Below are 57,671 nucleotides of genomic sequence, written 5' to 3'. Positions count from 1 at the left end.
ATTTCTATAAAGAGAACCTAGATAACGAGCGCAAAAGTCATGTTTGAGTTGAACATCATCCACCGCGGCAAAAAGTTGCTGTAAACCAAAAGAGCGATGGTGGTAGACGCCATTTTGATTTGAATTGTTTGCTACATCTGCACACTGTCGAGCCTGATAAGTCACTCGATTGATATCGACGAGTGTACCTCCATCATTTAATCCTATAGAGACAATGAGTTGATGTTGCGATAAATCGTGCTTTAGAGCATGCCAAACTTCTAAGCCTTTTTCACTATAACTGGGCTGGTCAAAGGATTGAGTTGGCACAATCAAAACCCAACCGTTATGGATCTCTGTGATAGGGAATGGGCTTTTGTGACGGAGTAAAAATTCTTGCATAACGAAAACACTGCTTTCGTTGACAGTGTCATTTGGTAACTCCGTGCGCAAAACAGCCACCGTTAACTCAACATCACAATCTAAGCCGAGCGTGCGTGCTTGAGTTAATGCAATCGGAGGGACGTGTGTAGAGCTGTGTATCAGTTGTTGGATAAACCACTGTTTAGAACGCTGAGAGAATGTATCTTGAATTATCGCGTTAGACAGTCGCTCCGTTACGGTTACCATGGGCAAAGAGTAGGGTTGTTCAATTAGAGCAATTCCCGCTTGCTCGCAGATGTAACACCACGTTTTATTGAGTATTGGTATGTGAATTGAACCAGTAAGTACAACAATGGCCGGTGCGTGGCAGCGTAACGCAGTGTCTACTAATTGGCTAAATTGATGGTCTGTCCATTGTCGATTAATCCCAGTGACAAAAATGACTTCACCTCCCTTTAACCAAGGGCTTAAATTATGGTCTTCAGCGATATAGGGCCAGCGGATGGCCCTATTAACATTCTCGGATTTTGTCTGAATGACCATTGAATTTAATCCCTCAATTTGAGGGATATCTCGTACAGTTAGCATGAATTAGCTAGCGCTGACGGGTTGAGTAGAACGTGCAAAAATTTGAGTGAGTACAATATAGCTTATACTTGCCACAATCATTCCAATAATAGGAGGCATCCACGCAGAAAAATATGCCGCGCCGGAACCGAGTGCGTATGCAAGCAAACCTGCATAATCAAAACGAGGTAATGTAGTTTGCGACAGTGTTGGTGGGCTTGCTTTATGAACTACCCAAAAATTGGTCATAATAATCGCGCCAATTGGGGGAATAAAAGTGCCCAGTAAAATTAAGAACGGAATCAGATAATTATACATACCAAATATCGCCAATATTGTGCCAATGGCGGCGCCCACAATCGTAATTAAAACGCGTCGTTCTGTCCTAAATAAGTTGCATCCAGCAGCAGCGAAGTTATAAATTGTATTGTCTTGCGTGGTCCAGATATTGGCAAAGAGCATTAAGACGGCAGTAATCAAAAAGCCTTGTGCGACAAGCACGTCTACAATATCTGATTGTTGGTATATCATTGCTCCAAATGCTCCAATGAACACCATTAATCCATTGCCGATAAAGAATGCGCCGAGCGTTGATATAACCGCGATCTTGCCAGTTTTGGAGAACCGACTCCAGTTGGTTGCTTGCGTGCCACCGCTAATAAAGGTTCCTATAACAACGGTAATCGCAGCGCTAAACGCCATATTATCACTTGGCGTAATTCCAAAAAGCTCTACCATTCCGCCAATATCGATCACACCTTGGTAAATGCTTAATGCGATAAATATAAGCATTACTGGAACAGAAACTTTAGATAACAATTCCAGTGCGCGATAGCCAATCGAAGCGGAAACGCAAAAGCCAAAACCGAAGATAATCATCAATGGCATTTGCCAACTTTCGCTCAGCCCTAGAAGTGTGGTAAGTACAATGGCGATGGTGGCGACACCCCATGCATACCAACCGATTTGGGTGAAGCCGAGAACAAAGTCCGATAGTTTGCTCCCGATCTCCCCAAAACAATATCGACTCAGTAATACAGTATTGAGTCCTGTCTTGTAAGCAATATAGCTGAGTGCAGCAGCGTACGCGCCAAGTATGAGGTTACCAATAATAATTATGGTTAAGAGCTCACTCATTGAAAATGCGCTGCCGAGGCGACCACCAGCCCACATTGTGGAGGTGAAAAAAGTAAACCCGAGTAGCACAGCCATCATTGAGAACATGCCTTTTCTACTGCTATCTGGCACCTCGCTGAGAGGGTAATCATTGTTTCCTTGCATGATGTCATTCCTTTGTAGTGGTAGTAGTCAGGAACTAACAATCTTTATGCCATGTTTCCATGGGATGAAAATGGGATATTGGTACACTTCAGGTTGGGATGGTTGTGCTTTTTGCTATGGCGAGTGGAATTAGAAGGCCAATCATGCACTTAAATAGCCCAAGTCGAACCAATATAATGCAAGAATTTAAGGGTAATGGCGACAACCACTTTTTAGCTTGCACCTTAAATTAAGGCTGAGCGACGAATTAGTGATCATGTTAACAAATCACTAACTATTCGTGATATGAAGAACATCGATTTGTAGAAGTGTACAAAAATCTAGCACAAATGAGGGTGAATTTTTTGACAAATTACTAATGTCATACAAATTCTCTTGGTGCAATATCTATTGTAGACATTAAAAGAACTCATAATTGAATATATCTATGTTCATTTCTGAATTCATTAATCTAACTATTTTTATTTATTTCTAATCTTATTGATTGGGAAGGGGTTTAATCAACTTTAATAAATATCATTCTTACTGAAATATATTTTTATTTAGTAAGTTAATTTAAATTAATAAGAAGTAATAACGTTGAGTTAATTAAAGAGGATTTATGTTTTCCTATATTCTTAGACGATTTTTAATATCCATTCCTACTCTCATAATTATATCGATAGTATCGTTTGTTATTATTCAAATCCCACCAGGAGATTTTGTTGATGCTTACATATCTGAGCGATTGGTTATCGATGGGTCCATTAACGATGTTGATGCGCTAAGGGCGAGTATTCAGGCAGAACTCGGGATTAGTGATAGCATGTTTGTTAATTATTTTAAGTGGATAAGTGGGTTTCCACATGGTGATTTTGGCTATTCATTTCAACATCAGAAGCCTGTACAAGATCTTATTTGGGGTAAGTTGGGGTTAACATTTTTAATCACATTTATCACGCTGATCTTCACACTACTCACGGCATTTGTAACGGGTATCTTGACCTCATTAAAACCTTACACAATGTTTGATTATGTGGTGAGTTTCTTTGGCTTTTTAGGTTTGGCAATTCCTAATTTCTTACTCGCATTATTGCTTATGTATTTGTCTCTTAGTTGGTTTGGTTCACCTTTCTCCGGGCTATTTTCTCCTGAATATCTCAACGCACCATGGAGTATGGATAAGTTTTTTGATGCGATGAAACATATCTGGATTCCAGTAATAGTGGTCGGAACGGCCGGAACCGCAAGTAAAATTCGAATCATGCGCGCCACAATGATGGATGAGCTACATAAGCCATACGTTGATACCGCTCGTTCAAAAGGACTTCCAGCCTACAAAGTCGTTCTAAAATATCCTGTCCGTCATGCGGTTAACCCACTTGCGTCAACCATTGGGTGGATGCTACCAGAACTAGTCTCAGGCAGTGCCATCGTTGCAATTGTTCTTAGTTTACCGACAACAGGTCCATATCTACTAGAAGCGTTACGCAGCCAAGATATGTATCTAGCGGGGACATTCTTAATGATGTTAGCGGTACTCACGATTATCGGTACGCTGATCTCTGACATTCTCATTGCATTATTAGATCCACGTATTCGTCTCGCTTAGGAGTTACCATGACGTCCCAATCTCATTTAGATCCTAGCTCAGATATCGAACTAGATAATAGCTTAGCCGCACAAGTCGATGACCACGCAAGTGACATAGCTTATGCCTCTAAAACCAAGCTAATGTGGTTGCGTTTTAAGCAACACAAGATGGCGTTATTTAGTGCAATTATGATTATCGTGTTTTATAGCGTTGCCATATTTGCAGATGTTATTGCCGTCGCGGATATCAATAAATACGCAGCAAAATATAAATATGCACCACCCAGTGAAATTCATTTTATAAATAGTGAAGGTAGCTTTACTCGACCATTTATTCACAACTTAGAACGTGAATTAAATATGGAAACGTTAGAGTTTGAATATACTCAAGGTAGTGAGGAATACCCCATTCGTATATTTCACCGAGGTTATGAATATTCAGTGTTTGGGCTATTTAAAACCGACATTCATTTACTCGGGGTTGATGATGGTGCGGCACTATTTCTGATGGGCTCGGATAAGCTTGGCCGAGATATATTCAGTAAGATTGTGCACGGAGCGCGAATTTCACTCTCAATTGGTTTGATTGGCGTACTGCTGAGTCTTGTTTTTGGCGTTGTTCTTGGTGGTATATCGGGATTTTATGGCGGAAAAATCGACACCTTCATTCAGCGTTTGATTGAAGTATTGATGTCGTTTCCCTCAATTCCTCTTTGGATGGCATTGGCTGCGTCGCTCCCCCCACAATGGTCGCCCATATTCGTGTATTTCATGATTACCTTAATTTTATCGGTAATTGGTTGGACAGGTATTGCACGGGTAGTCCGTGGAATCGTGATGCGCTTAAAGGAAGAGAAATATACCGAAGCCGCGTTATTATCCGGCGCTGGAAATTTCTACATCATCCGCAAGCACTTGTTACCGGGCGCGACAAGCTTTGTTATCGCTCAAGCTACGTTAAGTATTCCAGCGATGATAATTGCGGAAACATCACTTAGCTTTTTAGGGATAGGCCTACGTCCACCAGTTGTTAGTTGGGGCGTTTTACTGCAAGAAGCGCAAAGTATTGAAGTTATCGCTAACTACCCTTGGATACTTTACCCATCGATCTTCGTCATCGTCACTGTACTGTTTTTTAACTTCCTGGGTGATGGCCTGCGTGATGCTGCTGACCCATATATGAATAGAGCCTAAATTATGCGAAACAAATTACTCGAATATAAGAACGTAGCAGCTCAATTTCATACTATTGAGGGCGTTACTAATACTCTGAACGATATTGACCTAACCATTTACGAAGGCATGAGTCTAGGCATTGTGGGTGAGTCAGGCTGTGGTAAAAGCGTGACCTCTCGTATGGCAATTCGTTTATTACCTGAACCGTCATTTAGAGTGACCAAAGGAGAGGTAACTTATCACCGAAATGGCACGCCTGTTAATGTGCTTAAGACTAAGAAAAATGGCAAAGAGATCAACAGCATTCGAGGCAAGGAAATCTCAATGATTTTCCAAGAGCCGATGAGTAGCTTAAGCCCAATACATACCATTGGTAGTCAAATGCGTGAGTTAATCATGCAACATACTGATATGACGAAAGATCAGGCAAAAGCACATGCCATTCATATGCTTGAAAGGGCGCGAGTGCCCAGAGCAAATGAAGTCTACGACGACTATACTTTCCAACTCTCTGGCGGTATGCGTCAGCGTGTCATGATCGCGATGGCGATCAGTTGCCATCCTCGATTACTGTTTGCTGATGAACCGACAACTGCGCTAGACGTTACCGTTCAAGCGCAAATTTTAAGCCTGATAAAAGATGTACAGCGTGAACAGAATATGGCGCTTGTCTTGATCACTCATGATCTTGCGGTCGTCGCAAACATGGTGGAAGAAATTGCCGTGTTTTATCTTGGTTACATTGTTGAGTATGGGACCACAGACCAGATCCTAAAAGCGCCTAAGCATCCTTATACCAAGGCTCTCATTGAATCAATTCCGACACTTCATACCGAAGATGCATTGAAGCCAATACGAGGCAGTGTGCCCGATCCATACAGTAAAATTACGGGCTGCCCATTCTGGATGCGCTGTGATAAAGCGACCGAGCAATGCCGTAAAGAAGTTCCTCCTTTTGTTTCACAAGAAAATGGCCATAAGGTCAGATGTTTCGAGGCGTAAATCATGAATTCTGAAGCAACTCCATTAGTTAAAGTGGACGGATTAAAAATGCATTTCAGTATGAAAGGTGGTGCATTTAGTCGACGCAAAGGTGTAATTAAAGCGGTTGATGATATTAATTTCGAAATTTATCCGAATGAAACATTTGGATTAGTGGGAGAGTCTGGTTGTGGAAAAACAACCGTTGGACGAGCAATCTTAAAAGCTATGGAGCCCACTGGCGGTAAAGTTATTTATCATAGTAAAACCGGAGAGCAGGTTGACCTTGTACCAATGACTCAAAAAGAACTTCGCCCTATTCGTCAAGAAGTTCAGATGATTTTCCAAGACCCATACTCTTCGTTGTCTCCTCGTATGACGGTGCAAGAGATATTGGAAGAGCCTTTACGTCTTGCAGGTGTAAAAGACAAAGACTACCTCTATGAACAAGCGAAAGATATGATTCAGCAGGTTGGGTTGCGAGCCTCTCATCTCATGCGTTACCCACATGCTTTCTCAGGTGGACAGCGCCAGCGAATTGGCATAGCCAGAGCACTGATCACTCGCCCTCGCTTTATCGTTGCTGATGAGGCGGTAAGTGCTTTAGATGTTTCGGTTCAAGCTCAAATCCTAGAGATTTTAGGAGAGCTTAAGAACAAATTTAATCTTTCATACTTGTTCATTTCTCATGATTTAAGCGTTGTTAAATATTTGTGCGATCGCGTTGGTGTCATGTACTTAGGCAAAATAGTCGAAGTGGCTTCAACAGACGTGTTATTCAAAAAGCCTTTGCACCCATACACCGAAGCATTAATGCATGCTATTCCCGATATCGAAGAGCGACAGATTCGCAGCGATATTTTAGGAGGAGAAATTCCCGATGCAGCGAATCCTCCATCGGGATGTGCTTTCCATAACCGATGCAAATATGCGACTGAAATATGTAAAACAACGTCGCCAGAATTACGACAATTTGCTGACACCCATAACGGCAAAGAAATCTTCCGTCAAAGTGCTTGTCACTTAGTCGAAGAGATATACCTAAAACAATAACAGGAGATAAACGTGAAACATAAACTCGCAGCACTTTCCTTGATGCTAGGAGCATTAAATGCCTGGGCATATCAGGAAGCGCCTATGTTGACCGATATGGTTAACTCAGGTGCGATCCCTGCAGTCGAAGAACGCATGCCTGAAAACCCTTTAGTTGTTAAACCAATAAATAATGTTGGGAAATACGGTGGCGAATGGCGTCGTGTTGAACCCAATTATCAGTTCCATGAGTGGAGTGCAGAGCCGCTGGTTGATCTTGACGACAACCAACAACGCGTACCAAACCTTGCAGAGTCATATTCCATTTCTGACGATTCTCGCGTTTATACTTTTACACTCCGCAAAGGCATGAAATGGTCAGATGGTTCGCCATTTACAACAGAAGACGTTGATTTTTGGTACAACGATCTGGAAATGAACTCTGACCTTGAGCCGAGTGTTAAGTCATTGTTTTTATCAGGTGGTGAACCTGCAACGCTAAAAATCATTGATGAGCAAACGTTTGAGCTTCATTATAAAGAGCCGAATCCTAACTTCATTGAAAAGCACCTTCGCTCAACAATGGAGTTTCGTTTACCGCAGTCACCTAAACATTACCTCAAAGAATACTTACCTAAGTATACTTCTGAAGCGGATCTACAAAAGAAGATCTCAGATGCAGGTATGACAGACTGGCGTCAGCTGTTCCAGAATCGTTGGAATACACGCTCGAATACCAACCCTGATCTTCCGGTTCTTTACACATGGGTCTATAACACTGACCCTCAAGAGCTAAAACAGAGTGCTGTACGTAACCCTTATTACTGGAAAGTGGATACTGAAGGTAATCAATTACCGTACATTGATTCGATGACCTGGCCGCAAGCAGCAGAACCTCAAGTGCGTATATTGAAAGCTCTTGCTGGTGAAGTGGATATCGACCGTATCTCTAAACTAACCAGTGACTTTACTGCACTGAAAAAAGGCGAGAAAGCAGGAAATTATAAAACTCGCCTTATGGATCTGAGCGACCACGCTAACATGTTGGTGCTAATTCCAAACCAGGATTACACCGGCGACGACATGGAAGTGAAACGTTTGATGCAAGATAAATCCTTCCGTCAGGCAATCTCGCTAGGTATTGATCGTGATACACAAAACCAGATCTTAGGGGTTGGGCTATCTGCTCCTGCTCAATCAGTAATTCTTCCGGAATCACCGGGTGGCAGTGAAGCAACGTCAACTAAATACACCAAGCTCGATGTTAAAAAAGCGAATATGATGCTTGATAGTTTAGGCTTAGACAAGTTAGACAAAGAAGGATACCGTTTAGGTTCAGATGGGAAACCACTCAGCTTCTTGGTTCACTTCCAAGCGGGGCGTAAAATTAGTGAAGAAGGTGCCATTCTGTTTAAAGCAGACATGGATAACTTAAAACTTCGCTTTATCATGCGTTCGGATGAAAAGAGTTACTTTAACCAAATACGTCGTGGTAGCGAATATCAGATGGTCTTACACAATAATACATCTGGTTTGAACCCACTATTTGGTGCAAATAACTACTTCCCAGTGATGTCTAATACCAACTTTGCACCGCTTCAAGCAGCATACTATCAGTCGAATGGTGCTAACGGTAAAGCGCCTACACCGGAAATGCAGGTTCTTGTTGATTTGTACGAGAAACTGACTCAGGAGACAGATAAAGCGAAATTTGCCGAAATGGTTAACGAAGTTATGGAGATTCACTCTGAGAACCTTTATGCCATTGGTATTTTACGTTACACCGGGTCACCCGCGGTTGTTCATAACCGAATGAAAAATGTGCCAGAGAAATTCTTCTCTGTGTATAAGAGCCCATTCTTCCATTATAAAGAGCAATACTATATAGAAGAGTAAAGCGTTCGGGACTTGCTTTACGGAGCAAGTCCCTATTTTAAACCTTAATGGATCTAGCCGATGTCAGTACAGAAAAAACATGGTGGTGAGTTAAGCGATGAAGAGTTTAGAAAGTTCACGCTTTATTGCCATAAGAGTAATAACTATCTAGACGATAATAAACGAGCTGAAATATTAGGGCATTTAGCAGAAGATGTCCGTATAGCACCTGGCGCAATTGTCCGCATTAAAGAAAATCAGATCGGTAAGAAAACGTATATTGGGTTATATAGCTATATTAATGGCAATGTGCAGATTGGGGAAAATGTGTTAGTTGGTCCTCATGTTAGTATTGTTGCAGGTAACCATCTCTACGACCCACAGGACGATTATTTTAGTGCTAGAACCGATGAAGGCAAAGTAACGATAGAAGACGGTGTTTGGTTAACCTCTGGTGTGGTTGTGACACCAGGTTGTCATATTGGTAAATGCTCCCTCATATGCGCCAATTCAGTGGTGACAAGTGATATTCCACCCTACGGTATTGCAGCAGGGACTCCCGCGAAAATCATTGGCAACATTGATCCTTTAACAGGTGAATATCAGTGGTTTCATAAGGAAAATAGTAATGCTTGATCTAGCAAGAACCCATGATTTTCAGATAAATTTATCTCCTAGTCCCGTATCGCCAGCGGCAGTTAACCCGCCTAGTTTTAACTGGCCAGATAGCGGAGAAAATACGCTATACAACCTAGAGTTAGAGAACTCTACAACCGGTGAAAAATGGAATTGGCAACAAGTCCAATCGCCTTTGCAGCTTGATTTTCTGCTACCGTTTGGAATTTATAAGTGGCGCTTAACGATAGACGCTAACAATGTCTCGGATTGGATTGAATTTGAAATTAACGACTCGCTTTCGAATTACATAGCGCCCACCGCGAGTGAGCTATTTGAGCAATGTAGTGGTCGTGAGCAGTGGTTGATGTACTTTAATGAAGATGTTTCTCCTATCAAAGAACAGTGTTTCGATATTTACCCTAAGTTGAAGCAAACTGCGCTTCAAGCTGTGCCAATGTCTGAAATTTATTATCCATCACATTATCAACGTGGGCTCGAAGAAGGAAAACGAGAAGCCATCGCCAATGTGAGAAAATGGATCGATCGGGACTTAGTGGTAAATGCATTATTGTACCGAATTTGGGGAGAGCAAAAGCACGGTAATGAAGCGTTAAGTCGATTATTGCAGCTTGCAGAATGGAGCCCAGAAGGCCCCGCGTCATTACTGCGTCCTTGTACGTGGGGAGATGAAGTAGGGTTGTCGTTATCTCGTAATCTATTCCTTGTTTATCATTGGTTAGCCCCGTTACTCAATGAATCAGAAAAAGCTTTTATTCGCCCGATGTTAGTCAGAATTGGTAAACAACTTCGTCAGCGACTTGAACAAGATAATTTTGCACAATATCCTGGCCATTCACATACCTCAAGACTCTCTGGATATTTAGGTGTTGCGGCATTAGCCCTGCATCGTGAACACGACAAAGAAGAGTGCGAGGAGTGGTTAAATTACTCAATCATGATTTATCGAGGTATCTTACCATTTTATGGAGGAATCGATGGCAGTTGGGTTGAAGGGCCATTCTATGCATCGTCGTATACGAAGTGGCATCATCCATTTTTCTTAAGCGTTGAACGGTTATCTGGGTTCTCTTTTTATGAACATCCGTTTTATAGAAACTTCCATAAATTCGCGCGAGATTTTATCACGCCTGAGCAAGCCATTTACCCATTTGGTGATGGATTCTGGTGTAAGCGTGATGGTAAAGAGTGGCCAGGGTTCTTTGCACAAAACCCGTTAAGAATCTATTCGGCGCGCTTTGGTGATTCGGTCGACTACCAGCACTCACTGCAATTAGAGCGACTTATCAATGATTATCAACTTCACTTGCTCGACGTTGTCCCTACAGCAACGCAATTGGAGTTTGAATTGAATGTAAAAAACAAGAAACCGACTGCGAAAAAAATAGAAGAACAACACACACTAAACCACTATTACTCATATGCAGGCCTGGGCAAACTAATGCGACGTAATATGTCTCTTTATTATCGAGCGAGCGCTTTCGGCAACAGTTCTCACCGCCATGGAGACCAAGGTAATATTGCATTTTTTGATCGTGATGTTGGAGTTTTAATCCCAACAGGTAGTTATGGATATCGCTTTGGTAGTCGCCATCATAGTGAGTGGACCCGACAAACCATCGCTCACAACTTACCCTTGGTTGGTAATTCCGGTCAAAAATTGGATGATCAAAAAGCGATTGGCGAAGTAGTAACGAGACGGAATGAACCGAGCTTCGAGATCGTCACATTGGACTTAAGTCATTCTTATGCCGAGCCAGTTAACCACTTTTATCGTACGTTGGTATTGGTTGAGGAATATGGGTTGGTGATCATCGATTCGATCTGTCTAGAGAGCGAACAAGTTTTAAACTGGCGTTTACATAGCCAACTTAACGCGACCTTGAGTTCTAGCAGCAGTACTATCTTGCTCACACATAATCGCCGTGATCTAGATTTATATAAGTGTAAGTTACTTAACCATTCCGATGCAGAATCGACCTTAGCTCATGGCTATTCAGAGGATATGGTCTTTCCTGCTCGGGAAATCGAAACTGATGCGAGCGAACGAGTCGTGCACCTAGATTGGCAGTTGCCTGCTCACAAAGCACACACTGTCGTTGCTTGTTGTATTCGTGAAGGCGTGGAGTTTCCTGAAGTTCGCATGACTACAAATCCGTCATCACAACGCGCTTCTATAGAACTCGAAATACAAGGGGAGAAAATAGTTATTCCACTTATTGAGGAAATTTTGAGTAATAGAGACGTGTAGTTGAAAAAACCTTCTCAATAAGCAAAATGCTTATTGAGAAGGTTTAGCGTTTAATAATTACAGAATTAGACTAAAATAAAGGCGACATTTATCTTTATAATCAGATAGATTTAAATGACAAATTTCTTCAGCTCGCTTAATACGATATCGTAATGTATTTGGGTGAATAAATAACTTCGAGGATGTTTTTTTAATATCACAATCGTGTTCATACCAACAAATTAATACGTCAATCAAACTTGGATCTGTCAATTCTAATAGTTCAACATAGTGATGAATTTTACTAAATTGCCACTCATTAAATACACCATCAAATAAAGCGGGTAATTCAAAATCGGAATATTGATAAAAATGGTTATCAGGTTTTAAACGTTTACCCGATTTCAAAACAGCTAGCGCACTTTCAAATGCTTTTGGCAGATCGATAATATTGTGGTAAATGCTACCTAAAGCACAGATGATATTACTTGGGAATGACTCTTCAAAGTAATTCTTTAACCCCTGCCAATCAGCCATTATATCATTAGAAAATCGGTCGCTATTTGACATTGTCATCAAGATAATACTCATATTATTCGTGTACTCTGCCATGATATGTTTCGACGACCAAGACTTCAAAATGTCGATATTATCTTGAATATCATCACCTATTTGGCTTTCAACGATAACCAAGGCAAAGGGCTCATCTAAGGTAAGTTTAAGCATTGAAGCTCGGTTTAATATGTGATTGGGAGGGGTTTCTGAATCGATACACTCGAGTAAAAACTCTTCTCCTTGGCGTTCATTCCAGCGAGTGGCGTCCATCATTGACATATACTCAACAACAAGTTCGGCCGCCATCTTAACCATTTCACCTAGAGGACGAACATCTTCCAAAGGTCCAGCAATTCCAATAACACCAATGGGTTCTTTATTAAATAATATCGGTAAATTGATTCCTGGTGTGACGTTGGGAAATTCAGCAAGCATATGCGATGAAATTTCAATCGGTTTTTGTTCACTAATCGCCAATATTGCTCCGCCATGTTTTTGATATAAACGAGCAGGGTTTGTTGACGCAATAATATAACCATCTTTATCCATAACACTTATTGGATAGTTGGTGATTTTATTTGCGCCTTCAACAATACGTTGTGCCAAACTTTCCTTGAGTTGAATATTCATCGATTTCTATGAAAATTTAAATTTTATCAATATTAAATTATTATAATATTTTTACTGAGAGCCATATCGCAACATAACAACAATCATTTAAACTTTTGATATTAATTATTAAGACAGGTATAAGTTTATGAAAAATATTATTTTTATTAAATTAACATGAAAAGGAATAAATCGGGAACTAGGCCGTTAGGCAATAGTGTTATTTTTGCATCTAAAATAAACCCAATAGAAAGCAATAGTAATTTAGTTGAGTATGAAGGGTATGTTACTAGGTTAATATTGATGAGTAACAAGCTGCGTATACAATCAGCATGGTGCTAGTTATCAACGCTAATTTTGTCAATAAAATAAAGTGAATTAAATCGCTCAAGTTATTTAAAGCAATAGCCGATAGGAAATTAAATTCATCGGGATATTGTTATGAGTCTAGTGATTAAAAAAACTGCCATTCTGTGTTTAGTGATATCGTTTCAAAGTATCGCGAATGATGCTGATCTTAGTGAAGTCCCATTGGCTACCATAAAGCCTCAGAGCCCCGAGTTTACGCTCGCGATTAACGTAGACCACACGGTTAGATCACCATTAGACTCATGTGTCGAGTGTTCCAATTCGCCTAAATATGAGAGAAGTCCAAGGGTGAAAACGAGCAGAGGGAAACATGATTCTTCTTTCTATTTCATTGGAACCTCATATTCTCCTGATAGTCTCGCCCATTCAGAAGGTACATATAGTTCGTATCACTCTTTATCTTCAAGCACTGTCGGATTGAGTAGCAATACCCTCAGCGCGATGAATGTCATCCAATCGATGATCGACGACCCAAGTAACTGGAAGACAGAACTTGAGAACGTTAAAGACGATCTCTCTTTTAGCGACAAGATAGAAGTAGCATCTTATTTCGGTGATGTATTTGGCCAAGATTATAACTACGAACGTGCAGATAATGTCGGTGACTCTGGAGAAGGTGTCGTAACGATAGAAGAGATGCTGGCAAGTATTTCAACCGATGATCCTGGCGGCGTGTGTCGTGATGTTGTGTTAGCTCAGGCGCAAATCTTAACCGCACTTGGCGTTGATAAGGACTCAATTTATATGGTGGGCTACTCCAAAGTGACGGGGAGCCACGCAGTTTTGGTTGTTGAAGATGAAGAATCAGGCAGCATAGCGAAATTAAACTACGGATACATAACACAAGAAGGCGATGTGAAAGGTGGAGCGGCGCTAACACAAGACAATTATTCGCCAGACTTTGGAATGTATTTTAGGGTTTACGATCATGAAGGTACTCCGGTAGCTCGTGTTCCTTCCGAGATTGGACAAGTGTTCAATGAGGTCACAAATGGTGATTACAGCAAAAGAGATATTTCAAAATCGTACGCCTTGCAACAAGCCATCGTTGATACCGCGTATGGACAAGGTTCACTATTCACAGCAGAAACTACCGCTGGCGACAGTGTCGTTGGTGTCGCGTTAAACCATACAATGAGATCAAAATATTCGTCAATGGAAATCGGTCTTTCAGGCATCACCCGAGAAGGCGAACGAACATTGGTCTCGATAGAGCAGAAAGCCCTGTATTTTAGGCTCAAATCAATTCAAAAAACGCCACGCTTAAACATAACTGACAACATCACGGTGAATGGTATTGGCAGTGGCGAGATTGAATTGATGTACATGAACAATACGGTGATAAGCAGTGATAACAGTCGAACAGAAGGTACCAATGACGAAGTCACATCCACGCTTTCTCTGGGCTTACAAAGTGCATGGTATAGCCCAAACAAACATACTTCTCTGAGATCAGAAGTTATAGCGTCGGGATATATAGACTACGAAAACGAGGTGAATGTATCCGAGGGGTATACCTTAGCCTTTGATAATATGAGGTGGAGCACAAATCTCGGCTTTCGGATTGGCGAAGATCTACAGCTAACAACTGATGGTACCGTTGTTTTATATAATGTCGGCACGTCTGGTATTTTGTCAGCAGAGTTAAAGGATAGATCGAGTCTCTGGGCAATCAATACGGCTTATCAGGCGCCGATAGGTGATCTTCCGATCTTCATGCCAGGCTCGAGTGCGACGGTTCAAGTTGGGCTGGAGAAAACCTGGGCAAATTCTAATGGTAAAGGACCGACCATGAGTATTAAATATACCGAAGACTTAGACTACTCTACAGGGCAAGCTTATATTGGTGCCGGGTGGAAGTTTTAGCAGTAACTGCTGTGTATCGCAAGACACGGAATTAATCGATAATCACATGCATGCTACTAGAACTCGATCTGTGCTAGTTCCTTTCTATTAGGCCGTCGTTGGTTTTCCTACCATTTACACTTTTTTCATGATTAACCTTTCTCTTTTTGTTAAATTGTCGTTACATTTTTCATTTTGGCGTAACAATAATGCCACACCTATCGCTGAGATAAGCCCTGTAGGTACTACATTATTAAGGGACGAAGTAAAAGCTTAGCCCGAATGAAGGTTATGGGATACAGAACATGTTTCATTAGTTGCCTTTTATATTGCTGAATGTACACTTACCGCCTGTTTAAGCTTACATGTGTAAGCCAAAGGTAGAAAATATGACCAATTTAGATTTTCATGTTGTTACAACTGTAAGAAAACAAGTTACCAAAGGCGGTGACCGGATAGCGCTTCGTCAAAAAGATGAAGGTGTTTGGAATGGCATTAGCTGGACTCAATTTGGTCAGCAACTTGATGCCGTGTCGCTTGCATTGTTAGCACATGGGATAGAGTCACAAGACAAGGTCGGTATTTATTCTAACAATATGATGAAGTGGACGATCGCTGACATTGGCGCATTACAGGTTCGCGCGATCACCGTTCCTATATATCCTACAAATACCGCTGAACAATCAGCGTATGTTCTCAACGATGCTGATGTGAAAATTCTCTTTGTCGGTGAGCAAGCTCAGTATGATTCAGCGGAGTCCATTTTTGAATCCTGTGATGAACTCAAGTTGATCGTTGTTATGAGTGACGAGGTTATTCTACAGGAAAACACCCATAGCCTTTCTTGGGATGCGTTTATAGAAACCGGTGGACCTGCATTTCAATCTCAATTCGAAGAGCGCCTAGACCAAGCCAATAACAATGATTTATTCACATTAATATACACTTCCGGTACGACTGGGCGACCTAAAGGGGTAATGCTCGATTATACCAATATGGGATCACAGTTAAACGGCCACGATCAACGAATGGTAGTGACTGATGAAGATATCTCACTCTGCTTCTTACCTTTATCACATGTCTATGAGCGCGCTTGGTGTTTCTATGTCTTGTATCGCGGTGCGACCGTTTGTTATTTGCAAGATACAATGCAAGTTCGTGACGCATTGAGTGACGTTCGTCCAACTGTGATGTGCGCGGTACCGAGGTTTTATGAAAAAATATTCTCAGCGATTCATGAAAAAGTGTCGCGAGCTCCGTTTCATCGTAAATTGGTATTTACGTGGGCGGTGAATATGGGCGCTCGTATTTCTGCATGTAAGCAGGAAGGACGAAAACCTTCGTTCCTATTGAAACAGAGCTACAAACTCGCTGACAAAGCAGTACTAGCCAAATTAAGAGCATTACTTGGTGGAAATATTAAGTTTATGCCATGTGGTGGTGCCAAGCTTGATACGACGATAGGGCGGTTTTTTCACGCAATCGGAATTAATGTCAAACTGGGTTACGGAATGACAGAAACCACTGCAACGTTATCATGTTGGAACGACGATATATTTGATCCGGACTCAATTGGTAAGCCAATGCCTGGAACCGACATTAAAATTGGGCCTGAAAATGAAATATTAGTCCGTGGCCCAATGGTAATGCGCGGATATTACAAAATGCCGGAAGAAACTGCGGCGACATTCGATCAAGATGGCTACCTTAAAACAGGTGATGCAGGAGAGTTTGACGAGCAAGGTAACTTATTCATTACTGACCGAATTAAAGAGTTAATGAAAACCTCCGGTGGTAAGTATATTGCACCTCAAGTTGTTGAAGGAGCAATTGGCAAAGATCACTTTATTGAGCAAATTGCAATTATTGCAGACACTCGTAAGTTTGTATCTGCGTTAATTGTGCCAAGTTTCGAATCACTTGAAGAATATGCCAAAGAGCTCAACATTAAATATCAAGATCGAATTGAATTGTTAAAACACAGTCATATCGTTGAAATGCTAGAAAAGCGAGTAGCTGAACTGCAAAAAGATCTTGCTAAGTTTGAGCAAGTGAAAAAATTCACCTTGTTGCCAAAGGCATTTTCTATGGATAAGGGCGAACTGACTCCGACACAAAAGCTTCGTCGTAAGGTGATCAACCAACGTTATGAAGTCGAAATTGAAGATATGTATTGTGAGAAACCTAAAAAGAAACAAGATGAGTAGCCTCTAACTTAATCTTGTATGATGTCCATTTATTTTTAAACCCCTAAACCATCGTGTTTAGGGGTTTTTTGGTTTCTGGTACTCTGCAATCGCAGGCGTATAGAGTTCATGAATTTTGGATATTCGACGGAGCTCGTTTGTTGTAGCGGTCAAGAGGCAAGGTTGAGAGTTAATGACTATAATAATAATTAAAATACTTAAGTGTAGGCCGATACATCATGAACCCATTACAACAGCAACTGCTTAACACGATAATGATGAGTAAAGTTATCGATGGTGGTTTGTTAGAAGAAGCGAGCGAGCTGATAGTAACAAGTTTGATTACTGGGCTTGAAATTCAGCGAGCTGGTATTTGGTTAGATGGTGATTCAGAACGTAGTTATCTTCATTCTCAGTTAGTGATAGATAAACAGCACCGAACTCGAGATACCGAGCTTCAACTCAACAGAGACAATTTTCCTCGTTATTTTTCGGCGCTTGATGACGAGATCGTGATATGTGCCAATGATGCGGTTAACGATCCTCTGACGTCAGAATTTTGTATTGGGTATTTAGACGTCCTGAATATCAAATCAATGCTGGACGCACCTATTCGCCGAAACGGGGCCACAGTGGGCGTTGTTTGTTGTGAGCATATGAATGAAGTTAGGACTTGGACAGAAGGTGATATTGTCTTCACTAGTGTATTGGCGGATCAGTTTGGGCGGGCGCTGGCTGCAGCCGATAAAATTGCCCAGTTTGAACAATTACGAACGACATCTCGTGAATTGGATGCCCAAACCAATCGGCTTACAGCACTGCACAAGAGCCTGAATCATTTTAGTCTTATATCGACTACTGATGCGCAAGGTGTCATAACAGAGATTAACGATAATTTTTTACATATCGCGAAGTTCACGCGAGAGGAAGTTATCGGACAGACCCATCGAATTTTTAAGAGTAAGCATCAATCACCTAAATTTTATGCTGACATGTGGCATCAGTTAATAAAGGGACAGGTATGGCAAGGCGATATATGTAATCGAACCAAAACTGGCGAACTATTTTGGCTTCATAGCACTATAACTCCGGTTAAAAATGTACTCGGACAAACAGAAGGTTACATTGGGTTCGCATATGATATTACCAAGGAAATCGAAGCGAAAAGTCAGTTAAATGAAGCTGAGAAAATATCGAAGCTGGGTAGCTTTCGTTGTCATCAAACGACAGGACAATGGGTATGTTCAACCAATTTCCTTGAAATGCTAGACTTAACATTAAATCAATCGGTCACTTGGTCTTATTTAGCGAGTGTCATTACAACACAAGACTTTGAACCATTAAAATTGGCATTTGATAATCTTGGCAATGGAGATGAAATAAATACCGTCGTTTGTTTCGATGTAGATAAAAAGCGCTGGTTTAGTGTCACAGCTCTCTTACAAGGTGAATGGGTAATTGGGAGTTTTCAGGATATCTCAACGAGATATTTACAAGATAAACAACTAAATGAGATCATCGCACTTCAGAATACTATTCTCGATTCGGGTAACTTTACAATTATTGTAACTCGGCCTGATGGCACGATTACCCACTTTAATAAGACGGCCGAACGACTGCTTGAGTATCGTGCTGACGAATTGATTAACTGCGCAACCCCACATATATTTCATATTGAAGAAGAGCTCGTTCAATATACGAATGAGTTAAATCAAGAGCTAAACACAACGGTAACTCCTGGATTTGAAACACTTGTTTTAAAACCTAAAATGGGGATCGTTGATGAACGAGTATGGACTTATGTAACAAAAAACGGCCATCGGTTTCCGGTATCTGTATCAGTTACGTCGATTTTGAATAAGTCAGACGAAATTATTGGCTATATGGGGATAGGTAAAGATTTAACCAAACAAATGGAAGTGGAAAAATATTCTAATCAACTACAGCAGATTATGCATACTGCTGGCGACATTGCGCTCTTTTCTGGATTTTTATACGAAGTAGGGAACGCAGAGTTTTTTATCACAAATGATAGCTTTCGCAATACTATCGACGAGAGCAATTCAACTGGCTCTCTCACTTTAAATCAGATTCTTGATCTCTTTCCAAACGAGGAGAAACTTCGGCTAACGCAAGCGTTAGAAGCTGCAATTTTGTATCAAACTAAATTTGAAATTCAAGCTAAGGTGATTGAAGATACTACGCTCTCCACGACGTGGTTACAGGTTGTAGGTACACCGCAATTAAATGAATCAAATCAAGTCGGCTCTGTGATTGGGTTTATTCAAGATATAACCTCTCAAAAGGAATTAGAAGAAAAGTTATCGTCTTTGGCTTTGACTGATGAGTTGACCAAAATCCCAAATCGAAGGTCACTAATGGCGAATCTGACAGATGAGTGGAAACGACATAACCGTTATCAAACGATGGCATCGATACTGCTAATTGACGTCGATAAGTTTAAAAATGTGAATGATAAGTGGGGACATGATGCAGGGGATTTTGTCTTAAAATCAATAACATCAATCATTTCATCGCTGTTGCGTGAATCCGATATATTTGGCCGGTTTGGAGGAGAAGAGTTTTTGATCTTGGCTCCAAATTGTGATGAAACCGAAACATTTCTATTTGCAGAAAAGTTACGTAAAGCGATCGAACAACACACAATTCACTATCAAGCACCAATGCAACTTTCTCCGGTTGATATAGACATTACGGTCAGTATCGGAGTTTGTGCTCTAGATGGCAAAATACATTCTTTAAATGAATGGTTGGTTTCTGCAGACAAATCATTATACGTTGCCAAGAAAAACGGGCGGAATAGAACGGTTATCTATAGTCCATAACAAGTCGTGTTATTTCTCTTAATTCGTCCGATTCTCTTAATCTCCTTTGAACACTCGATTTAACACGTCTAATTCCGCTCAGGCTATTCTCTCACGGCCTTTTTTGAATCTAAGTGTTAACATCGATGACCGCCAGTTGGTTCTTAAAAACTCCTTACAATATTGTGTGAACGGCCGTTCAATTTATTATTGAATCGTACATTTCTTTGAGTTACATTGGACGCTTATATTTGAACGATCATTCAAATATATGGGTAAGTTGTGGTTTCATATACACAATCTGATAAAAAGCTTAGTTTAATCAACGTCGAAATAGCTCAATATTTGGTTGAAAGAAATACTAATGCTCTACATAAGTCGCTATTAAACGAGGAGATTAAATGATGAAAAATGTTAGTTTATTGCTGTTGCGAGTGTCTTTAGGTTGGTTAATGGTCATTTGGGGGGCTGATAAGGTTTTCAATATTGAACATAGCCTTATCGTCGCCAATAAGTTCTATTTTGGATTGTTTACTTCAACCAGTATTGTACCGGTTCTTGGGGTTTTACAGATTCTCATAGGTTTGTGCATTGTCGTAGGATTTGCACGTAAATGGACTTTCCCTGTCCTTGCAGTATTAAATGCTGGATCGTTAATGGCGGTATTTAAATCTGTACTTGACCCATGGGGATGGTTTCTCGCGGGTACAAACGCGTTGTTCTATCCATCAATTATAATTTTCGCTGCCAGTCTTTTATTGATTGCACTTCAGGAAGAAGACGCTTGGGTCTTAGATAAAAAATAAAACGATAGTCTTGTTCAATTCTATATAAATTAAAGAAGGTGATTTATGGCAAATTCAATAAAACTAACAACTGGTGATCGATTTCCTAGTGTTTCCGCTCAGTTACTCGATGGCACTGCGATTGAATTAGGAAAACCTTTAGGGTCAGCTGACTGGCAAATGGTTGTGGTTTATCGTGGCAAGCATTGTCCTTTATGTGTTCGATATTTGAATGCACTTGAAGAACATAAAGAAGCTCTAGAATCGATTGGAGTGAGTGTGCTTGCAGTATCAGCAGATTCTAAAGAGCAACTCACTGAGATGATGGACAAACTGACGGTGAGTTTTCCGATCGCTTACGGTTTGACAGAAGATCAAATGAAATCTTTGGGTGTATATATTTCTCAGCCGAGAACAGAGCAGGAAACTGATCATAACTATTCTGAACCTGCTTTGTTTATCATAAATGAAAAAGGCAATCTTCAAGCAGTCGATATCTCAAATGTTCCATTTCTTCGACCTGAACTAGATGTGATTGTGAAAGGGGTAACATTTGTACGTAGTCAAGAGAATTACCCAATACGCGGTACAGTTGCTTATTAAGTGAGTGACAGATTGATAAAACAAAACTCGATATAGGGTGATGTAAAAAAGCCAAGAAGGAATCTTCTTGGCTTTTATTTTATCTAGTGCGAACAGATTAAATGTTCATGTTGCGTTATTAAGATAGCGCTTCTTGAGGGTTCTCTGTTTTGTTATCAACGGCTTTAACCAATAGTACACCAACACCACCAACGATCAGGCCACAAAGTATAAATACTAGGCGTCCCCACATTGGGTTAGGTAGTAGTGCCATAAAGCAGATGAATACACCAGCTACTGCGATTAGCTTACCAAGCATTCCACGTTGTTTGTTGTCTAGTTGCTGTTGTTCTGCAGACTCAGACACAAGTGGAGTAGATAGATTTTCAAAGAACTTATCTACGTCAGCTTGACGCTTACCAGTTAACGGTTTGTAGAACAGTGTTGATAGGATGAAGAAACCACCTGTGAAAGTGATGTGACCCATCAGGCCAATTGCGACTTTAACGTCTGACCATTCACGTTTAGTTAACTCTTCAAGTCCTAGTACTGATGACACCATTTCTGCGTTAATAACGAAGCCAACGATGTAAGAAACAAGAGCACCAACAACCAGTGTACCCCAACCAGCCCAGTCTGGAGTCTTCTTAATAAAGAAGCCAAGGAATGCTGGAATAGTCATTGGGAAGCCGATAAGTGCACCAACATACATCATCGTATCAAACAGGCTCAACCCTTTAAGAGAGTTAATGAACTGTGCAATTAAGATGATAAAGATACCGAATACAGTTGATGTGATCTTAGAAACGGTAACCAACTCTTTTTCTGATGCTTGATTCTTACGAACGATGTTTTCGTAGAAGTTCTTAACAAAGATACCAGAGTTACGGTTAAGGCCTGAATCCATTGATGACATGGTTGCGGCAAACATAGCGGCTACAAGAAGACCAACCATACCTGCAGGCATGTATTCTTGTACGAAGTATAAGTATGCGAAATCGCCTGCTTTTTTACCTGCGTCCGGGTAAGCTGCTGCTAAATCAACGCCTTGACCGGCAATGTACCAAGAAGGCATAAACCAAATAAATACACCACAAAGCATTAGCACACACGCTAGAAGCGCAGCTTTTTTCGCATTTTTAGAGTCTTTTGCCGCTAGGTAACGGTAAGAGTTAAGCATGTTGTTTGTGATAGAGAACTGCTTAACAAAGATGAAAAATGCCCAAATACTGAAGATGCTTAAGTAGTTAAGGTTGTTGCCCGATACGAAAGTACCTGATTCGCCAACAGGGAAGTTGTTAACGATCTCGCCAATACCACCACCTTGAAAGTAAGCCACAACAGCACAAGTTACGGTCACAGCCATGATGATAACCATCTGCATAAAGTCAGATGCGATTACCGCCCATGAACCACCTGTTACAGACATTGCTAAAACAACCAGACCTGTAATCCAGATCGTCATTGTCATGTCGAATCCAAAAATACCTGATGCAATGATTGCAAGAGCATTAAGCCAAACACCAGCAGAGACAACACTGTTAGGCATTGAAGACCAAGTGAAGACTTGTTCGTTTGCAGAACCAAAACGCATGCGAATTGCTTCGATAACGGTAACTACACGTAGCTGACGGAACTTAGGAGCGAAATACGCGAAGTTCATAAAGTAGCCGAATGCGTTGGCAAGGAATATTACCGCAACCGCGAAGCCATCGTTATAGGCTTTACCAGCAGCACCGGTAAACGTCCAAGCACTGAACTGGGTCATAAATGCAGTAGCACCTACCATCCACCAGAGCATGTTACCGCCCCCACGAAAGTAGTCACTTGTGTTACTTGTAAAAGTTCGGAACATCCATCCTATAGCAATTAAGAAAAGGAAATAGACTCCGACAATGGTGGTATTTAGATCAAGTTCCATCGTTTTTTCCTATATTAAAAAGTAAATACAACGGTGCCATCATAACCATATTATAATCGTATTGTACTACAATAGCGCAATTGCGTGACCTAGGTCATCTTTCAGTGTGTTATTTGTATGACAAGTTGAGCGTTATAAGAATAAATGCTTCGTATGATGAAGGTATCGCTCTAAATATCGTACGTAAGACCATTTAATTCTATTGCTAAATCGCGTTGAAAACAGACATTGTTAGTCATGGGCTAAAATATTATTTTTATTGTCAATGTAATAAAGTTTTAAATTTTAAAGATTAATTTGAAAAGTTTACTAAATGACTGTCTTTATTGAAATTGAAAATCATATCGATTCTATTTGTACAATTAAATTGTGATTTAGGTCATTAAAAATTATTAATGGTACATTTGTTTTTAGTGTGGTTAAGAAGTATTCAATATGATCTAATTCAAATTTCTATCAGCAACTAGTTTGGTGCGTAACATTCATTATTTACGAGAGGCCATCGGGTTGTTACAAAATGATAGGCTGATGTTGTTCGATGTCTTTGTTGGTTGGCCTATAAAAGCCAAGATTAAGAACGATAATGCGCTTTATAATTAATACTACAATAGCTATTTACGCTGAGCTATTAGTGAGAGATGCATCACTCAAATGTTGTTCGATAGTAACTAAAAGTGATGTCGCATTTTTGTTTTCATACTTGAATAATTCAATCGTTGTATTATTAAACGACTAGATTGATGTTTAAATTTAATATTCTTGCCATTGGAGACAACGGCTTTAATCGCTTGAGAAAAGCCGTTGTTTTATTCAGTACTAATCACCTTGTGGAGACAAAGTAGCTGAAATCGTATCGGAAGAGGTCGATTCTTCGGGTTTATTTTTTGGTAACACTAATGTCATCACGATTGCAGCGATCCCACTTGTTGTAACGGCTGAGCCAAATACACTCTGGAGAACCTTAGGCAATAATTGGACTGTTTCTGGTACCATCATGACACCCAAACCAATACCAAAAGATACGGCTAAGATCATTAAGTTACGTCGATCTAACTCTTCTCGTGCAATGATCTTTATCCCTGCCGCCGCAACGGTACCAAACATAACCAATGTCGCACCTCCAATTACTGGCTTCGGAATGGTTGTTAAAATAGCTCCTACTATTGGAAATAGACCAAGTACGACAAGAATCAAGGCGACAAAGTAGCCTACGTAGCGACTGGCAATTCCGGTTAATTGAATGACACTATTATTTTGGCTGAACGTGGTGTTGGGGAAGGTATTGAATGTAGCAGCGATGAGAGAATTAACGCCATCTGCCAGAACACCGGCTTTTATACGTTTTAAATACGATGACCCTGTTACTGGTTGCTTGGTAACCATGCAGTTTGCGGTAATATCGCCGGTAGATTCGATTGCGGTAATAGTATAAATAACCGCGATTGGGACAAATGCTACCCAATCAAATGAAAAACCATACTTAAATGGAAGAGGGACGCTAACCAGTGGTTGATTAAATATACCGGCTAAGTTAACCAGTCCCATTCCTGTCGCTACGATATAACCTACAAGCATACCTATCAGAATTGATGAAAGGCGAAGCATAATATTAGGTGAACGATTTAAGCCAATGATGGTGACTAATACAATCGAACCTAAGATTAAGTTTTGTAACGAGCCAAAATCTGGAGCGTTAGCACCACCTGCTAAATCTGTCATGCCTACTTTAATTAGTGAAATACCAATTATCGTCACAACAGTGCCCGTAACTACCGGGGTAATGATGCGTTTAAGCTTACCAATAAACTGCGAGAGAGCAATTTCGATAAATGCACCAAAAAAACAGACACCAAAAATAAGTGCCAATATCTCATCTGGCCCCCCACCTTTAGACTTAGCGATAAACCCCGCGGCTAATACTGAACTTAAAAATGCAAAGCTCGTTCCTTGAACACATATCATACCGGCACCTACAGGGCCAATACGTCTTGCTTGGATAAATGTACCAACGCCCGATACAATCAGAGCCATAGAAATCAAATAAGGGACGTTTTCACCTAGTCCAAGCACGCCGCCGATAATTAATGTTGGGGTAATAATACCGACAAAGCTTGCTAATACGTGCTGTAAACCTGCGTACATCGCCTTTCCTGTAGTAGGGCGATCTTCAAGCTCGTAGACCAATTCACTGTGTTTTGGTTTAGACATAATCACTTCCTTGTGTATGTTTGATTAATAATTAAGCAGCAACTCACATGCCACATTTCTTGTTGAACAATATGATATAAAATCAGAGTGTTAAGTTTTTGGGTCACCGAGTACAACTAGTTAAACGATCACTTTTAGTGCGAACATATGTAACTTTGGCTTTCAAATATCGTTAAAGTCCTAATTGTGCTGTATTTGATTCAAAGCCTTGAGCAACAACGCACGCTCTTCATCCGTCATGTCTGTTTTATTTAGGAAAGGCATGTCTCGAGTTTCAACGGTTCTCGCAATGATTCGATCTTTCCATCGTTGTATGTCTTCCCAGTTATCGAATATTGCGCCACTTGGAGCGATCGTAAACACATCATCATTAGGGGTGGAACTATGACATTGTGTGCAACGAGCTCCGATAATATCGATCGCACTTTGCTTTGCAGCGATGTTAGATGGCGTATCAACTGAACGCTTATCATTGGTAGCCTCAATTGCCGTAGTGTCGTGAACTAAAATGCGTGTAGTTTGTTTAGGTATGCTCAATACTATCGCGAGTACAAACATAGCGGTGATACCCGACACGAGCACGGCTGGCTTATTTTTTCCAGAATGTTTTAGGTTGAAATAGTGGCGAATATAGGCACTCAGTAACATCACGACTGAACCAACTAACCAACTTTGAGCGTGCTGATAAATCATCGGATAGTGATTACTTATCATTAAGAAAATCACGGGCAAGGTGAAATAGTTGTTATGAATAGAACGTTGTTTACCTTCTAAACCCGGTTTAGGATCAATGGCTTCACCTGCCTCGACCTGCGCCACCATTTTCCTTTGTCCAGGAATGATCTTATGGAAAACATTATTCACCATGATGGACCCAATTAGAGCACCCATGTGAATAAAGGCACCGCGGCCACTAAATAACTCTGTGAACCCATAAAAGAATAGGGTGCCAAGTACGATGATACTGGTAACGAAAACCTGAGAGTTGTTGGCGAGCGGTGAACGCATTATGAGTTCGTATATTAGAACGCCTAACATAATACCGCCAATACCTAAACTTATCGCAGCGGGGGAAGAGAGCTCCATTATACGTGGATCAATTAGATAGGCTTGTGCATTGAAATAGTACATCCATACCATTAAGACAGAACCCGTGATCCAAGTGGTATAGGCTTCCCACTTAAACCAATGTAAGTGTTCGGGCATCTTCTCTGGGCCTGCTTGATATTTAGCAACTTCATAAAAGCCACCGCCATGAACAGCCCATAGATCGCCTTTTATTCCTTTTTTCTTCTTCCAATCTGGTGGCGTTTCTAAACTATTATCAAGCCAAGTAAAATAGAAACTTGCCCCAATCCACGCGATCCCACAAATGACATGAAACCATTTGATGAACAATGCAATCCATTCATAAAAGTGTGGCCACATAACTTTAAATCCTTTTAACGTATGTTGATGAATAATTGGGCCGTAATACTACGTAGCGCTTTTACGCTGTGTCTTCATTAACTGCCGCGATAACTCGAAAACGAGTAGGGCGACAGCAATAATGGAATGTGATAATTACGCTGACCGTCGACGACAAAGTGAATATCAATCATGGGAAAAAACGCCTCTCCAAAATGAGTGGTGCAATAAGGAGCGACCATAAAGCGCAAAGTATATTGGCCGGGACACAAGTGGAGAGTGTCAAAGAATGCTCTTCCGTCATCGTTGGTTGTTTCTCGAGCTAAACATTGAGAGTCGTTCAATCGTAAAAGCTCAACATCAACCCCCATTGCAGGCATACCACTGGCTGTATCTAAAATGTGGCAACTCAACTGACTCATAGATATGCCTCCATACGAATTTTGCTAATTTTGCGTTGTTCAAATGCCGCTTGAATCAATTCCTCTTGTTTGGAACGTAGAAACCTAGCTTTTAAAATCATTAACATCTCCTCTGCACTCTTTCCGCTCGCACATACGATAAAAATAAACCCAAATTTGTCTAAGTAGGCGTGGTTGTATTGCAATAAAGCTCTCAACGTAGAATCCGATGCTTGCTCAACCAAGCCTTGCTCTTGTGCACTGAGCGCTTTGCTCGTTTTATATTTCTGTTGCAAGGTCGAGAGGTCGCCAATCATTGGATGACCTGCAAAAGCTTGAAGCCAATCATCGTCACTTAATGAGTTGAATGTACTTTCCGCTAAAGTTTCAAAGTGAGCAAAGTTGTCAAAAGGCATGGACTCTTTCATTCGTGCAATCCATGTTGAACTGCTGCAAATATTCATTAACTCTGTTGTATCAAGTATTAACGGATAAGTGGTTGCCATCATTCGTGGTGCTCCTTGATGAACTTCCTAGTTTCATTACACGCTTCCCACCCCGATTGTTTACAAGTAGTAGGCTCTGCGGCCGCTGACTCCCACAAAGTAGACAATTGCGCAGCAACAGAAAGTGCCACTTGCATCGGAAGCTTTCCTTTTATCTCTGGGTGTCCTATAGGACATATTAATTGTGCCGCTAGGTTAGCGTTGCTTAGTTGCTCGTTCAGTCTAAAGCGAAATCGCTGGCTCTTTCCTTGAGAGCCAATCAATCCAATGTAATTGAAACGTTGTTGCTCTAAACACAAACGCGTGAGTTCGAAATCAAGTATGTGGTCTTGCGTCATGATTACGATGTAGGAATCGTCTGGGATGGTTGATATCGTTGCGCATGGGTCTGCGTTAACTATTACGTTAATCCCACCTATGGCTTGAATCGACTCGCTCCAATTTGTGCGATTATCGATAACGGTTGTGTGACAGGGTAATGATTTTAAAATTGTGCATAACGCTTGACTTACATGGCCTGCGCCAAAAATTGTTACGTGGGGCACTTGAGTGAGAAAATACTCAAACATGATTTGCACAGCGCCTCCACAACATTGGCCAAGATCAGCGGATAGGGCAAATCGTTCAATTCGGAGTGAACTTGCATGTTGCTTTAAATCATGACGTGCAGACTTAATGACTTCATATTCAAGGTTTCCACCACCGATTGTGTCAAACTGTGCACTTTGAGTGATAACCATCTTAGAACCCATTTCTCGAGGTACTGAACCGACGCAAGCAACAACGGTTGCGATCACATAGGCCTCGCCTGACTGTTCTAACGAATGGCATGCTTCGAGCCAAGATAATTGCGTCATATGAGTTAGATGCGTCAGAGGTGTCATATTATTCCTCCTGATTGAGTTGGGATAGTTGGTGTTCACAAGCCGATAAGATCGCCTCACCTGTTGCTGGTGCGTGAAGCAATGGAGGGGTGGTGTGACCGCTTACCGAAGCCACAGCATCGTAGATTGCGCACCAAACACTGATTGCGTGCATAAACGGCGGTTCTCCGACTGCTTTGGACCGATATATATTGTATTCAGGATTTATTTCGTCAAATAAGTGAATATTAAGAGACTTCGGATAGTCGCCAATCGTTGGGATTTTGTAGTTCATAGGGCTATTGCTCATCAATTGCCCGTCATCTTTCCACACCAACTCTTCAGTGGTTAACCAACCCATTCCTTGAATAAATGCGCCTTCTATTTGTCCTTCGTCTATCGCTGGGTTTAAGCTTTGTCCGACATCGTGAATAATATCGACTCGTTCTACAGAAAGTTCTCCGGTAAGTGTATCTATTGTTACTTCAGAGCAGGATGCGCCGAGCGCAAAGTAATAAAATGGGCGTCCTTGTGCTTTATCTCGATCGTAATGAATTTTAGGTGTCTGATAAAAGCCGGTGGTGGATAACGATATACGGTTCATGTACGCCTGCTGTATCAGCTCAGGCCAAGTTAAATCGATATCTAAACCAATCACTTTTTCGCCTTCAATCTGGAGTGGCTTGTCGGTATTGTGGAATGAAGAGATAAACTCCAATAAGCGAGTTTTGAGGGTGATTGCCGCATTGTGCGCAGCCATGCCATTGAGATCCGCACCGGATGAAGCGGCAGTCGGTGAGCTATTAGGAACTTTGTCTGTCCGTGTCGAAGTGACTAATACTCGTGAAAGATTAATACCAAGCGATTGCGCTACGATTTGTTGTATCTTGGTATGTAAACCTTGACCCATTTCGGTTCCGCCGTGAGAAACTTGTACAGAACCATCGGTATAGATATGGAGCAGTGCTCCGGCTTGATTTAAATGTTTAGCGGTAAAAGAAATACCAAATTTTACTGGTGTTAAAGCGAGACCTTTCTTTAATATTGGGTTAGTTAAATTCCATCGCTCGATTTCTTCACGACGTCTACGATAATCACTTTGCTGTTCCAGATCGCGCATGATTTTATACATTGTCTCGGTTTGAGTTACCTTCATCCCATACGGCGTGGTATTACTGTCGGCGTTGTACAAATTCAAATAACGTAAATCTAACGCATCTTTCGCAGTAGTTATGGAGAGTTGCTGCATGGCTTTTTCGATGATGATCATCCCTTGTGGACCACCAAACCCACGAAAAGCGGTGTGGGAAACGGTATCAGTTTTTAGTCGATGCCCTTCAATATGAGCATCGCCAAGGGAGTATGCGTTGTCGGTATGAAACATTGCGCGATCGACGATTGCATCGGAAAGGTCAGGCGAGTGACCACATAAGCCGTTAATCTCGATTTGCGAGGCTAAAATTTTGCCATGTTGATCGGTAGCGAGATGATAGCGTTGATAGAAAGGGTGCCGCTTTCCTGTAGAGGTCATATCGACACTTCTAGGCAAGCGAATTTTGACTGATTTTTTTGTGTGATAAGCCCCCAACGCTGCAAGGCACGCCCATTGACCTGCTTGACTCTCTTTTCCACCGAATCCACCACCCATTCGCCGCATATCAACGGTAACTTGATTAAAGTCTATTGCTAGCACTTCGGCGACAAGCTTTTGTATTTCAGCTGGGTGTTGAGTTGAGCAGCGTAGAAATATTCCTCGGTCTTCTGTCACCTCTGCAATGCTAATTTGGGTCTCTAAATAAAAATGCTCTTGTCCTCCGACCCATAAATCACCTTGGACTTGATGGTAAGCACCATCAAATATTGAGTTTGAAATCGGTGTTCCCATTTGATGCGGTGGCAATAAAACTTGGTTGTCATGAGCATTGCTTAGGTGATTGGTGGTGACGTTGTCACTATTATCGTACTCTACTTTGGCTAATTGAGCCGCTTTCCATGCGGTGTTGTGAGAAGTGGCTAAGACCACTGCAATAGGTTGTCCGAAATAATGCACGATATTATCTATGGCAAGTAATGGGTCACCTTTGTAGATCGCGCCAATATCTTTTAAGCCAGGTATATCCGATTCATCCAATATGCACACCACACCATCGCACGCCTCGACATCGCTTAGATCTATTGACGTAATGACGCCTTTTGCAATGTTACTTGTAATAACAGCGGCGTGAAGCAGTGCTTGTGAGTTAGGATAATCATCGATAAATAACGCCTCACCTGAAACTTGCTTGGTGGCACTTTCATGTTGAATAGGCTTCCCTACAGGTTTGTCCTCAAGCGTTATTTCCGAAGGAGTTAGTGAGGTCAATTTACGCATGATGCACCAACCTTGTTGAAATTCTCTGTGTCTCGTAGAAATATCGCTGGATTAAGTTTTCGACTAATTTAATCCTATATTGAGCACTACCACGTACATCGCTCATGGGCTGGATTTCGTGACTGACATGACTTTTAGCGAGATCGATAAGCTCTTGATTGAGTATTTTTCCTTCAAATATGTTTTCTAGCCTTGTTAAACGCAACGATTTCGCCGCAACACCACCTGCCGCTTATCACGCATTTAGAAACACGACTATCTTCATCAACAACCATATTAATCGCGAGGACTACTGTCGCGATGTCATCTTCATAGCGTTTACTAATCTTATAAATGGCGTGATTATGACTTTTAGTGAGCTTCGGGATATGAATTGCGCTTATCCATTGGTCGGGATTTAAAGCGGTGGTTCGATAATCGAGGATATAGTCCTCTGGAGCACAAAGAACTTTTTCGATCCCGTTATCAAGCTCAATGGTTCCTCCTAGACTCATTAACAGAGGTGCAATATCGCCTATCGGTGACGCGTGACCAAGACTGCCACCTAATGTCGCTCGATGCCTAATGGTTAAACTACCAAGGCGTTGGATAATTTCTGTTGTTGACGGGTAGTGATCTTTCATAAAATCATGGACTTGATATAAAGGTACCGCAGCTCCGATTCGGCATCCGTGTTCGCAATTCTCTATGGTCAATAAGTCATTCACCTTTGAGACATCGATTAATTTCTCAAGCTTTCTGTAGTGCTGGGTAACTTCTAACGCGAGATCCGTTGCCCCTGAGATCAACTTGGCGTCGGGGTGCTGTAAACGTACTTCACGTAATGACGCTCGGTCGGAAGGTGTGAAATAGTTCGGGTGTTTAAGTGAATCAACAGAATCCATCCATTGAACAACGTCATCGCTAAATAGATCCAAAGGGTCGTTAATTGGCGTTTTTGCAATTGCATTCGCGCATTTGATTAACGGGCCATAGCCAGTACAGCGACATAGATTGCCTGCAAGATACTCAGTTGGATCCAGATGTGAATTAGCCTGTTTTGATAGTGCATACAATGACATCACAATGCCTGGAGTACAAAAACCACACTGGCTACCGTGGTTATCGACAATCATTTGCTGTATCGGGTGAAGGGAATCATTCTGTTTAAGGTGTTCGACGGTAATGATCTGTTTACCATGTAATGCGTGAAGTGGGGTAATACAAGCATTTATTTGCCGATATCTAAGCGAGCCTTTTGGCGTATCTTTATCTACCAACACAACGGTACAAGCGCCACAGTCGCCACTCGCACATCCTTCTTTTGTTCCCGTTAAAAATTTTTGTTCACGTAAATAAGGGAGAAGCATATCGTCTGCGTGATTAGAAGAGAGTTTGAGCACTTCCTTATTCACCATGAGTTCCAACATAATGACCTCCATTTATTACATATAAATATTATTTTTTAGTTCTTTAACTCTAATTAGCAAAAAGCTGACCAATTGGACAAAAAATATAAAATATATTATTTATTATTGTAAAACATATAGTTATGTTATTTTCGGATGATGATTATATGAAACATGAGTAACATGTTAAGGTAAGGTTGCGATGTGTTAGTGCTTTGTTGCACGCTTCAGGCGCAATAGGAGTGGCAAGGTTTTAAAGACCGAAAATATGCCTTTGCTATAGAGAGGATGAAACGCACTAGTAGCAAACTGTCACAGCATATTTATCGGTTCGATCAATTATTTTTCGGTATTGATTAGCAGTAACGTAGCTTCAACGTTTCAGCCACTCGTTGTACCGCTGTATTCAGTTCTTCGCTACTGGCATTTGTGTAGTTAAGTCTGATGGCTGGATCAGCGTTATAGCTATCAGGATAAAATACCGGGCTCGGAACAATCGCGATGTGTTGCTCGAGCATTGTTCGTGCGAATTCAAATGGATCACATGGCGGAAGCGTCACCCAAACAAACATACCGCCTTGGGGAGCGTATATTTCGCATTGCTCCGGTAAATGTTGCTCCAGAGCATTGACTAAGGCGTCACGCTTCTCTTTATATTGATGACGTATGCTCTCAAGGTGTAGCGAATAGTGAGGGTGTTTCAGCAAGCCTAACAACATCGCTTGTGGTGGAACGCTTGAATGTAGGTCGGCTCCTTGTTTTACTTTGATTATTGGTACGAGGTACTCTTTTGTTGTGCTGATCGATCCCACTCTTAACCCTGGTGAAGCGATTTTTGAAAAAGAACGCAATACGATGGAAAGGAGTGGACATAAATCTGAAACCATTGGAAGCGTTTCGCCACTAAAGCGAAGTTCTCGATAGGGCGCATCTTCAATAAGCGTCACGTTATATTGCATACATAAATTTGCTACTGCATGACGTTTTTGTAACGACCAGCACACACCTGTTGGATTGTGAAAATCAGGTACACTATAAAACAGTTTAGGTTGTTCACTCCTAAAACACTCTTCTAACTGATTGATATTTGGCCCATCTTTTTCTTGTGAAACAGTCACCAAGTTTGCACATGCGAGATTAAATACTTGCATTGCACCAAGGTAACACGGGGCTTCCATCGCAATAGTATCGCCTGGGTTAATATAAGCTCTGGCGATTAAGTCCAACCCTTGTTGGGATCCCGTGGTGGTCATTACTGAGTGGGATTCGGGTAATTCGTAGCGTTGATGTAAGTGATCCAACAGTGGCGGATATCCCACCGTGCCGCCATATTGGAATACACTCGGTGTGCTCAACAGTGAGTCTATCGTTGGCTTCATTAATTCTAATGGAAAAGTTTGCTCATCTGGTAATCCCCCCGCAAGCGAAATGACATTGGTGTCACTGGCTGCTGCGAGTATTTCTCTAATGTACGATGGCTTGATCCCTTGAACTGATTGTGCAATTTCCATGGTAATTCCTGTGTCCGTGATTAGCGAAGTCAATTGTTCGCGTCATAAAAATGGTGAGTTAATCGTAAAGGCACTTGGAAATAAATAATTGTCCATATATGCTTACTAATATGTCCATTTATGCTAATAGTAAAACGATGAATACACTGCACCAATCGAGAATTAATGATGTTCTGTTTTATATACACCAAGACATTACTCGAGACTTGTCCGCTCAAGCCTTGTCAAAAGTCGCGGCTTATTCAGAGCAACATTTTCATCGAACCTTTAAATTGGTGGTGGGTGAGTCGGTGCATCAATATATTCGGAGAATTCGAATGGAATATGCCGCCAATCAGTTTATGTTTGATCCGCAAACGCCAGTCATAGATATTGTGACCAAAAGTGGGTTTAGTTCAGCGTCGTCATTTAATCGTGCGTTTAAAGCCACCTTTGGCCTTTCTCCGCGAGATTGGCGCAAACACGATCTAAATATTTCAGACAAACCGTATTTAAAAGATAAAGAAATAGCGTTGGGGTATCAACGAGTTGCTAAGCAGCAACTACCGACTCCCAAAATTCAGGAAGTTGAACCACGGAAAGCCGCGTATGTACGCCACACTGGTTACAATCGTTCGATTACAAATGCATGGCGGTTATTAAACGCATGGGCGAATAAGGAAGGACGAGACTTTACCGTTCAATATGGATTGCATCACTCGAACCCTGCATGGGTTGAATTAGATGAATGTCGTTACGTCGCGTGTATTGAAATAGAAGAGCCGATAAAACTGCATGGCATCGTTAACCAGCTCGTCATTCCTGGAGGTTTGCACGCCGTATTTACGTTGAATGGCGTATATGGCGATTTACTTCCCCAACTAAGTAAAATCTTAGAACAGTGGCTACCAAGTTCCGGATTTAAACTGCGTTCAACGCCCGCTTACGTTCACTACCACAAAAACCATTTCTTGAACGAGCAAGAAGAGTTTGAATTAGAGTTTTACTTGCCTATAGGCTTCTTTTAACTCACGTTTCATTAATTTTAATTTGAAGAGGCATCTAGCTTGCTATGCCTGTTTGCAATCAACCGTTTCCCGAAGACATTAAATGTTAATCCAATGGCAATGACTGAGACACCAACGCCTTGTAACAGAGTTAAATGTTCATCCAAAATAATCATGGCACTAAACAAACCAAATACAGGGACAAGCAGAGATAATGGTGCGACTAATGAAGTTTCGTAGCGGCTCAACAAATAGCTCCACCCACCATACCCAACGATGGTTGCAAGGATCGAAAGGTATCCAATAGCAAAGATATTATGCCATTCAATATGAATCAAAGAATCCATGATCAACGTCGGGCCTTCAAAGATAAATGAGCTGATGAAAAACGAAATAGCCGGAACGGGGGCGCTCCATATAATCAGAGCCATTGTTGGCACATTATAGTTTTTCATGATCACTTTGTTGGTGATGTTACCCATAGACCAAAAGGAAGCAGCACCAATAACTAACAGCAAAGTAAACCAAGTTAAGCTTGCTTTGGTTTCTCCTTGCGCCGAAGCAAGTATGTAGATTCCAATCGCAGCGATAAACATCGCGATGACGTTATGAGGCTTAATCGTTTCTTTTAGAACAACAACCCCCATAAGCAGAGTAATAAAGGCTTGAGCTTGGAGTAATAATGACGCTAAGCCTGCCGCCATTCCGATCTTCATTGCCCAGAATAGCAACGCAAATTGCCCAAAACAGATGGTAATACCGTATAAAAACAGCCAGCGATAAGGAATATCTGGGCGCTTGATAAAGAATATAGCGGGGAGGGCGACTATAACAAATCGCATACCTGCCAATAGCAACGGTGGAAAGCCTTGCAAGCCCACTTTAATAACGACGAAATTAATGCCCCAAAGCATTACGATTACGAGCGCTAAAATACGATCACGCAGAGTCACTTAATAATCCTTAATAAATCGAAATGCTGGGAATATCTTATCGATGTGCTCAATAAAATGATGACAATTAGAAATGATAGAATCACAATTGTGGAGAATGCCGTATTTATTAAAATCTAGCAATAATTACATTAAGTTTAGCGTTAACTTAGGATGTTATCGCTAAACAATAGTCAATCACTAGTCGATTATAATGCTAGCTGGCTAACGCCACAGTTAGTGCTTTAACTAAGCGTTGATTATCTGAATGTGACTTTATCGCGACGCGGTAATAGTGGTTGTCGAGCCCTGGGTAGTTAGCACAACTGCGGATAAGAATACCGTGCTGCATCAGTAAGTCCTGCAAATCAAGCAAAGCATTGTGACATCGAAAAAAGAGATAGTTGGCGGTACTTGGCCAAACTTCTAACTGACTAAATGTATTGAGCTGGCTATAAAGATAACGATATTCATCTTTTAACCAATCATGGGTGCGATGTTGGTAGTCGTGACAATCAAACACCGTTTCGCCTGCAATCACTGCAAAAGCGTTAATGCTCCAAGGCTCGCGCTGCGAGTGAATGGCTTCGATTAAAGCGGTGTTTGAGGAAACCATATATCCTAGGCGAATGCCTGGAATCGCATAGAATTTGGTTAACGATTGCAATACCGTTAAGTTTGGGTACTCATTTATCCAACCAATCGCAGATTGCATATCAGGCGAAAAGTCGATGAATGATTCGTCTAGCAACACCGCAACATTCAAGGATAAACATTTTTCGAGTATGCGTGTTAATAGGGATTGAGGAATTAAAGCACCGGTTGGATTATTAGGTGAACACAAGACTAACGCGTCTAAACCCTGATGCAATTCATTGAGAATCGACTCGTTAATGATGAATTTTTGATCGTAAGTAAGTTGGTAAGTTACTATTGATGCGTCATTTAACGTTAAGGCGCGTCGGTATTCAGCAAACGTCGGCTCTACGAGTAGCGCGCATTGAGGGTTAATGTGTTTTACCCAAAGATAGATAAGTTCCGTTGCTCCATTTCCTGCGAGAACCTGTTCTGGTGCACAATGGGTCGCAAGTGCGATGGTTTTGTGGAGGTTAACGTAATCTATGTCTGGATACAAATGAGCGTCATCGAGTTTATTAACAATTGCTTGCTTTAATTCAGCGGGCATCCCTAAAGGATTAATGTTGGCACTAAAATCTACGATATCTTGTGTCTCGAAGCCATATTGCTCGGCTTTTTCGCGTACATTTCCACCGTGTTGGCCACTTTTCATACTATGGTTCATATCAATCTAATTAATCTAAAAATCCGCGCCTGAGTTTAACAGAATGATGTTATAAAACGACAATGATGTAACTTTTTTACTCACTATCTCGTTGTAATTTATCGAGAGTCGCACCAAAATACCCTGTTCTTCTTTGTAACCGGAATTATTGTAAGCAACATGATGACACTTGGGCTGATTATTTTTGCGTATTTATTAGATCGTTTTATTGGCGATCCACCAAGTTGGCCGCACCCAATTCGTTGGATTGGCTCGCTGATATCGAAACTCGAACGCTGGATTCGGAGCCGTTGCCACACCGAGCGTCATTTGTATATCGGTGGGTTTGTTCTTTGGTTTGTAACGGTTGGACTGACATGGTCAGCAACTTGGCTTTTGATAGTATTCAGTTATCAGGTAACGATTTGGTTTGGCGTTGTTGTTCAAATTTGGCTCGCACTCACAGTATTGGCGAGTCGAAGTCTTAATGACGCAGCGATTGAAGTCTATCAAGCTTTGAAATACGGGTCATTGGAGGAGAGTCGAACGAAATTATCGTATATCGTCGGCAGAGATACGACAAACTTGGATCGGAAGCAGATTCAGCGTGCAGTAGTGGAAACGGTTGCAGAGAACACCGTAGATGGTGTCATTGCGCCGCTGTTCTATTTATTTATTGGTGGCATTCCGCTTGCTATGGCTTATAAAGCGGTGAACACCCTAGACTCGATGGTAGGGTATAAAAACGATAAATACGCCCAGATGGGGTTTGTGTCGGCTAAAGTTGATGATGTCGCAAACTGGCTTCCCGCACGTTTAAGTTATTTCTTTCTTTCCTTAGCTGCCTATTCTATGAAACTTGATTACAGTGCTGCTTTGAAGGTTGGGTATAGAGATAGAAATAACCATAAGAGCCCAAATTGTGCATGGTCTGAAGGCGCTGTCGCCGGAGCATTAGGAGTTCGTTTAGGTGGGCCAAATGTGTATTTTGGTCAAACGGTTGAAAAGCCATGGATTGGAGATGGGTGTCGCGACATCGATATTGAAGATATTAGAACGACAAATCAATTGATGTATCGTTCTTCGACAGTCGCGTTGGGCGCCTTTGCTCTAGTGCTTTTAATAGTGACTTATCTTTGCTCGTAAATTCATTATTTTAAATAATAGTTGGTAAGTTCACCGGTGAGATTAACAATTTTACGCTCGTAATAGAATTTAACCATTTGCATATCCAAATCAGGAGCGTACCAAATCGACAATGCTCGATTTTTAACTTGAGTTTGTTCTATACGAAAGGTTTTAAATTCCCCGAATTTGGTTTCTATTATCTCTTCATCTTTCACTTCAAAAAAGTGATGGTCAATCCCATCAGAGGTTTGCATGTAGAAGTCGAACGCTTTTTGGCCATTCATTAAACCAGCTCTAACTTGTAGAAACATCGCGTTGAGTTCAGTAATTGGACCTTTTTTGGTTTCATAAAACGAGGTCTTACCTTCGAACTCTACTGTTGAACTGAGAGAATCATCGCTGATTTTTGCCTTAACTCTTTTAGTGTCAAATCCTTTTGTTTTGCGATCTAAACTTATCGCCTTAAACCATTGCTTATCTTCTTGCCATAATGCCGTTGAGTTTTGGAAGCCGCTCAAGTTCAAAAATAAAAAGGAGAGGTCGGCCGATAAACTAAGGTAATACCGATTGTTATTATGTCGTTCATCACGATCGATCTTACCGATTTTGATACCACTATACGAGACTTCATAAACGAAATGCTTATGAGTGGACTTTGCGACATCTGTGGTTTCTTTAACAGTTTGCTCATCCGCATAGGATAAGTGGCTAAATGCGGCAATTAAGATTAGTAACTTAAAGATGAGTTTAATCATTCAGTTCTCAATATAAATTCGTGTTTCAATTTTTCGCAGTGGTAAGAGTATACCGTATTGAAATGTATTACGCATAAAAGTCGTATCAAGGTATTTTGAGGGTATAAAAAAACCATGTGAACAAAGTCCACATGGCTTAACGTGATAATAAACAGATTCTAGTTCGTGTCTGGTTTAAATCTTATAGCCAGGCTTTGAGACCGTAATCAGCCTCTAGCATACCAACGGCAAGCATCGCTAATAGACAAATCACTAATACACCACCAGGGATAATGACTTTATCAACGAAAGATAGACGCTCAGCACGAGATTTATCACCAATTAGTCCGTTGTTATCAAGGAACATTGTGATTGCCCAAGCAAGTACTGGATTAACTACCGCACTACCAAAGATACAGATACCTGCTGCTTGAGATGATGTTGATGACTTAATCATCTGCATACCAGCTTCAAGTAGAGGAAGGAATACACCAACTAAAAGTGCAATGCGCATTACTGGAGGCCATACAGCAACATCCATTGGGAAGCCTAGGATCGCGATTGCAATTACAAGCACACCAAGAATGATGGCTCCGCCTGGAATTGGACGCTTGGCGATTGCGGCAGGAATCATGTAAGTACCCCAAGATGAGGTTATGTTACAACCACCAAGAGACGTACCTACCATTTGACGGATTGAACACATGGTCATGGTGTCATCAACATCCATAAGCACTTTTTCAGTCTTTTTAGGGTAGTTCAGTTCTTGGAAAATACGGTGACCAAGGAAATCTGGAGACCACATTGCCACAGCAAGAATTGCAAATGGGATCGATGCAATCATATGAGATAGGTTTGGTAAGCCAAGCATCCAACCTTGTTCAGTGCTTCCCCACCAGTAAACTGGGCTTAGGTGAGGTAAGCCGGTTTGAGTTTCAATCACTAGATCGAAACTTGCACCGCAAACCAATGCAATCGCAAGTCCAACCATGGCACAGATTGGTATTGCTAACCAACGCATGTTGATTTTCGCCAAATACGCGTAAAGTGCGATATTGGTAACCAAGACAATAAGTCCGATATACCCCATGCTACCAGCAACGACATCTGCGCTTTCTAGGCCCATAGCCCAGTTTTGGATAGACGTTATTTGACTGATGGTGCCGGTAAAACCGAGATAGATTAACAAACCACCGGCGGTTCCTTCGGAGGTGAGGTTAACTAACTTGGATCCTCCTTTAAAATAACTAAGGATTAAACCAAATACCCCAAGAAGTATCGCGAGCGCTAGTGGGTGAGCGCCAGCAAGAGCAATCGAACCGATAAGTGGAATCATCGGGCCATGGTTACCCGCTAAGTTTGCTCTTGGGTTAATAAAACCAGATGCGAGAACACAGAATAAAAGCGCTGGAATTAACATTTCAACTCGAGCGACTTCGATTGCAAACTCTTTACCAAGTTGAACATGATCCCATGCTTGAGTTAGCCCTTCAGCCCAAGACATCGAGACAGCCGAATACATTGCGATAATACCAATCGTACCCGCAACGGCTGGAACTAAATCTTCCAGTTCAAAACGAAAGTCACGTCCAGGAAGGTTCAGCCCGTAACGGCGTGGCTTCATTATTTGAAGTTCGTTGTTTAGATAGTCAGCGCGGGTTTCAAATTCAGATGAAGGACGGTGAAGCTCTTGATAGCTTTTAGTCTCAATATCTGATTGCCCTTGATTTAACTTACCTGGCATAGGTTCCTCGTTATAAAAAAGTTAATAATTCTGTTTGTCTATTGCTCACATTACGGAAAAATATCTTGAATAACACCCAACATTTCGCCGCAAAGAGCACAAATTTAGCTGACAGAAAGAAAACGTCAATAAGTGGCGAGTTTAACGTGCTTAAGACGATATATGATTGATCTTGATCAGTTAATTAATATTACTGTAATTTAACAACATTTACTATGAGCTTATGTGCGTAACGTGTCGACGTGGTAAGTAACATCAAATATGACCGGGTATTTGGTTGGTTGTTGATAAACCTAACAATTATGTTAAGTGTTGCCATGAGCAAGCATGATGACCCTTTTGATAGTCCAACGTAATAAAATAGGTATTTTAGTTACACCTTGCTCTTCGCTGTATTTTGTTATTGCCAATGCGAGATCAGGTTTAGCGAATTTTTTTAACACTTTCGCTACGACTTTTTTTGGTGGTATAGGGTGGTCAAGAGGAATTCGAATGATTGACTTAAAAAATTCTTCATAGCCGTGGTTATATAAATAGTGCTCAATATCTCTGTCGGGTAGCTCTGTAAGTCGGTGACGTTCTTGTTCAATACCGAGTTGACTTCGGGCTGTTGCCGAATATTTTTTACCAGCGGGGTCACCATCGGTAACGACATGCCAATCAATGCCAAAGGTTTTCGCGACTTTGATTAGTGACTTAAGACCCGACTGAGCAAACTCGATAATTTGTACTCCCTCGGCAGCAAGGTTATAACCACATTGGCGAGAAAGCTCGTTGAACAGCCAAACTTCTGTTTCACCTTCAACAAGCAACCAACAACGTGCAAATAGGGCACTTGGCCGATGAAAGCGTACATGAAAGCTTACACGGCGTAATTCGTCGTGTGAAAGAGCGTTTGTGGATAATGATAGCGCGTTGGTACGGTCTGAATTTCGAATCAAACGACGAATCGAATAAATAGGTACTGAAGCCAGTAAATCACCACTATTAGTGGTGAGGATTTTCTGCATCGGTAGCATCTGGATAAGATTCCATGCTCTCGCTAAATGGGTTGGATGTAGCCTGCCTTCTGGATCTTCTAAAATTAGGATCGGTCTAGCTGTGCGTCTTAATTCATTTGGCCCCATCGCCTGTAGATAGGCATTAAGTAAACCCATAAATAGCATTTTTGTCTGTTTACTGTGCGGCTTCGCTAAAAATTGAGCAAATGAGGTTTGTGTCGTCGAGCCGCTAGAGCCCAAGTTTGTCCGTTCATATCGCGGATTACGTCGGATATGATCTTTGTGTGAAAAGTAGTGCTCAACTAATGACGTCATCGAGTTTATGCTACTGCGTATCTCACCTTTATTTACATGCCCAGGCGTAGCTAAGAGTCGACGGTATGTATTGTTTATACGTCGTTCAATTTTTGCATTCTTACGATTGGTGTAGTTGCTATCAAACGTACGTTCAAAACGGCGCGAATCTTTAAGGTGAATGACAGGATGAAGTGAGCATAATTCTAGAGCGAATTTTTCTATAGAATGAAAGTTAAGGGGCTGCCCACTAGAATCCAGAAAACCGTAGTTAGTGGTCACATTAAAGTCATCTCTTGACGCACTCACTCGATAAATAAGGCTAGCTTCTTCTCTTTTCGCATTATTTTGCCAAAGAGGTTTGAGTTTTCTATATCGCCCAGAATTACGTTCTTTCTGACTTGTTGATGAAAATCGAAGAATTATCTGAAGGTGCTGGGTCTGTGGAAGTGCAATAGCATAATCAACATGGAAATCTTGAACTGTAAATTGGTAAAGTGTTGAGTTCGACGGCAGGGCAATATTAAGTGCTTCTAACAATGAAGATTTACCCCAAGTATTCTCACCAATTAAAGTCGTTAATTGCTCGAAATCTAACGATAAACGACGAATTCCGCGAAAACCTGCGATCTCTATATGTTCAAGTTGCATATTCTCATCCTTTGTACTAAAAGATATTCATAGTCGTTAGTGACGATTGTTAAAAGTTGATATACCCTCACTATAAGCAAAAAATTCCGATTATCCAGCATGTTAGACATAGAAAGTGATAGGCGTTGATATATCAATATGTACGCAGTCTTGCTCCAGTTATTGGTTAGGCAAGTAACAATAAAATGACCTACTATTATATTTTTAAGGTAAAACAGATTTGATCTTATGACACCTCATTCCCCATGCAGCATTACTATCGCCCATATCAATGATACTCACTCTTATTTTGAACCAACCCAGGTTACTTATGAAGCACTCGTATCTGACGAAATAGTGAAGGCTCAACCATCACAGTTAAGTATTGGTGGGTATGCGCGAATCAAAACTAGAGTTGATCAATTAAAAGAAACTGCGGCTTTAGCCAAGCGTCAGTTTTTATTTCTTCACGCAGGCGATTGTTTTCAGGGGACTCTGTATTTTTCTCTGTTTCGAGGGCGAGCTAATGCTGACTTACTTAATCGCCTCAACATTGACGCTATGGTGGTGGGAAATCACGAATTAGATTTGGGCAATAGCGTATTAGCCGAATTTGCTAACAATATTGATTTTAAATTATTAGCGGGTAACTGGGATCTAACAGCAGAAGATAACAATAAGCCAGTACGTTTATCTAACAATCCAAAAGTCTTGAGTTATTGCCCAGTATTACAATGTGCCAATTATATGACCATCCTTTGCGATGGAGAGAAAATAGCAATATTTGGTCTTAGTCATAATTTAATGGGCGATATTTCCAATCCTGATTCCGATACTCCCTTTGTCGATGCTTATATTACAGCTCAAAATACCATTGATGAAATACAACGAAAAGGCATTAACAAAATTATTGTGTTGAGCCATTTAGGCTATGAAGGTGATAAAAAGCTGGCGAAACAATGTAATGGAATCAGTTTGATTATCGGAGGACATAATCATGTACTTCAAGGTGATTTTCAATGGCTAGGGCTGCCGTATCATGACGATTATGGTATTGAAATTAATGGAACGCGAATCGTTCAAAGCGGGTGTAACTCGATTGGTTTAGGGCATTGTCATATTGACTTTAATGCCGATGGTTCAATAGCTAATTTCAATGGCAAAAATGAATTATTGGTTGGTGAATGCAATTTAAATACTCCGACCCAAGAGACGTTAGTAAATCTTCCTGGTGTTTGTTATACAAAGAAAGATGACGATATACACCAACACCTTTTGGCAACGTATACGAATCAAGTTCGTGAGTTGGAAGCTAAGAGAATCGCGTATTTTCCAAAAAAATTGCGTCATGTACGAGTCCCCGACCAACAAGGTGACAGCGAAATAGCGCCATTGGTCGCGAAATCGTTTCGCCATACTTTGAACGAATTGGGCATGGCGACAGACTTCGCAATCCATAACTCTGGAGGTGTTCGCTGTTCAATCGAAAGTGGAGATATTACTTGTGCTGATATAAGCGGTAAGTTATTGCCATATACCATCCCAATTGGCCGATATCAGGTAACCGGTAAAATATTGGCTCAGATATTGGAAGGTGCAATTAATAATGCGCTTAATAATAGTGTAACTGGTACGGGGGAAGGGAGTTATCCATATTGCGATGGACTTCGTTTCGACTATATCAAGGAAAATCCGATAAATGAACGCATCATAAATTTAGAATGCAATAGAAACAGTAAATGGGAAAAAGTAATAGAAACAGAGTATTACTATGGTAGTTCCTCACTTTATACAATGAGCGGGAAAGAAGGTTATCAAGCGATTCATAATACAGCAAAGCCGAATTTCATTTCGAACGTTAGTATGGCCGATGCATTTATAAGTTGGTTAAAAATATCTAATTATTCTGTGTGCAAATAGAATTAATCCTAACGTCTTTATATTGGTATGTACTTTGCATAATAAAATATGTGACAAGCTGTGAGGTACTTTAAATTATGAATCGTATATTAAACCGAGACTGGATTGATTTATTTGTTGTTATTGGATGGATAATGGTTTGGACATTATTAGCTTTCTTTTATCCATTAGCCGATATCGTGATTAATTAAGATCACGTTTATGTATAAACACCGATATAAATTTAGCAGAGTGATCATTCATAACATATAGTTTAAAGAGTTGTGGCGTCTATTAATAGAATGAGCTCTTTGGTTATGGATCAAGTTAACTTTAAAAAATACCAACACGTACTAACAGAAATAATGAGTGGCGAATTTCAATATGAGCCAGACAATTCTAACGAACACACCCAAGAACAACGTAATTTTGAAGCCGAATTAGCGAATTTGGCTCGGTGGGTTAAAAAAGAACTCGATCAGTCAAGGTTAATAAACAATACTCTCGCAGAAATTATTGGCGGTATGACGTTGGATGAAGTGTTGACCCTGACATTTGATAATTTCAAAACGATCATTCCTTTTGACCGCATTGGTTGCTCGCTGGTATCAAAAGATGGGACTAGCCTGAGCCAATATTGGGTCCGAACTAAGTACGAACCTTCATTTAAGGCAAGTGATAGCTTTTCGGTTCCTATTGAAGAAACAAGTCTGGGAGAATTAGCAAACCAAAAGCAACCCCGTATCATTAATGACTTAGCATTATATGGGCTAGAAAACCCGAATTCAGTCATGACCAGAATGATGTTAAATGAAGGGGTTCAATCCAGCTTAACATGCCCTCTAAATGTAGATTCTAAGTTGGTTGGCTTCTTGTTTTTCTCGAGTCGAACTCCTAATACTTACAAGAATGTACACCAAGAGTTTTTCGTTGCCGTTTCGAGAAGTATTGCACTGCTAGTGTGTAAAGGGCATATGTACGAAACAGTAAAGAACTTGAATGAACAACTCAATACAGCACTGGAACAAGTCAAATTACAATCGTGCTATGACTCACTAACCGAAGTATACCATCGTGGTGTTGTTATGGAGTTTCTCACCAAGATACTCCGTGCCACAGCAAGAAGTCATTCTCCCGTTTCCGTTATTATGCTCGATCTAGACTATTTTAAAGCGGTCAATGATATTCACGGTCACCAAACCGGCGATATAGTTCTTAAGAAAGTCGCTCAAACAGTAACGGAGTGTTTGCGTGATTCTGACTGCTTTGGGCGTTATGGTGGAGAAGAGTTTTTAATTATTATTCCTGAAGCGGACCGTTCAGGTGCTTTTATCGTGGCAGAGCGTATTCGTCATCAGATATCTCACCTCAGTTTTGTGGGTTCCAAAGACAATTTTAGTGTTACGGTCAGTATGGGAATAGCAGTATCACAGGATAAGAAAGTCGTTAAGAGCGAGTCGGCATTGATCGAAGAAGCGGATAAAGCCTTGTACCAAGCGAAGCGCACAGGACGAAATCGAGTAGTATTATTTGATGAGATTCTTTCACAAAAATAAACTATATTTCAAAAGAATAACTTACTCACCAAAAGAGAAGGGAGCCATTATAAGGCTCCCTAATTGATTTCGATTTTGTATTTCTTATTTCTTACGACAATATTCCGCAATCAAGTACATTGATTGTCCGTTAGCTTTGCCAGAAATAAGTTTTGGATCATCGCTGAGGCTAATGCCACGAACGACTGTGCCTTGCTTGATGACCTGAGAAGAACCTTTGACTGGAAGGTCTTTTATTACTGTTACGTCGTCACCTTTTTTAAGCTCAACGCCGTTTACGTCACGTGGTTTTTCTTCATCATCGTCCATGCCGATTTCAGCCCATTTCGCCACATCTTCTTCCATGTACATCATGTCGAGCAAATCGGTCGCCCAAGCTTCGCTTTGTGAAAGAAGCTTAAGTTGACGCCATGCCATAACCTGAACTGGTGGCACTTGACTCCACATGCTGTCATTCAGGCAGCGCCAGTGGTTTGCGTCAACCGGTGTAGTCTCTTCAATTTGGTCGCGACAGGTTTGACAAATCATCACCGCGTGATCGACAGTAACCGAAGAGTGAGGAGTGACAACAAAAGGCGTTAATGACGAATCAGCAGAACAGAGTTCGCAAGTGGATTGGCAGCGTTCAAGTAGAGTAGCTTCAGTAGACATATAACATTTGACCTTAAGAGTTAATTTAAGGGCGTATTATCCACTATACGCCCAGAAATTAAAGGGTTTTGATAAGGTAATCTTATATTTGAATTGTGCCACAGTTTGGCTTTGTCACTTGACTGGCCGGTAAGGTTCTTATCTTATCATTGAGATCATTAATTCGAGTCGAATGTGATGGGTGCGTCGAAAGAAGCTCGGGCTGCTGTTGACCATTCGATGCCGCGCTCATGTTTTTCCAAAGCTGAACACTGGCATTAGGATCGAATCCTGATTTTGCCATAAGCTCTAGTCCTATAATATCGGCTTCAGACTCTTGACTGCGTCCGTAAGGTAAGACAACTCCGACTTGAACACCAACGCCTAGTGCTGCCATCGCGACATTATGATATTGAGAATATTGACTTGTACCGATGACAAGTGAACTGATTTGAAGTCCGGTTGATGCCAGTGAGGTTTGAGACATACGTTCGTTGCCGTGAGAGGCGATAACGTGTGCAATTTCGTGCCCAATCACAGTTGCAAGCTGGTCGGCCGTTTTTGCTGTTTTCAATAACCCTGTATAGACACCAATTTTGCCGCCCGGTAACGCAAAGGCGTTAATTTGATCGCTATCAAAAACAACGATTTCCCATTCGCTGAAGCCAGTTTTGGTTACATTTTGTGTTACTGCATCCGAAACACATTGGACATATTTATTTATACGCGGATCGTTATTTACGGCTTGAGACTTTTTCATCTCCTCAAATGACTGCGCGCCGAGCGTGTTCATCTGGCTATCGGAAAATAAAAGTATCTGATTTCTTCCAGTAGGTGAGGCGCTACATCCTACTAACACGGATGCCAGTAGGATCGAGAGTGTCCGAGTTTTCCAATTCATCTAAATGTTCCTTTGAAGGTTAAAAACAAACAATGCTTTGCCTGCTGGAATCGAATCAATTAATGTAATGTCTAATTCTACTATATGTCTAAAAACGTTCTTTGTTACTAATAATATTTCTTATTGCTATGAGTGTCACTAATATGAAAATTTGGAAAAAAAATATCGATCTCGAAACCTTGAACGCGACTTCAGTGAATACGCTTATAGAACACCTTGGAATCGTATATAGCGAGTATAGTGAGAACAGTCTTACTGCAACCATGCCAGTTTGTTCTTTTACACATCAGCCATTTGGTTTGTTGCACGGCGGGGCATCGGTTGTTCTTGCTGAAACGCTGGGGTCTGTTGCGGCAAACTTTTGTGTTTCAGAGCAATATTACGGTGTCGGTTTGGATATTAATGCCAATCATATACGTGCTGTTCGAGAAGGGTACGTCACTGGTGTTGCTTCGCCAGTGCATTTAGGTGCGACAACGCAAGTCTGGCAAATAGCAATTTCAGATGAGCGTGATCGTTTAGTTTGTACCAGTCGACTCACTGTCGCTATCATGAAACAGCGAATTAAATAGCACGTCAATTCAGGATTATTTTATAAAGCTACACAATATCTATGGATGTGTTTAAAATGAGGAAATGTTCGTTAATTAGTACATGAGAAGTTTTCCTCTTTATGAGTAGTCAGCGTTTACGAGTCCAATTTGAAACCTTGTTTGAACACTTTCACGGAGCTGATGTGAATGTTCAAATAGAAGAAATTACTGATATTTTTTCTTGTACCCGCCGTAACGCTAGGATGGTCTTGAATAAACTTGAAGAGCAGGGGTGGATAGAATGGCATCCGTCTGCAGGCCGCGGTAAATCATCACAGTTAGTTTTTAAGCAAAGTCGAGATGAAATAAGTCATCATCTTGCTCGGCGCTATTTAGAAGATGGCAACTATGCTTCAGCATTAACCGTTTTAAAGTCTGATTCGTCAGAGCTGGATCAAGTTCTACTTGATTATTTTGGTGTTCATATTGATGACGAACTACCTATTGCACGTTTCCCCTATTTCAAACCTGTAGCAACGCTCGACCCTATCAAAGCGCGATCTCGAATGGAACAACAACTGATAGGGCAAGTATTTAATGGATTGGTAAAATATGACGTAAATTTGGGTGTTAAAGCAGATCTGGCATATAAGTGGGAAGCAATTTCAAATACACATTGGCGTTTCTATTTACGTACAGGGGTGTACTTTCACAACGGTCAACGCTTAGACAGTTCTCATGTTGCTCTCTGTATATTAGATTTACGTCGTTTTTCGTTTTACAGTCATATCGACGATGTCACTGTAGTTTCTGATAATATTGTAGATATATTGCTGACATCACCAGACATTCATCTAGATAGAGCATTGGCTGAAACTTGTGCAAAAATTCGGTTGTTGCGACACGAAACGATCGATGAGTCAAAAGTCACCACATCACAGTTGATTGGTACAGGTCCGTTTAAGCTTGAAAAATATGACGACGATAAGTTGGATCTCGTTATTCATGATACCTATTTTGGCCAACGTCCTCTAATCGAGAAACTTGAAATACAAATACTTACCAATGCGCCATTCGCGTTGACTTACCCTTCGTTCGATTGCCCACGTCGTAAGAGGGAGCATAAAAATGAAGAAGCTTATTTAGACTTTGGATGCAGCTATCTAATGGTAAATCAACGTTCGGGAGTTGCTCAAGATAACGATTGGGCGCGTTATTTAGCTACGAAGTTAAATTCGTCTGCTATTTTCCGAGAGATTTCCGAATCCTTAATGGTTAATTACCACTTATTACCCGCTTATGGAATGAAGTCTGGATGGTATCATACGAACCAAACATCGGATGTGGTACCACCGAAATCGAACAACACAATTACCTTGGCTTACTGTGAAAGACACCCTTATTTTCATTACTACGTTGATGCGATTATCGCCATATTGGCAACGGATAATGTTGACGTTGAAGTGGTTAGTATTCGTGATCATATCGAGGGTGGTCACGACGTCGATGTCGTTTTAGATTCAATAGACCTAATTGATAACAATATCGATTCGTTAGTGAGTTGGTTATTTAACTCATCCCACTTAGAACAGTTTTGCACACCAGAGCAATTTACATATCCATATTCATTGTTTGAACAGTGGCGTATCGGTGATGTTATGGACTTCCCAGTCAAATCGTTAAGTAAATGGTTTATTCAACATCATCACATTATCCCACTATCACACCAGTGGCTAGGTTGTGAAGAAAATTCTTATCAGCATCATATACCGTTAAATGACGCACTTGCAGTGTAAATTACTTGTTTATCTCAAAATTGCCAATCAAAGAGGCCAACTAAATCGTCGAAAAATAGTGCCAATCGATCATGATCGCTATTTAGACGAATTAATCGCCACTTTGGTTGTACTATGACCTCTGTTAGTGCATTATTGCCGCGCTGGATGGTTGGTGAAGACTGATCTATAAACTTGAACGTCACTAAATGAGTAAAGGACAAATAATGGCACTAGCGTTAATCCTCTTTTTCCTAGCCGCTGCATTTTGGATGCTGCGTCAGGAACGTTAATATTTCGGTCTCCATTCTTCAAAAAATTGAGTCGTAATGAAGTAAGCCTCTCCAAATAGTAAATCAAGATCTATTATTTGAAGAGGCTTTTTATATGATCTAATTTAGCTCCATACTCATATCAGCGGTACCATCTTCAAATTGAACATCAATGGAAAACCCCATTTTTTGTGCTAGTTGTAACATTCCTCGATTTGTTGGCATTGTCATACCTGACATTCGTTTGGTTTGTTTAACTTTGCAGTACTCGATAATTTTATCCATAAGTAGATATCCAAGTCCCATTCCCTTCATATCCGAACGAACTAAAATTGCAAACTCGGAGTCTTGATTGTCTGGAGAAATCAACGCTCTTGATACACCTATAATTGTGTCTTGATGGTTTACACCCATCACAGCAACAAATGCCATTTCACGATCAAAATCTATCTGGGTTAAATTCGCCAGAGCCTCGTGATTAAATTCGCCCACTTCCGTAAAAAAACGGCGGTAAAGATCTTCTTTCGATACATGCTTAATAAAATCGGCGTGCAGCGGTTCATCTTCTGGAAGAATGGGGCGCAATAAGATTGTTCGTCCATCTTTTAGTTCAGCCTTGCACTCTAATTCAGAAGGATAGGGGCGAATCGCTAGTCGTTTTTGGCGCGGACCACTGTAGGCTCTCAATGTTATGTCAGCATCCAACACGGTAAACTTATTGTTGTTCGCCAGTAATGGATGAAAATCGATTTCATGAATTTCTGGGCATTCGATGATCATTTGGGAAACCTTGACCATTAAGCCTGCTAATGCATCGATATCGATAGTACCCGGTTGTTGCTTAAGACGGAGCTTTCCATTTCTAATCGCTTTAGTTATCACGTAACGGGCTAGTGCATTATTGAGTGGCGGTAACGACGCTTCCGCATCGAGTGCAATGTTCCATTCAGAACCACCTTGCCCAATTAATATTACAGGCCCGAAAACCTGATCATTTTTAACTTTTAAGCGCAATTCTTCTCCGCCTGCTAATTGTGCCATCGCTTGTACGACAAGGCTTTCAATTCTTGCGTCAGGATAATTCTGTTTAACACGGTTAATGATGGATACAGCCGCATCCTCGACTTCACTCCGGTTGTGTAAGTTAAGCACAACACCATGTACATCTGATTTATGAGCAATGTCTGGTGATCGCAACTTAACCGCTACTGGATATCCAATTTTATCAGCCACATTTCCCGCTTCAATATGATCGGCTGCTAACCATGTTGCTAGAACATTAAAGTTAAATAACGAGAGTAGTTCTCCAATTTGGTGTGTATCGAGATGATGAGCGTTCCGATCAAGTGAATGTTGGATCCAGGCTCTCGCTTGCTTGAGTTTGATCTCTGGAATTGACGACTCGGATGTTGGTGTTTGTATTAGTTGCTTTTGGTTTCGCTTGTACTCAACCATGTGCATTAATGCAATTACAGCACTTTCGGCAGTACGGTAGGTCGGAATTTTAGCTTTATTAAATAAAGCACGCGCATTTTTGGTCGTCGTTTCACCTGCCCAATTGGTTAATACGTTAAATTGTCGCGACTTTGGGTGCGCTTGAAGGGTGTCAATAATTGCTTGAGCGGTTTGATCAGATTGTGCAACAGCAGAAGGGCAATGCATGACTAAGATAGCATCAGCGATATCGGAATCTAACAGCAGGTTCAAAACTTGCACATAGCGCTGGTCATCTGCGTCACCAACGAGATCAATTGGGTTACTGTGTGACCAACTTGAAGGTAAGATAGCACTAAGTCTATCACGTATGTCATCATCCAATTGTGCCAGTTTTCCACCTCGATCTAGCAAGGTGTCAACAGCCATGATTGCTGGTCCGCCGCCGTTGGTAATGATGGCTAAGCGTTCACCGCGAAGTGGCACCGAGTGAGTCAAAGTCTCTACCGCGGCAAACAATTCATGAGTATTTTGGACTCGAAGCATTCCACTACGACGAATTACCGAATCGTAAATGATATCCAGAGATTCTATACCACCGGTGTGTGCATAAGCGGCTGCAGATCCTTCAAGAGTTCTACCGCCTTTTAAGACGAGAATTCGTTTATTGCGTGATGCAGCACGAGATGCAGAAATAAAACGCCGCGCATCACGTATTGAATCGATATAGAGAAGGATGGAGTCGGTATGGGTGTCGGTCGAAAGAAAATCTAACAAGTCGGCGAAATCTATATCTGAGGCATTTCCTAATGAAATGAAAGCCGAGAACCCAATTTGCTTTTCATAAGCCCAGTCTAAAATGGTTGTACAGACCGCTGCTGATTGAGAAATGAACGCTATATTCCCACGTAACGCAGAAATAGGAGAAAATGATGCGTTGAAATTTTGCCATGGTAGCAACACCCCTAAACTATTTGGCCCGAGGATTTTAATCCCCGCTCTTGCTGCTATTTCTTCACATTGTTGCTGGATTGACTTTCCTTTTTCACTTTCTTTATTCATATCGGACGACAAGATAATGGCAACGGGGACTCTGCATTGTGCCAGTTGCTCGAATACCTCAACATTGTGCGAAGCATTGGTACATAAAATTGCGACATCGGGAACCAATGGGAGAGCATTTACATCGGGGTAGGCTAGAACGCCACAAACCGCCTTATATCTCGGTGTGACCGGCATAATAGCACCAACAAATTTCGACTGTAAAAGGTTGTTCATGACGACATTTCCAGCACGAAGTGGGCGATTTGAGGCACCGATGACTGCTACAGATTTTGGTCTGAAAAATGGAGTTAATGTCGACATACTTATTTCCCTCTTCACATTTTTAGTTATCGTATGTCTAATACGAGACAAATGCTTGTTCTAGCGATAAAAACTCATATATAGTCTGGCCTTATCTAGTGTTTTTGTGTTATCTGTCACATCATTAACTAGGGTATGCACGACATGAACTTGATTATCACGAACTCTGTCGGCATAGTTAGAAAACCGTTTTCTCAGGATTTTATTGATTATGAATACTAAATTTTTGCTATGCGCATCCGTGTTTTTAACCGCCTGTTCATCAGGTACTTATGTTACGGATGTTAAAACGGAAGGCTCTATCCAAGACTACAATGTAGCCACAATCGAGCCTGTTATAGCAATTGAAGAAGCAGCTGTACCATCTCTCCAAGATGCGAAAAACGAAACAAAAGAAAAGGCGACAAACTTATTTGGTACCGAGACCACAGCGGAACAATCGACAGCGACTATTGTCGATATAAAACCACCAACAGAGAAACAAATGAAGGCAGCCGCTAGATTTGGTTATTCAATACAAGTGGTTGCTGTCTCAAATGAAATGGAAGCAACCAAGTTTGCGTCACAATTACCTCAACAAGTCGAGCCAATTTGGCAAAACTACAAGCAAGTCAATGGCACCACTTGGTATACGGTCTTGTATGGAGATTATGCGACAAAATCTGATGCAAAACTTGCGATTAAAGACATGCCTAAAAATATCAGAGATTTGAAGCCATTTGTTAAAAGCATCGATGAGATTAAGAATTCAGCATATCCAATGTTGAAAAAACTAAACTAATGTTCTTTTAAAATATGAATACGCTTGATAATTAGGCAATTAGAAAGCGTTTATTATAAATTTTTTGGATATAGTCGGGTTCTTAACTATGATAGAGCATCAAAAATACACAATACGGAACAAGTGATGGATCAAATTAATATACTGTTGTTGTGTGGTGGTACTTCCGCTGAGCATGAAGTTTCGGTTGTTTCCGCTGACTATCTCTATGATGAACTAAGAAAAAGTCGTCAGTTTAATGTTATACGTGTCGAAATAAAATCAGATGGTTGGTTTTTTGAAAATACCGAACTTGCGTATTTAGACACGAATAATGCAACGATTAATAGTAAATCGAGTAGCAACAAAATTGATTTTGTCGTTCCTTGTATCCACGGTTTTCCTGGGGAAACCGGCGATATCCAATCAATGCTTGAGTTAGCCGGTATTCCTTACTTAGGATGTGGTCCCGAAGCAAGCAACATCAGCTTTAATAAAATCACTTCAAAACTTTGGTACGATGCGCTTGATATCCCTAACACACCTTATATGTTTTTATCCGAAAACTCACCACAAGCAATTGAAAAAGCGAAAGACTTTTTTAGTACTTGTCAAAATGGAGTGTTTATAAAAGCTGCTTGCCAAGGGTCATCCATAGGGTGTTACAAGGTCACAGATTCGAATTTACTAGGGGATGCAATTGATAAAGCATTTGGATATTCGAATCAAGTGTTGGTCGAACTCGCGGTTAAGCCTCGAGAATTGGAAGTTGCTGCTTATCAAATCAATGGTGAGCTGCACATAACCAAACCCGGTGAAGTGATCGCTCCCGATGGAGCATTTTATACTTATGAAGAAAAATATAGTTCATCAAGTCACTCACTGACTAAAATTGAAGCTAGTGATCTCACTTTGTCGCAGCGTGAAGAAATTGAGTGTTATGCTCGCAAAGTTTTTACACATACAAAACTGCGCGATCTATCGCGCATTGATTTTTTTCTGACTCCAGAAGGTGACGTATTCTTAAATGAAGTAAATACATTTCCTGGTATGACACCTATATCAATGTTTCCAAAAATGTTGGAAAACAATGGTCATAAAGTTTCAGAATTTCTTGCAAGTGCCATCCTATCTCGGATCAGTTAATTTTATTGAAAGATTTAAATATGAGTTTTCCTTGTTCTGCCAAATGAGTTTTTCCTAAATACAGATTTGGCATTACAGGGCTATTCCAACGTCCAAAACTTTGAATGTCCTTTATGTTATAACCTTGACTAAAGAGCTTCGTGACGGCACCAACCCGAGCTGATTGACCGGAAAAACTTAAATGTTCCGGGAGTCCAAGCATTGTTGAGGCTTTTTTAAGAATTCGATAAATAGATGAATCATTCAAAACAGCATTATTTATCTGCTGGTGACGATTGATTGAGCGGAATACGGGACCTTCTAACTTATCTAGTAACAAGAACCAACGATTAAGAGCCTGGCTTGTATCGCAGGATAGTTGATATGACTTTTCTGATATCTGAACGATTATATTGTCATCTTCAGATGAGCTATTTGTGAATTGGCTAAAATTAAGTTCTCTTACTTCACTTCTTTTCAATGCGCATTCAAACATAATCGAATAAATGGCTAAATCTCGGCACGCTACAGGAGTAGAATCAACAATCAGTAGATCGCGGATTCGTTCTAAATGATTTAGTGTAAATGAAGGAGTTTGCTTCTCATCGCCGAGCTTTTCAAGTTTCAATCGATTAAGTAGAAGGCTAACTTGAACTGATGATGTAGGGTCTTTATAGGATAAGATGTTATGAATATTTGATATTGTGATAACGTAACGTTTTAACGACGAGAACTTACGCTTATGACTCATCATCGTTATAAATTCTAAGACGGTATCCACGGAAGCTGGTAGAAAGGGACGCTGCTTTAACTTCGCATAATCGGTAAAACTCAACCAATCTTTGCGTATTGCCAATAGTGAGTTACGAGAATATTGTTTCTGAGTCATCATTTGTAATTGTTCGATCGAGATGTACTGAGATAAATAACGACAATAGCGGTCTTTATCAAATTGACTTTTTACGATAACGTTTTTTTTCATTCTAATGCACTATAACTGAGTAACTATATCAATAATAATATCATAAATTTCACACGCTATAAGATAAAGCCAACATAACAATTTCAATAAGATGTGATAAAATCAAATATTATATTCGCTAGCATACATGAGTACCTCCCATGACATTAGTATACTCAACCGAAACTGGCCGTATTAAGCCAGAAGCCGAAAAAAAACAACGACCAATTGGTGATGGTATCGTCCGTATTCAACGGGTAACAAAGGGCCGTAAAGGCAAAGGCGTTTCTATCATTACTGGACTAGGCTTAGAAGATGCGCCACTAAAATTACTGGCTGCAGAATTAAAGAAGAAGTGTGGCTGCGGTGGTGCAATCAAAGACGGTGATATCGAAATCCAAGGAGATGTACGAGATAAATTAAAGCAACTCCTTGAACAAAAAGGTTATAACGTTAAGCTTGCAGGCGGCTAATTCATAAACAAATTGGTTTATTCGATATGATCACGAGCGATCTTTTTCGATCTCTTTTAATTTTAGTTATCCATTTACCGTAAGGTGCTTTTGCAATGGAAAAAATAGTTCTGCTCGTCGATGTACAAAACGTCTATTACACAACCAAACAAGCCTATAAACGTAACTTTGATTACAATGAATTTTGGCGTCAGGTGACAAAGGATCGTGAAGTCGTACAGGCAATTGCTTATGCAATCGACCGTGGAGATGAAAAGCAACGTCAGTTTCAGAATATTTTAAGGGCGATTGGATTCGAAGTTAAACTAAAGCCATTTATCCAACGTAGTGATGGAACCGCAAAAGGTGACTGGGACGTAGGCATCACATTAGATGCTATAGAATATGGGCAGCAAGCTGATACCGTCGTTTTAGTGTCTGGAGATGGCGACTTTGATCTACTGCTACTTAAACTTTACACAAATTATGGTGTAAAAAGTGAAGTTTATGGTGTTCCTCAACTTACCGCCTATTCTTTGATTAATTCGGCAAGTCAGTATATTCCAATTGAAGGCAATCTCTTAATGTAGTGCAAGCCCATATGTTGCATATGTAAAATAAATAACTTTCTTGGAGCATTGATTGTTATTTTGAGGCTTTAACTCTTCAGAACAAAATTTCCGTTAGTAGGGATTAACACCGTTATCGTATTAGGGGAGTGACATGATTTCACAACCAAGTAATCTTAACCACTTCGTAGAAAATAAACTCGTTCATTTCCCAATATCATTGTTCGCGATAATCATGGGCCTAAGTGGGTTAACGATTACTTGGAGTGTCAATAGTTGGTCAATCGCATATCCAATAAGCTTACTGTTAGCCACATCCACATCATTAATTATGCTCATATTCTCAGCGTTTTATCTATTTAAAATCTTTAAGTTTAAACAAGCCGTATTGCATGAATTAAAACATCCAATACGAATGAATTTCTTCCCAGCTTTCTCAATTAGTTTATTGCTGATATCAGCTATTTGGAAAGATTACGCTACATTGTCACTGATATTGTGGAGTGTGGGAACAATCGTGCAATTTACATTAACTTTGTATGTAATGACGAGCTGGATACATCATAGTCACTACACAATATCTCATGTAAACCCAAGTTGGTTCATTCCAGTCGTCGGCAACATCATCGTACCGATTTCAGGAGTAACGTTAGGATTTATTGA

The 57,671-nt window shown here is 40.8% G+C and carries 45 protein-coding genes (2 of these 45 only partly in view); 23 read left to right on the top strand and 22 right to left on the bottom strand.

Annotated features, from left to right (window positions below; genetic code table 11):
- Both ACWU4D_RS05865 and codB read right to left on the bottom strand, forming a co-directional pair.
- Positions 1-951 carry the 5' portion of a helix-turn-helix domain-containing protein gene (locus ACWU4D_RS05865; protein ID WP_456050465.1) on the bottom strand. Its footprint begins 234 nt before the window's first position, so the window shows 951 of its 1,185 coding nt (coding positions 1-951); its start codon is at positions 949-951; the stop codon falls past the left edge of the window.
- 3 nt (positions 952-954) lie between these two features.
- A complete protein-coding gene (gene codB / locus ACWU4D_RS05860; RefSeq protein ID WP_456050464.1) occupies positions 955-2,211 on the bottom strand; it encodes a cytosine permease in 1,257 nt (418 codons plus the stop codon).
- A gap of 601 nt (positions 2,212-2,812) precedes the next feature.
- Between codB and ACWU4D_RS05855 the strand changes: the two genes are divergently transcribed.
- From ACWU4D_RS05855 to ACWU4D_RS05825, 7 genes are read left to right on the top strand one after another with little or no spacing between them, the layout of a single operon-like run.
- Positions 2,813-3,802, top strand: coding sequence for an ABC transporter permease (locus ACWU4D_RS05855; RefSeq protein WP_456050463.1), 990 nt, complete (start codon positions 2,813-2,815; stop codon positions 3,800-3,802).
- An 8-nt stretch (positions 3,803-3,810) separates the two neighbouring features.
- Positions 3,811-4,977, top strand: a complete 1,167-nt coding sequence (locus tag ACWU4D_RS05850; RefSeq protein WP_456050462.1) for an ABC transporter permease — start codon at positions 3,811-3,813, stop codon at positions 4,975-4,977.
- A 3-nt stretch (positions 4,978-4,980) separates the two neighbouring features.
- Complete coding sequence (locus ACWU4D_RS05845) at positions 4,981-5,961, top strand: ABC transporter ATP-binding protein (protein WP_456050461.1); 981 nt, start codon at positions 4,981-4,983, stop codon at positions 5,959-5,961.
- A gap of 3 nt (positions 5,962-5,964) precedes the next feature.
- Positions 5,965-6,993 carry an ABC transporter ATP-binding protein gene (locus ACWU4D_RS05840; protein WP_456050460.1) on the top strand — a complete coding sequence of 343 codons (1,029 nt, stop codon included), beginning with the start codon at positions 5,965-5,967 and terminating at the stop codon, positions 6,991-6,993.
- A 12-nt stretch (positions 6,994-7,005) separates the two neighbouring features.
- Positions 7,006-8,868, top strand: a complete 1,863-nt coding sequence (locus ACWU4D_RS05835) for an ABC transporter substrate-binding protein (protein ID WP_456050459.1) — start codon at positions 7,006-7,008, stop codon at positions 8,866-8,868.
- A gap of 60 nt (positions 8,869-8,928) precedes the next feature.
- A complete protein-coding gene (locus ACWU4D_RS05830; protein ID WP_456050458.1) occupies positions 8,929-9,483 on the top strand; it encodes an acyltransferase in 555 nt (184 codons plus the stop codon).
- Complete coding sequence (locus ACWU4D_RS05825; RefSeq protein ID WP_456050457.1) at positions 9,476-11,734, top strand: heparinase II/III domain-containing protein; 2,259 nt, start codon at positions 9,476-9,478, stop codon at positions 11,732-11,734. The genes ACWU4D_RS05830 and ACWU4D_RS05825 overlap by 8 nt, the downstream gene beginning before the upstream one ends.
- 57 nt (positions 11,735-11,791) lie before the next feature.
- Here the strand turns inward: ACWU4D_RS05825 and ACWU4D_RS05820 are convergent, their stop codons facing one another.
- A complete protein-coding gene (locus ACWU4D_RS05820) occupies positions 11,792-12,898 on the bottom strand; it encodes a CdaR family transcriptional regulator (RefSeq protein ID WP_456050456.1) in 1,107 nt (368 codons plus the stop codon).
- A gap of 636 nt (positions 12,899-13,534) precedes the next feature.
- Between ACWU4D_RS05820 and ACWU4D_RS05815 the strand changes: the two genes are divergently transcribed.
- The 5 genes from ACWU4D_RS05815 (at position 13,535) to ACWU4D_RS05795 (ending at position 21,490) form a co-directional block, all read left to right on the top strand.
- Positions 13,535-15,112, top strand: a complete 1,578-nt coding sequence (locus ACWU4D_RS05815) for a hypothetical protein (RefSeq protein ID WP_456050455.1) — start codon at positions 13,535-13,537, stop codon at positions 15,110-15,112.
- Positions 15,113-15,480: 368 nt separating this feature from the next.
- Positions 15,481-17,298, top strand: coding sequence for an AMP-dependent synthetase/ligase (locus ACWU4D_RS05810; protein ID WP_456050454.1), 1,818 nt, complete (start codon positions 15,481-15,483; stop codon positions 17,296-17,298).
- A gap of 218 nt (positions 17,299-17,516) precedes the next feature.
- Positions 17,517-20,123, top strand: a complete 2,607-nt coding sequence (locus ACWU4D_RS05805) for a sensor domain-containing diguanylate cyclase (protein ID WP_456050453.1) — start codon at positions 17,517-17,519, stop codon at positions 20,121-20,123.
- Between the two features lie 380 nt (positions 20,124-20,503).
- Entirely contained in the window at positions 20,504-20,908 is a 405-nt protein-coding gene (locus ACWU4D_RS05800; RefSeq protein ID WP_456050452.1) for a DoxX family membrane protein, read from the top strand.
- Between the two features lie 45 nt (positions 20,909-20,953).
- Positions 20,954-21,490 (top strand): peroxiredoxin family protein, encoded by a 537-nt coding sequence (locus ACWU4D_RS05795; protein ID WP_456050451.1) that lies wholly within the window; start codon positions 20,954-20,956, stop codon positions 21,488-21,490.
- Positions 21,491-21,608: 118 nt separating this feature from the next.
- Here ACWU4D_RS05795 and ACWU4D_RS05790 read toward each other — a convergent pair whose 3' ends face one another.
- The 10 genes from ACWU4D_RS05790 to ACWU4D_RS05745 all read right to left on the bottom strand — a co-directional run bounded on the left by ACWU4D_RS05790 (position 21,609) and on the right by ACWU4D_RS05745 (position 34,045).
- On the bottom strand, positions 21,609-23,390 hold the full coding sequence (locus ACWU4D_RS05790) for a sodium:solute symporter family transporter (protein WP_456050450.1): 1,782 nt from the start codon (positions 23,388-23,390) through the stop codon (positions 21,609-21,611).
- A gap of 816 nt (positions 23,391-24,206) precedes the next feature.
- On the bottom strand, positions 24,207-25,598 hold the full coding sequence (locus ACWU4D_RS05785; protein WP_456050449.1) for a uracil-xanthine permease family protein: 1,392 nt from the start codon (positions 25,596-25,598) through the stop codon (positions 24,207-24,209).
- 180 nt (positions 25,599-25,778) lie between these two features.
- Positions 25,779-27,026 carry a urate hydroxylase PuuD gene (locus tag ACWU4D_RS05780; RefSeq protein ID WP_456050448.1) on the bottom strand — a complete coding sequence of 416 codons (1,248 nt, stop codon included), beginning with the start codon at positions 27,024-27,026 and terminating at the stop codon, positions 25,779-25,781.
- A 77-nt stretch (positions 27,027-27,103) separates the two neighbouring features.
- Positions 27,104-27,427: a hydroxyisourate hydrolase gene (gene uraH / locus ACWU4D_RS05775; protein WP_456050447.1), complete on the bottom strand. Its 324-nt coding sequence runs from the start codon at positions 27,425-27,427 to the stop codon at positions 27,104-27,106.
- Complete coding sequence (locus ACWU4D_RS05770) at positions 27,424-27,915, bottom strand: 2-oxo-4-hydroxy-4-carboxy-5-ureidoimidazoline decarboxylase (RefSeq protein ID WP_456050446.1); 492 nt, start codon at positions 27,913-27,915, stop codon at positions 27,424-27,426. The genes uraH and ACWU4D_RS05770 overlap by 4 nt, the downstream gene beginning before the upstream one ends.
- Positions 27,912-28,796, bottom strand: coding sequence for a xanthine dehydrogenase accessory protein XdhC (gene xdhC, locus ACWU4D_RS05765; protein WP_456050445.1), 885 nt, complete (start codon positions 28,794-28,796; stop codon positions 27,912-27,914). Before xdhC ends, ACWU4D_RS05770 begins: the two co-directional genes overlap by 4 nt.
- Before the next feature lies 1 nt (position 28,797).
- Positions 28,798-31,146, bottom strand: a complete 2,349-nt coding sequence (xdhB, locus tag ACWU4D_RS05760) for a xanthine dehydrogenase molybdopterin binding subunit (RefSeq protein ID WP_456050444.1) — start codon at positions 31,144-31,146, stop codon at positions 28,798-28,800.
- On the bottom strand, positions 31,139-31,351 hold the full coding sequence (locus ACWU4D_RS05755; RefSeq protein WP_456050443.1) for a hypothetical protein: 213 nt from the start codon (positions 31,349-31,351) through the stop codon (positions 31,139-31,141). The genes xdhB and ACWU4D_RS05755 overlap by 8 nt, the downstream gene beginning before the upstream one ends.
- Positions 31,320-32,555, bottom strand: a complete 1,236-nt coding sequence (locus tag ACWU4D_RS05750) for an FAD binding domain-containing protein (protein ID WP_456050442.1) — start codon at positions 32,553-32,555, stop codon at positions 31,320-31,322. The genes ACWU4D_RS05755 and ACWU4D_RS05750 overlap by 32 nt, the downstream gene beginning before the upstream one ends.
- Positions 32,556-32,890: 335 nt before the next feature.
- Positions 32,891-34,045: an aminotransferase-like domain-containing protein gene (locus ACWU4D_RS05745; RefSeq protein ID WP_456050441.1), complete on the bottom strand. Its 1,155-nt coding sequence runs from the start codon at positions 34,043-34,045 to the stop codon at positions 32,891-32,893.
- Positions 34,046-34,182: 137 nt separating this feature from the next.
- Between ACWU4D_RS05745 and ACWU4D_RS05740 the strand changes: the two genes are divergently transcribed.
- Positions 34,183-35,052: an AraC family transcriptional regulator gene (locus ACWU4D_RS05740; protein WP_456050440.1), complete on the top strand. Its 870-nt coding sequence runs from the start codon at positions 34,183-34,185 to the stop codon at positions 35,050-35,052.
- 17 nt (positions 35,053-35,069) lie between these two features.
- Here the strand turns inward: ACWU4D_RS05740 and ACWU4D_RS05735 are convergent, their stop codons facing one another.
- Together ACWU4D_RS05735 and cobD are read right to left on the bottom strand one after the other, a co-directional pair.
- Positions 35,070-35,984, bottom strand: coding sequence for an EamA family transporter (locus tag ACWU4D_RS05735; protein WP_456050439.1), 915 nt, complete (start codon positions 35,982-35,984; stop codon positions 35,070-35,072).
- 196 nt (positions 35,985-36,180) lie between these two features.
- Positions 36,181-37,266, bottom strand: coding sequence for a threonine-phosphate decarboxylase CobD (gene cobD / locus ACWU4D_RS05730; protein ID WP_456050438.1), 1,086 nt, complete (start codon positions 37,264-37,266; stop codon positions 36,181-36,183).
- A 159-nt stretch (positions 37,267-37,425) separates the two neighbouring features.
- On the opposite strand from cobD, the gene cbiB reads away from it, so the two are divergent.
- Positions 37,426-38,391, top strand: coding sequence for an adenosylcobinamide-phosphate synthase CbiB (gene cbiB / locus ACWU4D_RS05725; RefSeq protein ID WP_456050437.1), 966 nt, complete (start codon positions 37,426-37,428; stop codon positions 38,389-38,391).
- A gap of 5 nt (positions 38,392-38,396) precedes the next feature.
- Here cbiB and ACWU4D_RS05720 read toward each other — a convergent pair whose 3' ends face one another.
- The 3 genes from ACWU4D_RS05720 to ACWU4D_RS05710 form a co-directional block, all read right to left on the bottom strand.
- Positions 38,397-39,128 (bottom strand): DUF3108 domain-containing protein, encoded by a 732-nt coding sequence (locus ACWU4D_RS05720; protein ID WP_456050436.1) that lies wholly within the window; start codon positions 39,126-39,128, stop codon positions 38,397-38,399.
- Positions 39,129-39,309: 181 nt separating this feature from the next.
- Positions 39,310-40,851 (bottom strand): DUF3360 family protein, encoded by a 1,542-nt coding sequence (locus tag ACWU4D_RS05715; protein WP_456050435.1) that lies wholly within the window; start codon positions 40,849-40,851, stop codon positions 39,310-39,312.
- Positions 40,852-41,156: 305 nt separating this feature from the next.
- Positions 41,157-42,797, bottom strand: a complete 1,641-nt coding sequence (locus ACWU4D_RS05710; RefSeq protein ID WP_456050434.1) for a DUF2813 domain-containing protein — start codon at positions 42,795-42,797, stop codon at positions 41,157-41,159.
- Between the two features lie 228 nt (positions 42,798-43,025).
- On the opposite strand from ACWU4D_RS05710, the gene ACWU4D_RS05705 reads away from it, so the two are divergent.
- Positions 43,026-44,696 (top strand): bifunctional metallophosphatase/5'-nucleotidase, encoded by a 1,671-nt coding sequence (locus ACWU4D_RS05705; RefSeq protein WP_456050433.1) that lies wholly within the window; start codon positions 43,026-43,028, stop codon positions 44,694-44,696.
- Positions 44,697-44,992: 296 nt separating this feature from the next.
- Positions 44,993-46,231, top strand: a complete 1,239-nt coding sequence (locus tag ACWU4D_RS05700) for a sensor domain-containing diguanylate cyclase (protein ID WP_456050432.1) — start codon at positions 44,993-44,995, stop codon at positions 46,229-46,231.
- Positions 46,232-46,315: 84 nt separating this feature from the next.
- Here the strand turns inward: ACWU4D_RS05700 and ACWU4D_RS05695 are convergent, their stop codons facing one another.
- Together ACWU4D_RS05695 and ACWU4D_RS05690 are read right to left on the bottom strand one after the other, a co-directional pair.
- Positions 46,316-46,882 carry a PhnA domain-containing protein gene (locus tag ACWU4D_RS05695; RefSeq protein WP_456050431.1) on the bottom strand — a complete coding sequence of 189 codons (567 nt, stop codon included), beginning with the start codon at positions 46,880-46,882 and terminating at the stop codon, positions 46,316-46,318.
- An 82-nt stretch (positions 46,883-46,964) separates the two neighbouring features.
- Positions 46,965-47,762 (bottom strand): M48 family metallopeptidase, encoded by a 798-nt coding sequence (locus tag ACWU4D_RS05690; protein WP_456050430.1) that lies wholly within the window; start codon positions 47,760-47,762, stop codon positions 46,965-46,967.
- A 143-nt stretch (positions 47,763-47,905) separates the two neighbouring features.
- On the opposite strand from ACWU4D_RS05690, the gene ACWU4D_RS05685 reads away from it, so the two are divergent.
- On the top strand, positions 47,906-48,334 hold the full coding sequence (locus ACWU4D_RS05685; RefSeq protein WP_456050429.1) for a hotdog fold thioesterase: 429 nt from the start codon (positions 47,906-47,908) through the stop codon (positions 48,332-48,334).
- A gap of 101 nt (positions 48,335-48,435) precedes the next feature.
- Positions 48,436-50,091, top strand: coding sequence for an SgrR family transcriptional regulator (locus ACWU4D_RS05680; protein WP_456050428.1), 1,656 nt, complete (start codon positions 48,436-48,438; stop codon positions 50,089-50,091).
- A gap of 371 nt (positions 50,092-50,462) precedes the next feature.
- Here the strand turns inward: ACWU4D_RS05680 and ACWU4D_RS05675 are convergent, their stop codons facing one another.
- Entirely contained in the window at positions 50,463-53,141 is a 2,679-nt protein-coding gene (locus tag ACWU4D_RS05675) for a bifunctional acetate--CoA ligase family protein/GNAT family N-acetyltransferase (RefSeq protein WP_456050427.1), read from the bottom strand.
- 211 nt (positions 53,142-53,352) lie between these two features.
- Between ACWU4D_RS05675 and ACWU4D_RS05670 the strand changes: the two genes are divergently transcribed.
- Both ACWU4D_RS05670 and ACWU4D_RS05665 read left to right on the top strand, forming a co-directional pair.
- The gene (locus ACWU4D_RS05670) at positions 53,353-53,922 is read left to right on the top strand and encodes an SPOR domain-containing protein (RefSeq protein WP_456050426.1); all 570 of its coding nucleotides are present in this window, start codon (positions 53,353-53,355) and stop codon (positions 53,920-53,922) included.
- 126 nt (positions 53,923-54,048) lie between these two features.
- Positions 54,049-55,047: a D-alanine--D-alanine ligase gene (locus tag ACWU4D_RS05665; protein WP_456050425.1), complete on the top strand. Its 999-nt coding sequence runs from the start codon at positions 54,049-54,051 to the stop codon at positions 55,045-55,047.
- Here ACWU4D_RS05665 and ACWU4D_RS05660 read toward each other — a convergent pair.
- Positions 55,040-56,008, bottom strand: coding sequence for a tyrosine-type recombinase/integrase (locus tag ACWU4D_RS05660; RefSeq protein ID WP_456050424.1), 969 nt, complete (start codon positions 56,006-56,008; stop codon positions 55,040-55,042). The two genes, ACWU4D_RS05665 and ACWU4D_RS05660, sit on opposite strands and share 8 nt — an antisense overlap.
- 140 nt (positions 56,009-56,148) lie before the next feature.
- On the opposite strand from ACWU4D_RS05660, the gene yciH reads away from it, so the two are divergent.
- From yciH to ACWU4D_RS05645, 3 genes are all read left to right on the top strand, one after another.
- A complete protein-coding gene (yciH, locus tag ACWU4D_RS05655; protein WP_456050423.1) occupies positions 56,149-56,460 on the top strand; it encodes a stress response translation initiation inhibitor YciH in 312 nt (103 codons plus the stop codon).
- A gap of 95 nt (positions 56,461-56,555) precedes the next feature.
- Entirely contained in the window at positions 56,556-57,029 is a 474-nt protein-coding gene (locus tag ACWU4D_RS05650) for an NYN domain-containing protein (RefSeq protein ID WP_456050422.1), read from the top strand.
- A 133-nt stretch (positions 57,030-57,162) separates the two neighbouring features.
- Positions 57,163-57,671: the 5' portion of an SLAC1 anion channel family protein gene (locus tag ACWU4D_RS05645; protein WP_456050421.1), read on the top strand. Its footprint extends 466 nt past the window's final position; 509 of the gene's 975 nt are visible here — the first part of the coding sequence; its start codon is at positions 57,163-57,165; its stop codon lies off the right edge, out of view.

This window comes from Vibrio phycocola (genome assembly GCF_053850235.1).
Note: the sequence above shows the minus strand (reverse complement) of the source record. Positions and strands in the feature narration are given on the sequence as shown.

Excerpts from the sequence above, each read along its gene's own strand:
- xdhC (WP_456050445.1), bottom strand. The coding sequence starts at position 28,796 with ATGACACCTCTGACGCATCTAACTCATATGACGCAATTATCTTGGCTC.
- ACWU4D_RS05720 (WP_456050436.1), bottom strand. The coding sequence starts at position 39,128 with ATGATTAAACTCATCTTTAAGTTACTAATCTTAATTGCCGCATTTAGC.
- ACWU4D_RS05845 (WP_456050461.1), top strand. The coding sequence starts at position 4,981 with ATGCGAAACAAATTACTCGAATATAAGAACGTAGCAGCTCAATTTCAT.
- ACWU4D_RS05750 (WP_456050442.1), bottom strand. The coding sequence starts at position 32,555 with ATGTTGGAACTCATGGTGAATAAGGAAGTGCTCAAACTCTCTTCTAAT.
- ACWU4D_RS05650 (WP_456050422.1), top strand. The coding sequence starts at position 56,556 with ATGGAAAAAATAGTTCTGCTCGTCGATGTACAAAACGTCTATTACACA.
- ACWU4D_RS05685 (WP_456050429.1), top strand. The coding sequence starts at position 47,906 with ATGAAAATTTGGAAAAAAAATATCGATCTCGAAACCTTGAACGCGACT.
- ACWU4D_RS05670 (WP_456050426.1), top strand. The coding sequence starts at position 53,353 with ATGAATACTAAATTTTTGCTATGCGCATCCGTGTTTTTAACCGCCTGT.
- ACWU4D_RS05795 (WP_456050451.1), top strand. The coding sequence starts at position 20,954 with ATGGCAAATTCAATAAAACTAACAACTGGTGATCGATTTCCTAGTGTT.
- ACWU4D_RS05825 (WP_456050457.1), top strand. The coding sequence starts at position 9,476 with ATGCTTGATCTAGCAAGAACCCATGATTTTCAGATAAATTTATCTCCT.
- ACWU4D_RS05855 (WP_456050463.1), top strand. The coding sequence starts at position 2,813 with ATGTTTTCCTATATTCTTAGACGATTTTTAATATCCATTCCTACTCTC.
- ACWU4D_RS05665 (WP_456050425.1), top strand. The coding sequence starts at position 54,049 with ATGGATCAAATTAATATACTGTTGTTGTGTGGTGGTACTTCCGCTGAG.
- cbiB (WP_456050437.1), top strand. The coding sequence starts at position 37,426 with ATGATGACACTTGGGCTGATTATTTTTGCGTATTTATTAGATCGTTTT.
- ACWU4D_RS05800 (WP_456050452.1), top strand. The coding sequence starts at position 20,504 with ATGATGAAAAATGTTAGTTTATTGCTGTTGCGAGTGTCTTTAGGTTGG.
- xdhB (WP_456050444.1), bottom strand. The coding sequence starts at position 31,146 with ATGCGTAAATTGACCTCACTAACTCCTTCGGAAATAACGCTTGAGGAC.
- ACWU4D_RS05710 (WP_456050434.1), bottom strand. The coding sequence starts at position 42,797 with ATGCAACTTGAACATATAGAGATCGCAGGTTTTCGCGGAATTCGTCGT.
- ACWU4D_RS05820 (WP_456050456.1), bottom strand. The coding sequence starts at position 12,898 with ATGAATATTCAACTCAAGGAAAGTTTGGCACAACGTATTGTTGAAGGC.
- ACWU4D_RS05805 (WP_456050453.1), top strand. The coding sequence starts at position 17,517 with ATGAACCCATTACAACAGCAACTGCTTAACACGATAATGATGAGTAAA.
- ACWU4D_RS05660 (WP_456050424.1), bottom strand. The coding sequence starts at position 56,008 with ATGAAAAAAAACGTTATCGTAAAAAGTCAATTTGATAAAGACCGCTAT.
- ACWU4D_RS05715 (WP_456050435.1), bottom strand. The coding sequence starts at position 40,851 with ATGCCAGGTAAGTTAAATCAAGGGCAATCAGATATTGAGACTAAAAGC.
- ACWU4D_RS05785 (WP_456050449.1), bottom strand. The coding sequence starts at position 25,598 with ATGTCTAAACCAAAACACAGTGAATTGGTCTACGAGCTTGAAGATCGC.
- ACWU4D_RS05830 (WP_456050458.1), top strand. The coding sequence starts at position 8,929 with ATGTCAGTACAGAAAAAACATGGTGGTGAGTTAAGCGATGAAGAGTTT.
- ACWU4D_RS05740 (WP_456050440.1), top strand. The coding sequence starts at position 34,183 with ATGAATACACTGCACCAATCGAGAATTAATGATGTTCTGTTTTATATA.
- ACWU4D_RS05690 (WP_456050430.1), bottom strand. The coding sequence starts at position 47,762 with ATGAATTGGAAAACTCGGACACTCTCGATCCTACTGGCATCCGTGTTA.
- ACWU4D_RS05780 (WP_456050448.1), bottom strand. The coding sequence starts at position 27,026 with ATGTGGCCACACTTTTATGAATGGATTGCATTGTTCATCAAATGGTTT.
- ACWU4D_RS05705 (WP_456050433.1), top strand. The coding sequence starts at position 43,026 with ATGACACCTCATTCCCCATGCAGCATTACTATCGCCCATATCAATGAT.
- ACWU4D_RS05790 (WP_456050450.1), bottom strand. The coding sequence starts at position 23,390 with ATGGAACTTGATCTAAATACCACCATTGTCGGAGTCTATTTCCTTTTC.
- codB (WP_456050464.1), bottom strand. The coding sequence starts at position 2,211 with ATGCAAGGAAACAATGATTACCCTCTCAGCGAGGTGCCAGATAGCAGT.
- ACWU4D_RS05770 (WP_456050446.1), bottom strand. The coding sequence starts at position 27,915 with ATGATGGCAACCACTTATCCGTTAATACTTGATACAACAGAGTTAATG.
- uraH (WP_456050447.1), bottom strand. The coding sequence starts at position 27,427 with ATGAGTCAGTTGAGTTGCCACATTTTAGATACAGCCAGTGGTATGCCT.
- ACWU4D_RS05745 (WP_456050441.1), bottom strand. The coding sequence starts at position 34,045 with ATGGAAATTGCACAATCAGTTCAAGGGATCAAGCCATCGTACATTAGA.
- ACWU4D_RS05675 (WP_456050427.1), bottom strand. The coding sequence starts at position 53,141 with ATGTCGACATTAACTCCATTTTTCAGACCAAAATCTGTAGCAGTCATC.
- ACWU4D_RS05700 (WP_456050432.1), top strand. The coding sequence starts at position 44,993 with ATGGATCAAGTTAACTTTAAAAAATACCAACACGTACTAACAGAAATA.
- ACWU4D_RS05850 (WP_456050462.1), top strand. The coding sequence starts at position 3,811 with ATGACGTCCCAATCTCATTTAGATCCTAGCTCAGATATCGAACTAGAT.
- cobD (WP_456050438.1), bottom strand. The coding sequence starts at position 37,266 with ATGAACCATAGTATGAAAAGTGGCCAACACGGTGGAAATGTACGCGAA.
- yciH (WP_456050423.1), top strand. The coding sequence starts at position 56,149 with ATGACATTAGTATACTCAACCGAAACTGGCCGTATTAAGCCAGAAGCC.
- ACWU4D_RS05840 (WP_456050460.1), top strand. The coding sequence starts at position 5,965 with ATGAATTCTGAAGCAACTCCATTAGTTAAAGTGGACGGATTAAAAATG.
- ACWU4D_RS05680 (WP_456050428.1), top strand. The coding sequence starts at position 48,436 with ATGAGTAGTCAGCGTTTACGAGTCCAATTTGAAACCTTGTTTGAACAC.
- ACWU4D_RS05695 (WP_456050431.1), bottom strand. The coding sequence starts at position 46,882 with ATGTCTACTGAAGCTACTCTACTTGAACGCTGCCAATCCACTTGCGAA.
- ACWU4D_RS05810 (WP_456050454.1), top strand. The coding sequence starts at position 15,481 with ATGACCAATTTAGATTTTCATGTTGTTACAACTGTAAGAAAACAAGTT.